The organism is Streptomyces sp. 8N616, assembly GCF_052246385.1.
Taxonomy (GTDB): Bacteria; Actinomycetota; Actinomycetes; order Streptomycetales; family Streptomycetaceae; genus Streptomyces.
Window position 1 is genome coordinate 1 of sequence record NZ_JBQQBY010000043.1, and the last position, 54,704, is coordinate 54,704.

Consider the following 54,704-nt stretch of genomic DNA (forward strand, 5'->3'; position numbering starts at 1 on the left):
AGGTGTTCTGCGGTCGGGCGCAGGCCGCCGCGGCCGCCGATTCCGACGATGCCGTCGATGACGAGCGCGGCGCGGCGGATGGCCCGTTCGCCGTCGCCTCCCTCGCCTGCGGCGGGCACCGCCCGCCCGCCCGCGGCACGGAGGGCGGCGAGGCCGCCCCGGTGCGTACGGTCGGGGGCGAGCAGGACCGCCGTGACGCCGGCGCCGCGGCGCGCGAGGCGGGCGCCGGCGTAGAGTGCGTCGCCGCCGTTGTCCCCGCTGCCGACGAGCAGTGCGACGCGGGCGCCGTAGACCCGGCCGAGCAGATCGGCGCACGATGCTGCCAGGCCGGCCGCGGCGCGCTGCATGAGCGCCCCCTCCGGCAACCGCGCCATCAACTCCCGCTCGGCGCCCCGCACGGTCTCCACGCTGTACGCAGTCCTCATGCCCCCAGTCTGCCGGGTTGTGGGCAGCCGTTCTTCAGGGCGGAACGGACACACTCCGGCCACCCGGTTGTGGGCATTCGTTCCGCGGGGCGGAACGAATGCCCACAACGCGGCGTCACAACGGCGGGTCACCCCTCCGCGATGACCACAGCGGACGCGACCCCCGCATCGTGGCTGAGCGAGACATGCCATTCCCGAACGCCCAGTTCCGCCGCCCGGGCCGCCACCGTGCCCCTGACCCGCAGGCGAGGGCGGCCGCTGTCCTCCGTGAAGACCTCCGCGTCCGTCCAGTGGAGTCCGGACGGGGCGCCCAGCGCCTTGGCCAAGGCCTCCTTCGCGGCGAACCGGACCGCCAAGGATGCGACCCCGCGCCGCTCCCCGCTCGGGAGCCACAGTTCGCTCTCGACGAAGACTCTCCGCACCAGCCCCGGCGTACGCTCCAGCGCCTCCGCGAAGCGGTCGATCTCGGCCACGTCGATGCCCACCCCGATGATCACGCGCGCCCCTGCCCGGCCGATCCGGTCACTCGACCGTGACGGACTTGGCGAGGTTGCGCGGCTGGTCGACTTCGTTGCCGCGGGCCGTGGCCAGTTCGCAGGCGAAGACCTGCAGCGGCACGGTGGCGACCAGCGGCTGGAGCAGGGTCGGGGTGGCCGGGATGCGGATGAGGTGGTCGGCGTAGGGCACGACCGCGTCGTCGCCCTGCTCCGCGATCACGATCGTCCTCGCGCCCCGGGCCCGGATCTCCTGGATGTTGGAGACGATCTTGTCGTGGAGCACGGACCGCCCACGCGGCGACGGCACGACCACGACCACCGGCAGGTCATCCTCGATCAGCGCGATCGGCCCGTGCTTCAACTCGCCCGCCGCGAAGCCCTCGGCGTGCATGTACGCCAGCTCCTTGAGCTTGAGCGCGCCCTCCAGGGCCACCGGATACCCCACGTGCCGCCCGAGGAAGAGCACCGTGTTGTTGTCCGCGAGCGTCCGCGCCAGCTCCCGTACGGGCTCCATCGTGGCGAGCACCTGCTCCACCTGCGTGCTGATCGCGGACAGTTCGCGGATCATGGAGCGGACCTCGTCGCCCCACTTCGTGCCGCGCACCTGTCCCAGGTACAGGGCGACCAGGTAGCAGGCCACCAGCTGGGTGAGGAAGGCCTTGGTCGACGCGACCGCGACCTCGGGCCCGGCGTGGGTGTAGAGGACCGCGTCCGACTCCCTCGGAATCGTCGAGCCGTTGGTGTTGCAGATGGCGAGCACCTTCGCGCCCTGCTCGCGCGCGTGCCGGAGCGCCATCAGCGTGTCCATGGTCTCGCCGGACTGCGAGATGGCGATGACGAGCGTCCGCGGGTCGAGGATCGGGTCCCGGTAGCGGAACTCGCTCGCCAGCTCGGTCTCGCAGGGGATCCGAGTCCAGTGCTCGATCGCGTACTTGGCGATCATCCCGGCGTGGAAGGCGGTCCCGCACGCCACGATGACGATCTTGGTGACCTCGCGGAGTACGGAGTCGGGGATGCGGACCTCGTCCAGCGACAGCGAGCCCGCGACGTCGATCCGGCCCAGCAGCGTGTCGGCCACGGCCTTCGGCTGCTCGGCGATCTCCTTGAGCATGAAGTAGTCGTAGCCGCCCTTCTCGGCGGCGGAGGCGTCCCAGTCGACGTGGTAGTCGCGCACCTCCGCGGGCGCCCCGTCGAAGTCGGTGACCGTCACCCCGTCGCGGCGCAGCTCGACGACCTGGTCCTGGCCGAGCTCGATGGCCTCGCGGGTGTGCGCGATGAACGCGGCGACGTCGGAAGCCAGGAAGGCCTCACCGTCGCCGACGCCGACGACCAGCGGCGAGTTACGGCGCGCCCCGACCACGACGTCCGGATCGTCCGCGCTCACGGCGACGAGCGTGAACGCGCCCTCCAGCTGCCGGCACACCTGCCGCATCGCCTCGGCCAGATCGCCGCTGGAGGAGAAGGCCTCGGCGAGCAGGTGGGCGACGACCTCGGTGTCGGTGTCGGACGCCAGCTGGTGACCGCGGTCGGCCAGCTCGGCGCGCAGCGCGGCGAAGTTCTCGATGATGCCGTTGTGGACGACGGCGACGCGTCCCGCGTTGTCCAGGTGCGGATGGGCGTTGGCGTCGGTGGGCGCGCCGTGGGTGGCCCACCGGGTGTGCCCGATGCCAGTGGTGCCGCTCGGCAGCGGCCGGTCGGCCAGCTCCTTCTCGAGGTTGGCGAGCTTGCCCGCCTTCTTGGCGGCGGCGAGCCCGCCGTCGGCGAGCACGGCGACCCCGGCCGAGTCATAGCCCCGGTACTCCAGCCTCTTGAGGCCGGCGATCACGACGTCGAGGGCCGACTGCCCTCCCACATAGCCAACGATTCCGCACATGGCCGCAGCCTACGTCGCCTGCGTCCGTGTATCGCTCACCGGCCGCCCTCCATCCGGTCGATCGCCTCCCGGACCATCGAGAGGTACTCCGCCTCCTCGCAGCGCGGCTTGCTCCCCGGCTCGTAGAGGTCGAGGCAGTCGGCGAGGTCCTCCCGCACGTCCTCGTCCGGCAGTTCGGCGGCCAGATCGCTCTGGATCCGGGCGGCCAGATCGCGTTGTGCCAGGCGCTCCGCGGTCACTCGCTCCGCTCGGCGTCTGACGAGGTCACGCAGGCGTACGGGCATGCGCGAGGGCATGTGTGCGGGCATGGCGTCCATGGTGTCCCCCCATGGGTGGTGTTTTCGGCTCTGTCCCCCGCGGTGAAAGTAGCGGTCAACGCGCCCCAGGTACAGACATTTCGTGAACGTACTCCCTGAATGCCGCAATCAGGCCCGGGCGCGGTACGCCCGCATCGCGAGCGGGAAGAACACCGCGGCTATCCCGGCCGCCCACACCAGCGACCACAGCACCGGCGCCGCGACCGCTCCGCCGACGAGCAACCCGCGGAAGGCGTCCGACAGATGGGTCACAGGATTGACGTCCACCCACGCCTGGAGCCAGCCCGGCATCGTCTCCACCCGTACGAACGCGCTGCTGGTGAAGGTGATCGGGAAGATCAGCGTGAAGGCGAACGCCTGCACCTTCTCCGCATCGCCCGCCAGCATGCCGATGAGCACAGCGCACCACGACACGGCCGCGGCGAAGGCGATCAACAGCAAGGCGCCCGCCAGGAACCCGCCGAGCCCGGCGTGAATACGGAAGCCGAGCAGCGTACCCAGGGCGATCATCAGCAGCATCGCCCACAGATGCTTGGACAGATCGGCCGTGATCCGGCCGAACAGGGGCGCCGACCGGGCTATCGGCAGGCTCCGCAGCCGGTCGAAGACCCCTTTGGTCAGATCGGTGTTCAGCGCCATCGCTGTGTACATGGTCATGAACAGCGTGTTCTGCACGATGATCCCGGGCAGCGCGTACTGCAGATACTCCCTGGGCGACCCGGCCATCTGCCCGCCGAGGACATACGTGAAGAGGAACACGAACATGATCGGCGTGATGCTGTAGTCCACCAGCTCCAGCGGGTTGTGCCTGACCGCCACCAGGCTGCGCCAGGCCATGGTGGACGTCTGCCGGAGCGCGGCGCCCGGCCGCACCCGGCCGCTCTTGTTCAGCGGGGCGGTGATCGTCGCGGCGGTCATGACGCACTCCCCACTCTCTCGAACTCGCCCTCGTCCGGGGCGGCCTCCTCGGCCTTCTCCGGCTCGGCCCGGTGCCCGGTCAGCGCCAGGAACACCTCGTCGAGGGAGGAGCGGCGCAGCGTCAGCTCGCGCAGCGCTATCCCCGCCTGGTCCAGCCGCCGTACGACCGCGGGCATCAGCGCGGGGTCGTTCACCGGAGCGGTGATCACCTCGCCCTCGATCCGGGTCTGCGAGCCCGCCGCCTCGGCCACCAGCGCATGGGCCGTGACCAGATCCGCAGCCGTCACCGGCCGCAGTTGCAGGACCTGGCCCCCGACCTGGGACTTCAGATCGTCCGGCGTACCGTTCGCGATCACTCGGCCCTTGTCGATCACCACGATCTCGTCCGCGAGCTGGTCGGCCTCGTTCAGATACTGGGTCGTCAGCAGCGCCGTCATACCCTCGGCGACCAGGCCGCGCAGCATGTCCCACAGCTCGCCGCGGCTGTACGGGTCGAGACCGGTGGTCGGCTCGTCGAGGAAGAGGATCTGCGGCCTGCCCACCAGGCTCGCCGCCAGGTCGAGACGCCGCCGCATGCCCCCGGAGTACGTCTTCGTCGCCCGCCCGGCCGCATCGCTCAGCTGAAAGCGGTCCAGCAGCTCGGCGGACCGCGCCCGCGCCTCGCGCCGCGGCATGCCCAGCAGCCGGCCGATCATCAGCAGGTTCTCGGTGCCGGTCAGATTCTCGTCCACCGCCGCGTACTGCCCGGTCAGCCCGACGACGGAGCGCACCAGGCCGGCCTCCCGCACCACATCATGACCGGCGACCATGGCTCTCCCGCCGTCGGGCCGGAGCAACGTGGCGAAGATCCGGACCGCGGTCGTCTTCCCCGCTCCGTTGGGGCCCAGCATCCCGAGCACGGTGCCGGTGCGCGCGGCCAGATCCACTCCGGCCAGCGCCTGGGTCTCCTTGAAGCGTTTGGCCAGGCCCTCCGCCTGAATCGCGTACGTCATGGAACTCCCCTTGCGTCTGCAGGCCTCCGTCGCGGCGTCCACTTCTAGCCACAACTGTGACGTGTGCCACCGACATTCCGCGGAGCCTGTGGACAACCCCGGAACGCGACCCCCACCCAGCCCCGGCCGACCCCCTCCGCGGCCCCACGCACCCCCCTGCGCCTCCCCGCGAGCGTGAGCGAGACCACGCCCCGCCCCCCGCGGCCAGCCCCGACAATGAGGTACGTGACGATCACCTCACCCGCGGCAGCGCCGCCGCGCGGCGCCGACCGGCGCCGGCCCGAGACCAGCCCGTACGTAGATCTCACCCGCGCCGAGTGGAGCGCCCTGCGGGAGAAGACGCCGCTGCCGCTGACCGCCGAGGAGGTCGAGCGGCTGCGCGGCCTCGGCGACGTGATCGACCTCGACGAGGTGCGCGACGTCTACCTCCCGCTGTCCCGGCTGCTCAACCTCTACGTGGGCGCCACCAGCAGCCTCCGCGGTGCGCTCAACACCTTCCTCGGCGACGCGGGCAACGGCCACGGCTCGCAGCCCGGCACCCCCTTCGTCATCGGCGTCGCGGGCAGTGTCGCCGTCGGCAAGTCGACCGCCGCCCGCCTCCTCCAGGCGCTGCTGGCCCGATGGCCCGAGCACCCGCGCGTGGAGCTGGTCACCACCGACGGCTTCCTGCTGCCCAACGCCGAACTGCACCGCCGCGGCCTGATGTCCCGCAAGGGCTTCCCCGAGTCCTACGACCGCCGCGCCCTGACCCGCTTCGTCGCCGACGTGAAGTCCGGCAAGGACGAGGTGACGGCCCCCGTCTACTCGCACCTGATCTACGACATCGTGCCCGGCGAGCGGCTGACCGTACGCCGCCCGGACATCCTCATCGTCGAGGGCCTCAACGTCCTGCAGCCCGCCCTGCCCGGCAAGGACGGCAGGACCCGCCTGGGCCTCGCGGACTTCTTCGACTTCAGCGTCTACGTCGACGCGCGCCCCGAGGACATCGAGCGCTGGTACCTCGGCCGCTTCCGCAAGCTGCGCGAGACCGCCTTCCAGAACCCCTTCTCGTACTTCCGCAAGTACACCCAGGTCTCCGAGGACGAGGCCCTGGACTACGCCCGCATGATCTGGCGTACCGTCAACCGGCCGAATCTCGAACAGAACGTGGCCCCCACCCGGGGCCGTGCCACGCTGGTGCTCCGCAAGGGGCCCGACCACAAGGTGCAGCGCCTGTCGCTGCGCAAACTCTGAGGAGCACGACCGTGCTGCATCTCCGCCTGATCGTGCCCGCCGACCGCACCGACGAGGCCGTCGCGCGCATCGAGAAGCACATCGGGACCACGCACGTCGCGCTGTTGCCGGGCGCCGCCCGCGATCCGGTCGGCGACGTGGTCATGTGCGACGTCGCCCGGGAGTCGGCGGACGAACTGCTGGCCGAGCTGCGCGAGCTGGGCCTCGAGGAGGACGGCTCGATCGCCGTCGAGAACATCGACCTGTCCCTGTCGAAGCGGGCGGACAAGGCGGAGGCGGACGCCCCGGGCGAGGGCGCGGACGCCGTGCTGTGGGAGCACCTGGCCGAGTCCACGCACGAGGAGTCGACGCTCTCCGTCACCTACCTGGCATTCCTCGCCGTCGCGACGATGATCGCCGCCTGCGGCGTGGTGCTCGACAACGCCATCCTGATCGTCGGCGCGATGGCCGTCGGTCCGGAGTTCGGGCCGCTCGCGGGCATCTGCACCGCCCTGGTCCAGCGGGCGCCCGGGCTCGCCTGGCGCTCCCTGGTCGCGCTGCTCGTCGGCTTCGCCGCCGCCATGGCCCTGACCGCGGGCTTCAGCCTGATGATGGACGGCTTCGGCCTGTTCCACGACGACGACATCACGGCCGACCGTCCGAACACCGACTTCATCTGGAAGCCGGACTTGTTCTCGTTCGTCGTGGCCGTCCTCGCGGGCATCGCCGGGACGCTGTCCCTCACCTCGGCGAAGTCCGGTGCCCTGGTGGGCGTGGCGATCTCGGTCACCACCGTCCCGGCCGCCGCCAACGCCGCCGTCGCGCTCAGCTACGGCGAGTACGGCCAGGCCCGTGGCTCGACGGAGCAGCTCCTGCTGAACCTCGCGGGCATCGTCATCGCGGGCACGCTCACGCTGATCGCCCAGAAGATCTTCTGGGCGAAACAGCGCGATCGTACGGTGAGGGCCGCCCGGAAAGCGGCCTGAACCGGCGCTCCGGACCTGACCCAGGCCTGACTCGGACCTGACCCAGGCCTGACCCGGATCTGGCCCGGACCTGACCAGGCGGGACCGCACCGCCCCGAGGCCCCCGGCCTACCCCAGCGCGGACTTCACCACATCCGCCAGCCGCCCGGCCACCGACCGCGCGTGCTCGATGTCCGCGGCCTCGACCATGACCCGTACCAGCGGCTCCGTACCGGAAGGACGCAGCAGCACCCGGCCCGTGGCGCCCAGCTCGCGCTCCGCGTCCGCAACGGCTGCCGACAGCTCCTCGCACGCCCCGACCCGCGCCTTGTCCACGTCCCGGACGTTGATCAGTACCTGCGGCAGCCGGTCCATGACGCTCGCGAGATCCGCGAGGCTGCGGCCCGTGGCCGCCATCCGCGCCGCCAGCATCAGCCCGGTCAGCGTGCCGTCGCCGGTCGTCGCGTGGTCCAGGATGATCACGTGCCCGGACTGCTCGCCGCCCAGCGCATAGCCCTCGCTCTTCATCGACTCCAGCACGTACCGGTCGCCGACCGCCGTCTGCACCAGCCCGACGCCCTCGCGCTCCATGGCCAGCTTGAAGCCCAGGTTCGACATCACCGTGGCGACCACGGTGTTCTTCCGCAGCCCCCCGTCCTCGCGCAGCGCGAGCGCGAGGACGGCCAGGATCTGGTCGCCGTCGACCTCGTTGCCCGCCGCGTCCACCGCCAGGCAGCGGTCCGCGTCCCCGTCGTGCGCGATGCCCAGGTCGGCGCCGTGCTCGACCACCGCGGCCTTCAGCAGGTCCAGGTGGGTGGAGCCGCAGCCGTCGTTGATGTTGAGGCCGTCGGGGTCCGCACCGATGGTGATCACCTCGGCTCCGGCCCGCGCGAACGCCTCGGGTGAGACCCGCGAGGCCGCGCCGTGCGCCTCGTCGAGGACGACCCTCAGCCCGTCGAGCCGGTGCGGAAGCACCCCGATCAGATGGGCGACGTAGTTGTCGAACCCCTCGTCGTACGTCCGGACGCGGCCCACGCCCTCGCCCGTCGGCCGGTCCCACGGCTCGCCCGACGTGTGCTCCTCATAGACCGCCTCGATCCGGTCCTCCAGCTCGTCCGCGAGCTTGTGCCCGCCGCGCGCGAAGAACTTGATCCCGTTGTCCGGCATCGGGTTGTGGCTGGCGGAGAGCATCACGCCGAGGTCGGCGCCCAGCGCGCCGGTGAGATACGCCACCGCGGGGGTGGGCAGCACACCGACGCGCAGGACGTCCACGCCCGCGCTCGCGAGGCCCGCCACGACGGCGGCCTCCAGGAACTCTCCGGACGCGCGCGGATCACGCCCCACCACCGCCGTAGGCCGATGGCCCTCGAACGTACCCGCCTCGGCGAGCACGTGCGCCGCCGCGACCGACAGGCCGAGCGCCAGCTCCGCCGTCAGGTCCGCGTTGGCGACGCCGCGCACACCGTCCGTGCCGAAGAGTCGTCCCACTGGTGTCCTCCGAGTTGCATCGAAATTGCCGGCTCGTGAGCGCTGAGCGCCTGCTGCCTGTATACGCCCGGCTGCCCGCAGACCCATAGACGAACGCCCCGGCAGCACAAAGAAGTGCCGCCGGGGCGGTCGTACGGGTACGAGCGGTCAGCGCTTGCTGTACTGCGGCGCCTTACGGGCCTTCTTGAGACCCGCCTTCTTGCGCTCGGTCGCGCGGTCGTCGCGCGTCAGGAAGCCGGCCTTCTTCAGCGGGCCGCGGTTGTTGTCCACGTCCGCCTCGTTCAGCGCGCGGGCGATGCCCAGGCGCAGCGCACCGGCCTGGCCCGACACGCCGCCACCCGCGATACGGGCGACCACGTCGTAACGGTTGTCGAGCTCGAGCACCTTGAAGGGCTCGTTGACTTCCTGCTGGTGCACCTTGTTGGGGAAGTACTCCTCCAGGGTGCGACCGTTGATCTTCCACTGGCCGCTGCCCGGCACGATGCGGACGCGCGCCACGGCGTTCTTGCGGCGGCCGGTGCCGGCGGCCGGCTGGGGCTCGCCGAAGCGGGACGCCAGCGACTCGGAGGTGAACTCGGTCGCCTCGGGCGTCTCGGTGGTGTACTCCTCGACCTCGTCGAGGGGGGTCTCAGCGGTGGTCTCGGCCACGATTCTCCTCAGATTCTCTTCGTCTTAGGGGTGGCCGGACTACTGCGCGACCTGGGTGATCTCGAACGGGACCGGCTGCTGAGCGGCGTGCGGGTGCTCGGCGCCTGCGTAGACCTTCAGCTTCGAGAGCATCTGACGGCCCAGGGAGTTCTTGGGGAGCATGCCCTTGATGGCCTTCTCGATGGCCTTCTCGGGGTTCTTGTCCAGCAGCTCGTCGTAGCGGACGGACCGCAGACCACCCGGGTAGCCGGAGTGGCGGTAGGCCAGCTTCTGGGTCCGCTTGTTGCCGGAGAGGTGCACCTTGTCAGCGTTGATGATGATGACGAAGTCACCAGCGTCAACGTGCGGCGCGTACACCGGCTTGTGCTTGCCCCGGAGAAGGGTGGCGGCCTGGGAGGCCAGACGGCCCAGAACAACGTCGGTGGCATCGATGACGTGCCACTGACGCGTCACGTCGCCGGGCTTGGGGCTGTACGTACGCACGGTCGTAGCCTTCGCTTCTTCAGTGAGTGTGGTCCTGACAAGGCCACCCGGACGATCACGACAGCCCTGGCCGCACATCGGTGACGCAAACCGAGTGCCTGCCGCTGGTCATCGGCCCGGTGGACCGGCGTAACGGCCTCTCACGTGAGAACGAGCAAGCCAATACGCATAACGAACTGGCAGAATACCGGCCCGCCCCCGGACGGGTCAAAACAGGTCCTGCGGGACCGGCGCGCCCGGCCGTGGCCCGCACCCACTGGCCCCTCCTCTCACATGGGCCCCAGCGGCCTCCCGGATCGCCCGCGCACCAACCGCAATTTCTTCCGTAGGATGCGCGCCATGAGTTTTGGGCAAGGGGGGCCATCCGGCCCGGGGGGTCCGCAGCAGTCTCCGTCGCAGTCGGGGACTCCGGACTGGGGAGCGCTCGCGGACCGCACGGCGGCCCGCATGCGGCGGCGCCGCATGGTGCTGATGGTGGGCGGCGCGATAGCGACGGCGGCCGTGGCCGCGGTCGTCGCGACGGCGGTGGTCAACGCCAACAGCTCGGACGACAAACCGCAGTCCCTCCCCACGCCCGAGACCCTGCCCGCCGAGCCGGAGCAGCCGGAACCCACCTTCTCCGACGTCTCCGTACCGCCGCCGCCCGACCCGCTCGACTTCATCTCCGACGAGCGCAAGGACACCGCGCCGCTCAGCGCGAGCACCCTCTTCCCGGGCAAGTCCCTGACGATGAGCAGCCGTTCCTACGACAAGGGCGCCACGGCCACGACCAAGAGCTGTGGCTCCGCGGCCTCCGCCCGCCTCGCCCCGGCGCTCACGGGGAACGGCTGCGACCAGGTGATCCGCGCGAGCTTCGAGCGGGGCGGCGTGGCCGTCACCGTCGGCGTCGCCGTGTTCGACACCCAGGCGCAGGCGTCGAAGGCCAAGCAGCGGGCGTCCGGCAACATCCAGTCGCTCTCGGGCGGCGGCATCCCGTCCTTCTGCCGCGCGACGGCCTGCCGCCTGACCACCAACTCCATCGGCCGCTATGCCTACTTCACCGTCTCCGGCTACACGTCGGGCAAGGCGGTCACGGCCTCCGACATCAAGGCCCGGCAGGCGGGCAAGGACATCGCCGACTTCACGTTCGCGCGCATCGTCGACCGCGGCGAGGCGCAGGCCTCCGCAGCGGCCACGGCACAGACGACGAACTGAGCCGGCGTCCGAACGGCGACGGTCGACCGATATCGCATCGTCATCGAAAGCCCCTGGTCGGCACCGAGTTGTGGGCTCTTGAATGAGCAACCGTGCCCTCCTTCCGCTCTCTGATCACCTTCCCGCGCATGCTGCGCCACGGCTCGAGCGTCGGCACCGACCTGCCGCCCGACGAGGCCGTCGTCCTCGACGCCCCGGACGCGCCGCTGCGCGCCGCCCTGTCCGCCGCCGGTGCGGGCGACTTCGCGCCCGCGCGTGAGCTGCTCGCCGCGACGCGGCTCGGCGCCGAGTGGGAGCGCCGCGACGGATACGTCTCCGCACTCGCCGAGTTCGCCCTGCACAACCCGGGCTGGCTGGACGGCTGGCTCGCCGAGTCACCGGAGGACCCGGACGCACTGCTGGTCAAGGCCGACCTCTGCATCGACCAGGCGTGGCAGATCCGCAGTGCGGCCAGGGCCAAGGACGTCCCGCGAGACCAGTTCCGGGCGTTCTTCGCGCTGCTCGAGGACGCCGTCCCGGTGATCCGCGCGGCCGCCGAGCTGAACCCGACCGACCCGGTGCCGTGGCGGATCGCGCTCACCCACGCCCGCGGCATCCAGGCGCCCCGCGAGGTCTTCGACGCGTACTGGGAGCAGGCCATCGAGCGGGCGCCGCACCACTACGGCTGCCACACCACCGCCCTGCAGTACCTGTGCGAGAAGTGGTACGGCTCGCACGAGGAGATGTTCGCCTTCGCGGAACACGCCGCAGAACAGGCCCTCCCCGGCTCCAAACTGCACGCACTCCCGCTGCTCGCCGCGATCGAGTACGAGGTCGTGGCCGACGACACCGAGGACGGGCCGATCGCGGAGGGCCGTATCGAGGCGGCTGTCGAGCGCGCGCTCGAACTCTCCTCGTGGTACGAGCCGGGCGACCCGGAGATCGCCGGTGTCCGCAACCACCTCGCCCTGATGCTGCTGCGCGCCGGGCGGTGGACGGAGGCGCTGGAGGCCTTCCGGGCCATCGGCGTCCACGCCCGCAGCTTCCCCTGGGGCTACTTCGGCGAAGCGCGCCGGGAGTTCCTCGACTTCCGGACGGGCGTACGCATGCAAGTGGCCATGCAGATACCGTTCTTCGGCAGGCCGCCGCAGCCCCGGGCGACCCCGGCCGCCCACCCGGACTGGGCCCCGCACACGCTCGCCATCTGCGCGGCCGCCCCGCACAAGGTCGCACAAGCGGCCCTGCTCTGCAGCGCCTCGCTCAGGGTCGCCCCCGCCGGAGCCTCCGCCACGTACGTGGAGCTCGCCGCGGAACCGGGCACGCCCCGGCGGGGCACGCTGCTCGGCGAGGAGCCGCTGACCGCCGCCGTCGACACCCTGATCACGGGTGAGAAGTGGCCCGCGATCGTCCTCCACCGCAGCGGAGACCGCTACGGCTTCGCCCTCTTCCACAAGGGCAGGCGCATGGCAGGACACCAGTGGGACCCCGCCGCGCCGATCCCTTCCCTGGAGAATGCCTCCGTCACCGCCCGCGCCCTGGCCACGGCCTTCGCCCTCCCGGACGCACGGCCGCTGACGGCCCTGCTGCGCGGCTCGGACGAGGCCGCCCGCCGCCAGGCCGACCTGGTCAGGGGCCTCGGGCTGCCCGTCCCTCCGGGCGGCTTCGGCGACCGCAGAAACGTTCTTGAAGGCTTCCCCGGCGCCCAGCTCATCGTCCGCCGCGGTCTGCTGACCGGCCTCAGGGACTCGATGGCCACGGAGCCGGGCGCGATGCCGCAGGATACGGCCGCCCGGGCCTCCTCCGCCCGCCTCCCTGCCCGCTGGTGGATGCTGCGCACCCTGGCCCTGCTCGTCTTCCTCCCGGCCACGGCCTACGCCTGGTGGTCCCCCGACGTCGGCGCCCTGCGGGCCTCCCTCGCCACCTTCGCGACGCTCTACGTGGGCGGTCAGCTCCTCAGGGCCTGGCGCCGCCGACCGCAGGCGTGAGGCCCGGGCCTGCCGAGTGACACGGATCTCCCGGCGGCGGCCTCCTCGGGCGCGGCCCCCGGGTGATAGGCAGGTCGGACCTGCACCGATTCAGCACATGAGAGCTCATCCATGGCCCAGGACAGCGCCCCCGACCACCACATATTCGCGTTCGACCTCACCCGTGACGAGGCGCGCCGCCGCGCCGAGGTCGTGGCGGCACTGGGCCCCGACTGGGACCCGGCTGCCGTGATGGCGTCCGAGGACGAGGCGTACGACCTGCTCTACTCGGGCCTCGACGAGCAGCAGCAGAAGATCCACGACGAGCTCGTGACCGCCGGAGTCCTCCCCGCCCGGCCAGGGAGCGGCCATGCTCCCGCTTGACCCCGACGCCGACAAGGCACGCAGGGCCTGGCTCCCCTGTCCCCGGTGCCAGGACCACCGCGACTGTGCCACCTGCCTGGCGGGCCGCACTTGCCTGACCCACTGGCGCTATCTGCTGGCCAGCGCAGGACACCTGGTGCATCTGCAGTGCCCGGCCTGCACCCACATCTGGTCGGAGGACACGGCACCTCCCCGGCGCCAGTCGTGAAGAAAACGGCCGACCGAGTGTGGAGCATGAGCTTCCGCTTTAGCATCGCCGGATGAGTATCCGCCTCACGCTGCTCGCCGCCGCGCGCAGTTCCTCCCTGCTCGAGGTGCGATTCGGTGACGACCGCCCCCTCGACGTCTCGGGCTGGCACGAGGCCGAACGAGCCGCGCCCGCCCTCATCCACCTGGCCGCGGCGGACCTGCGCTACTGCTCGCCCTCACCCCGCTGCCGTGAGACCGGAAGGGTCCTCGGCTTCTCCCCGCTCGCCCAGCTCGCGCTGCGCGGCTGCGACATGGGCCGGTGGCACGGGCGCACCCTGGAGGAGGTGATGGCTCACGAGCCTCGTGCCGTCGACGCCTGGCTCGCCGACCCGCGGGCCGTGCCGCACGGCGGCGAGTCGCTGCTGACGTTCATATCCCGGGTGGGCGCCTGGCTCGACACCCGGCAGGCCGGCAACGACGGGCACATCCTCGCGGTGGCCGAACCCGACGTCGTACGCGCCGCTCTCGTCTATGCGCTCAAAGCACCGCCGCACTCCTACTGGAGCGTGGACATCAAGCCGCTCACCGCCATGACCCTCTCCCGGCGGGGCGGGCGCTGGAATCTGCTGCTGAAGAGCGTTCTCGAGGAGATCTGACGCCGGTGCCGAACCGGTCCGTCGCGGGGGACGGCCGGGGCCGGGTGGGCCGGTCTCAGCAGCAGCCCGCCCCCGGACCGGAAGCGGCCCCCGTACCCCCCGGCAGCGACCGCTTGTTCCGCGCCGCCAGGTTGCGTGCGGCCAGCTGGTCGTCCGGCGGGTAGCCGACCTCCTCCAGGGTCAGGCCGTGCGGGCGTACGACATTGACCGCGGAGTGCCGGACGCGGCCCGCCAGGACCGCGCGGGGGAAGTCCACCGGGCGGTGCCCGTCCCCGACCAGCAGCAGGGCCCCGACCAGGGCTCGCACCATGTTGTGGCAGAACGCGTCCGCCCGGACCGTCGCGACCGCCAGGCCGTGCTCCGTCCGCTCCCAGTGCAGGTCGAGCAGCTTGCGGATCGTCGTCGCGCCCTCGCGCTTCTTGCAGTACGCGGCGAAGTCGTGCTCGCCCAGCAGCCGCTTCGCGGCGTCGTTCATCAGGCCGATGTCCAGCGGCCAGTCGTGCCACAGCACGTAGCCGCGGCGCAGTGGGTCGACGCCGCCTCTGTGGTCACCGACCCGGTACGCGTAGCGGCGCCAGATCGCGGAGAAGCGCGCGTTGAAGCCGGGCGGCGCCTCCGCGACCTGCCAGACCCGGACGTCGTGCGGCAGCCGGCCCGCGAGCCGCCGCAGCAGCTTCTCCTGGTGCGCGGCCCAGACCTCCTCGGGCAGGTCCACGTGCGCGACCTGGGCGCGCGCGTGCACGCCCGCGTCCGTACGCCCCGCCACGGTCAGCTCGACCGGCTCGGGCAGCCGCATCACCGTCTGCAGGGCGCTCTCCAGCTCGCTCTGCACCGTACGGCGCTCCCGCTGCCGCGCCCAGCCGGAGAAGTCCTTCCCGTCGTACGCGAGGTCCAGCCGGACCCGTACGAGACCGGGCTCCACGTCGTCAGTCACCAAAGATCCTCTCAAGCGGCAAGCGGAACGGGCCCGCCCCCAGCAGTCTGGGGGCGGGCCCGTCCGTGACCACGCTCACACGAGCGTCAGGCGTCGGAGTCCTTCGACTCCCCGGCCGGGGCCTCAGCGGCCTCGTCCTTCGCCTCCGGGGCCTCGGCCTCGGCAGCCGCGTCCTTCTTCAGGTCCGCGACGGCCTGGTCACCGGCAGCGTCCTTGGCGGAGCGCTTGGTGGCGGCCTCGGCCTCACCCACCGCTTCCTGCTGCACGGTCAGGGCCTCGACCAGCTCGATGACCGCCATGGGCGCGTTGTCGCCCCGGCGGTTGCCGATCTTGGTGATCCGGGTGTAGCCACCCGGCCGGTTCTCGTAGCGCGGGCCGATCTCCGTGAACAGGGTGTGGACGACACCCTTGTCGCGGATCGTCTGCAGCACCAGACGGCGGTTGTGAAGGTCGCCCTTCTTCGCCTTGGTGATCAGACGCTCGGCCACCGGGCGCAGGCGACGGGCCTTGGCCTCGGTGGTCGTGATACGGCCGTGCTCGAACAGCGCGGTGGCGAGGTTCGCCAGCATGAGCCGCTCGTGCGCAGCGCTGCCGCCCATACGGGCGCCCTTGGCGGGCTTCGGCATGGTTCTTTCTCCTCGGTGTCTGCACCGGCCGTGTCAGGTACCGGTGTCAGTTACCGACGGGCTGTTGCCCGCCGGAAGTCTCTGCCCCAGCGCTGGGGCACCCGGCCGATCACCGGGCACCCCAGCCGGAGGCGTCTCAGTACTGCTCGGTCTCCACGAAGCCCGTGTCGCCCTCGTCCTCGGCGCCGAAGGCGTCCGCGGCGGCGGTCGGGTCGAATCCGGGCGGGCTGTCCTTGAGCGCCAGGCCCATGCCGGCCAGCTTCGCCTTGACCTCGTCGATCGACTTCGCACCGAAGTTGCGGATGTCGAGCAGGTCGGCCTCGGAGCGGGCCACGAGCTCGCCCACCGTGTGGATGCCCTCACGCTTGAGGCAGTTGTACGAGCGGACCGTGAGCTCGAGCTCCTCGATCGGCAGCGCGAGGTCGGCGGCCAGGGCGGCGTCCGTCGGGGACGGGCCCATGTCGATGCCCTCGGCGTCGATGTTGAGCTCACGGGCCAGGCCGAACAGCTCGACCAGGGTCTTGCCGGCCGAGGCCATGGCGTCACGCGGCCGCATGGCCTGCTTGGTCTCGACGTCGACGATCAGCTTGTCGAAGTCGGTGCGCTGCTCGACACGGGTCGCCTCGACCTTGTAGGTGACCTTGAGCACCGGGCTGTAGATGGAGTCGACCGGGATCCGGCCGATCTCCTGGCCCAGCTGCTTGTTCTGCACGGCGGAGACGTAGCCGCGGCCGCGCTCGACGGTCAGCTCCATCTCCAGCTTGCCCTTGCCGTTCAGCGTGGCGAGGACGAGGTCCGGGTTGTGCACCTCGACACCGGCCGGCGGGGCGATGTCGGCGGCGGTGACCAGACCCGGGCCCTGCTTGCGCAGGTACATCACGACCGGCTCGTCGTGCTCCGAGGAGACGACCAGCTGCTTGATGTTGAGGATCAGGTCGGTGACGTCCTCCTTGACGCCCGGCACGGTGGTGAACTCGTGCAGGACCCCGTCGATCCGGATGCTCGTGACGGCGGCACCGGGGATCGAGGAGAGGAGCGTACGACGCAGGGAGTTGCCGAGGGTGTAGCCGAAGCCCGGCTCCAGCGGCTCGATCACGAACCGGGAGCGGAATTCGTCGACGACCTCTTCGGTCAGTGAGGGACGCTGAGCGATCAGCATGGGGAATTGCCTCCAGTCTTCGGCGCCCGCTATTTGACGCCGAGATTCAAGGATACGGGCGGTACGACCCGTACAGAGGCCGTACCGCCCGTTCGATCGCAGCTACTACTTGGAGTAGAGCTCGACGATCAGCTGCTCCTGCACCTGCGTGTCAATCGCCTGGCGCTCGGGCATCGAGTGCACGAGGATCCGCAGCTGCGACGGGATCGCCTCCAGCCACGCCGGGACGGTCTTCTCGCCGGCCTCCGCCTGAGCCACCTGGAAGGGGGTCAGGTTACGGGAGGACTCACGGACCTCGATGATGTCGTTCACGGTGACGCGGGCCGACGGGATGTCGGTCTTGCGGCCGTTCACGAGGATGTGGCCGTGGCGGACCAGCTGACGGGCGTGGTCGCGGGACTTGGCGAAGCCCGCCCGGTAGACCACGTTGTCGAGCCGGGTCTCCAGGATGCGCAGCAGGTTCTCGCCGGTCTTGCCGGACTTCCTGTTCGCTTCCTGGAAATAACCACGGAACTGCTTCTCAAGGACACCGTAGATACGAGCGGCCTTCTGCTTCTCACGCTTCTGCAGCAGGTACTCGCTGTCCTTGGTGCGCCCGCGTCCGTGCTCACCCGGGGGGTAAGGACGGATCTCGATCGGGCACTTCGCGCTCTCGCACTTGCTCCCCTTGAGGAAGAGCTTCTGCTTCTCCCGACGGCAACGCTTGCAGTCGGCCCCGGTGTAACGCGCCATTGTTGTCTTGTCTCCTACCTCAGATGATCAGACGCGGCGGCGCTTGGGCGGGCGGCATCCGTTGTGCGGGGTGGGGGTGACGTCCTGGATCGAACCCACCTCGAGGCCGGTGGCCTGGAGGGAGCGGATCGCGGTCTCACGGCCGGAGCCGGGACCCTTGACGAAGACGTCGACCTTGCGCATGCCGTGCTCCTGCGCGCGGCGGGCGGCCGACTCGGCGGCCATCTGCGCGGCGAAGGGGGTCGACTTGCGCGAGCCCTTGAAGCCGACATGGCCGGCCGAGGCCCAAGAGATCACGTTCCCGGTCGGGTCGGTGATCGAGACGATCGTGTTGTTGAACGTGCTCTTGATGTGAGCGTGCCCGTGGGCGACGTTCTTCTTCTCCTTGCGGCGCACCTTCTTGGCGCCGGCCGTACGGCTCTTCGGAGGCATTCTGTGAATCTTCTCCCGTGGAGGTGGTCGGTCCTACAGCTCGGACCGCTCGGCAGCGTCCGCTGAGGACTACTTCTTGCCCGGCTTCTTCTTGCCGGCGATGGCGCGACGCGGGCCCTTGCGGGTGCGGGCGTTGGTGTGAGTGCGCTGACCGTGGACCGGCAGGCCACGGCGGTGGCGCAGGCCCTGGTAGCAGCCGATCTCGACCTTGCGGCGGATGTCGGCCTGGATCTCGCGACGGAGGTCACCCTCGGTCTTGAGGTTGGCGTCCACGTACTCGCGGATCTTGACCAGGTCCTCTTCGGGCAGGTCGCGGACGCGGGTGTCCGGGTTCACGCCGGCGGCGGCGAGGGTCTCCTTCGCCCGCGTGCGGCCGATGCCGAAGACGTAGGTGAGGGCAACCTCCACGCGCTTGTCGCGCGGGATGTCAACACCTGAAACGCGTGCCATTCAATGGCTCCTGTTGATGTTCGGGGGTCTTCCGCAGAGCCGCTCCCGGCCGCCGGCCCCTCGAAAGAGAAGCGGTACGTCCGGGTCCCCGGCCCCCGCCGGAGGTGTCGCCAGCCGTGGCTGGACGGGCGCTGCGTATGTACGTGTTGTTGCGTGCGTCGCGCGAAGAACTGCGAGGTGCAGGTCGGCCGTGCGTGCGTCAGCCCTGGCGCTGCTTGTGGCGCAGGTTGTCGCAGATGACCATGACCCGGCCGTGGCGGCGGATCACCTTGCACTTGTCGCAGATCTTCTTGACGCTCGGCTTGACCTTCATGGGATGTGAGGTTCTCCGGGTCAGTGCCATCACCCCACGGGAGGGGTGCGGGCAAGATCTACTTGTAGCGGTAGACGATCCGTCCGCGCGTCAGGTCGTACGGAGACAGCTCCACCACGACCCGGTCATCGGGGAGGATACGGATGTAGTGCATCCGCATCTTGCCGCTGATGTGCGCCAGGACCTTGTGACCGTTCTGGAGCTCCACCTTGAACATGGCGTTCGGGAGGGACTCGATCACGGTGCCCTCAATCTCGATGGCACCTTGCTTCTTGGCCACGCTTCGCCCTTCGAATCGGCTACCTTGATCAGCTCGCGGGCGCGCATGCAGACATACGGATGCACGAGAGCCGACGCATCAGTCTACGTCAGCGCATCCTGAAAGACGAATCGGTGCATGACTCTGCCCATCCGCCGAGATCCTTAACCCCGTGGGCCGGAATCCCTAGGCCAGCGGGTCGGGTGCGGCCGTGACGCCCAGCTCGGCGAGCTTCGCCTTGCCGCCGTCGACGGCCGTCAGCACCAGCGGGCCCTGCTCGGTCAGCGCGACCGAGTGCTCCCAGTGCGAGGACCACGTCCCGTCGTCCGTCTTGACGGTCCAGTCGTCCTCGAGGACATGGGTGCGCGGCGTGCCGAGGCTGACCATCGGCTCGATCGCGATGCAGAAGCCGGGCACCAGACGGGGGCCGCGGCCGCGCTTGCGGTCCACGTAGTTCAGCAGGTGCGGGTCCATGTGCATCTGGGAACCGATGCCGTGGCCGCCGTAGTCCTCGATGATCCCGTACTTGCCCGTGGCCGGGCGGGGCTGGCGGCGGATGTAGCCCTCGATGGCCTTGGAGATGTCGACCAGCCGGTTGCCCTGCCTGACGGCGGCGATACCGGCCCACATCGACTCCTCGGTGACCCGGCTGAGTTCACGCAGTTCCGGAGCGTGACCAGTGCCCACGAATGCGGTGAAGGCCGCGTCGCCGTGCCAGCCGTCGACGATGGCGCCGGCGTCGATGGAGATGATGTCGCCGTCCTTGAGGACGGTCGCGGTGTCCGGGATGCCGTGGACGACGACATCGTTCACCGAGGTGCAGATGGTGGCGGGGAAGCCGCCATAGCCGAGGAAGTTCGACTTGGCGCCGTGCTCGGCGAGGACCTTCCTGGCGGCGTCGTCCAGGTCCTTGGTGGTGGCATCCGGGACGGCGACCTCGCGGCAGGCCGCGTGGATCGCGGCCACGATCAGCCCCGCCTCGCGCATCTTCGCGATCTGCTCCGGGGTCTTGATCTCCACCATGAGTGACTTCCGCTTTCTGTGTGATGGGGGCCGGAGACAACAGTACGGCCACGGAAGCCCGTCGGGGTCCGCGGCCGTACCGTACGCGTACGCTCCTGCGCTATGCGGCTTTCTGCCGCAGCGCCTCCATGGCCCGCTGGGTGACCTCGGACACCTTGCCGAGCGCCGAGATCGTCACGACCAGGCCCTGGGCCTTGTAGTAGTCGATGATCGGCTCGGTCTCGCTGTGGTAGACCTCGAGGCGCTTGCGGACCGTTTCTTCGCTGTCGTCCTCGCGCTGGTACAGCTCACCGCCGCACTCGTCGCACACGCCCTCGGTCTTGGGCTTCTTGTACTCGACGTGGAAGGTGTGCGCGCTGTCGCTGCGGCAGGTCCTGCGGCCCGCGATGCGCTTGACGACCTCGTCCTCGGGGACCTCGAGGTCGAGCACCGCGTCGAGCGCGATGCCCTCCTCGACGAGGATCTCGTCCAGCGCTTTCGCCTGGTTGAGGTTGCGCGGGAAGCCGTCGAGCAGAAAGCCGTCCGCGGCGTCGGGCTGCTCGAGCCGGTCCTTCGCCATTCCGATGGTGACCTCGTCCGGTACCAGTTCGCCGGCGTTCATGTACTGCTTCGCCTGACGGCCCAGGGGCGTGCCCTGGCTGATGTTGGCGCGGAACAGGTCGCCCGTGGAGATGTGCGGGATCGACAGGTTCTCGGCGAGGTACGCGGCCTGCGTACCCTTGCCGGCCCCGGGAGGCCCGACGAGGACGATTCGCATCAGCGGAGGAACCCTTCGTAGTTACGCTGCTGAAGCTGGCTCTCGATCTGCTTAACGGTCTCCAGACCCACACCCACGATGATCAGGATGCTCGTCCCGCCGAACGGGAAGTTCTGGTTCGCTCCGAAACCTGCCAACGCCGTTGTCGGCACAAGTGCGATCAAGCCCAGGTACAGCGACCCCGGCCAGGTGATCCGATTGAGCACGTAGCTCAGGTACTCAGCAGTGGGTCGACCAGCCCGGATGCCCGGGATGAAGCCACCATACTTCTTCATGTTGTCCGCGACTTCCTCGGGGTTGAACGAGATAGCCACGTAGAAGAAGGCGAAGAAAACAATCAGCAGGAAGTACGTGACGATGTAATAGGGGTGGTCACCCTTCACAAGATGCTGGTTGATCCAGGTCGCCCAGCCCGCGTTGGAGCCGCTGAACTGAACGATCAAGGCTGGAATGTAGAGCAGCGAGGACGCGAAGATGACAGGAATCACACCTGCCTGGTTGACCTTCAGCGGGATGTACGTGGACGTACCGCCGTAGGACCTGCGGCCGATCATGCGCTTCGCGTACTGCACGGGGATACGGCGCTGGGCCTGCTCGACGAAGACCACCAGGCCCACCATCGCGAGGCCGACGAGGATCACCACGCCGAACTCCAGCCAGCCCTGCATGATCTCGCCCTGCAGCTTGATCTGCCACAGAGCCTGGGGGAAGCCCGCGGCGATCGAGATGAACATCAGGATCGACATGCCGTTGCCGATGCCGCGGTCGGTGATGAGCTCGCCGAGCCACATGATCAGCGCGGTCCCCGCGGTCATGGTGATGACCATGGTGATGGTCACGAAGATCGACTGGTCCGGGATGATCTGCCCGGCGCGGTCGCACTGCGGGAAGAGGGTGCCGCTGCGGGCGGTGGCCACCAGGCCCGTGCCCTGCAGAACGGCGAGGGCGACCGTCAGATAGCGGGTGTACTGCGTGATCTTCGCCTGCCCGGACTGGCCCTCCTTCTTCAGGGCCTCGAGCCGTGGAATGACCACGGTCAGCAGCTGCAGGATGATGCTCGCCGTGATGTACGGCATGATGCCGAGCGCGAAGATCGTGATCTGCAGCAGCGCACCACCGCTGAACATGTTGACCAGACCGAACAGCCCCTGGCTGCCCTCGGCCGAGTCCATGCAGTACTTCACGTTGGGATAGCTCACCCCGGGGATCGGGATATGCGCCCCGAGCCGGAACAGCACGATGATGCCCAGCGTGAACAGCAGCTTCTTGCGCAGGTCGGGCGTCCTGAACGCCCGGGCGAACGCGGTGAGCACGGTGCCTCCTGCGACCCCCGCGTATCGGCGCGAGAGGTGACGGTCGTGAGAATCGGCAAATACTGATCAGTCAAAAGCCGCGCGGCATGGTCCGCGCGGCCCGGGGCGGAACCCCAGGTGTTCACAGCAACAGTGCACGCCACCTTACCGGCGTACCCGCCCCCCTTGGAACGACCAACCGGGGATGCCCCACGAGAGGGCATCCCCGGCCGAATGCATCATCGTGCTCAGACGAGCTCGGTGACGGTGCCGCCGGCAGCGGTGATCTTCTCCTTGGCGGAGCCGGAGACGGCGTCGACCGTCACCTGCAGTGCCACGGAGATGTCGCCGGTGCCGAGCACCTTGACGAGCTGGTTCTTGCGCACCGCGCCCTTGGCGACCAGGTCGGCCACCGTGACCTCGCCACCCTGCGGGTAGAGCTTGGCCAGCTTGTCCAGGTTCACGACCTGGTACTCGGTGCGGAACGGGTTCTTGAAGCCCTTCAGCTTCGGGAGGCGCATGTGGAGGGGCATCTGCCCGCCCTCGAAGCGCTCCGGAACCTGGTAGCGGGCCTTGGTGCCCTTGGTGCCACGACCAGCGGTCTTACCCTTGGACGCCTCACCACGACCGACACGGGTCTTGGCGGTCTTGGCGCCAGGGGCGGGCCGGAGGTTGTGGACCTTCAGCGGGTTCTGCTCCGCCATGTCAGTCGACCTCCTCGACCGTCACGAGGTGCCGCACGGTGTTCGCCATGCCGCGGATCTCGGGTCGGTCCTCCTTGACAACCACGTCGTTGACCTTCTTCAGGCCGAGCGAGCGCAGGGTGTCGCGGTGGTTCTGCTTGCTGCCGATGTAGGACTTCGTCTGCGTGATCTTGAGGCGGGCCATTACGCACCCACTCCGGCACGCGCCCGCAGCAGAGCGGCGGGGGCGACGTCCTCCAGGGGCAGGCCACGGCGGGCGGCGATCTCCTCGGGGCGCTGCAGCCCCTTCAGAGCCTCCACCGTGGCGTGCACGATGTTGATCGGGTTCGACGAGCCGAGCGACTTGCTCAGCACGTCGTGAATGCCCGCGCACTCCAGGACGGCGCGCACCGGGCCACCGGCGATCACACCGGTACCGGGGGAAGCAGGCTTGAGCAGGACGATGCCCGCGGCCTTCTCGCCCTGGATGGGGTGCGGGATGGTGCCCTGGATCCGGGGGACCTTGAAGAAGTGCTTCTTGGCCTCCTCCACACCCTTGGCGATGGCGGCCGGCACCTCCTTGGCCTTGCCGTATCCGACACCCACGGTGCCGTCACCGTCGCCCACCACGACCAGCGCGGTGAAGCTGAAGCGACGACCACCCTTCACAACCTTGGCGACGCGGTTGATCGCGACGACACGCTCGACGTAGGCGGTCTTCTCAGCAGCAGCGCCGCCGTCCCGCCGGTCCTTCCGGTCCCGCCGCTCGCCGCCACCGGCGCCGCCACCGCGGCGCTGGGGTCCAGCCATTGGATTACCTCTCTCGTTTACGTCCGCTAGCTACGCAGCGACATTCGGTCGCTGGCGCGACGGGCGGCTCAGAATTTGAGCCCGGCCTCGCGGGCGGCGTCGGCCAGAGCGGCGATGCGCCCGGCGTACTTGTTGCCACCGCGGTCGAACACGACGGCCTCGATACCGGCGGCCTTGGCGCGCTCGGCGACCAGGGCGCCCACCTGCTTGGCCTGGGCGCTCTTGTCGCCCTCGCCACCACGGACGGCCGCGTCCAGAGACGAAGCCGAGGCCAGGGTGTGGCCCGCGACGTCGTCGATGACCTGCGCGACCATGTGGCGGTTGGACCGCGTCACGACCAGGCGCGGACGCTCCGGCGTACCGGAGACCCGCTTGCGGACGCGGATGTGGCGACGCTTGAGAGCAGCACCCTTGTAGGCCTTGCCCTTGGCGATCTTCACACCGTATGCCATGGCTTACTTACCAGCCTTTCCGACCTTGCGGCGGATGACTTCGCCCTCGTACTTGACGCCCTTGGCCTTGTACGGGTCGGGCTTGCGCAGCTTGCGGATGTTGGCGGCGACCTCGCCGACCTTCTGCTTGTCGATGCCCTCGACGCTGAACTTCGTCGGGGACTCGACCTTGAAGGAGATGCCCTCGGGGGCCTCGACCAGGATCGGGTGGCTGTAGCCCAGCGAGAACTCCAGGTTGGAGCCCTTCGCCGCGACACGGTAGCCGACGCCGCTGATCTCGAGGTTCTTGACGTATCCCGTGGTCACGCCAGTGATCATGTTCGCCACCAGCGTGCGGGACAGGCCGTGCAGGGCCTTGTTCTGACGCTCGTCGTTCGGTCGGGTGACGGCGATGGTGCCGTCCTCGCCCTTGGCGACCTCGATGGGCGCCGCGACGGTGTGGGCGAGGGCGCCCTTGGGGCCCTTCACCTGGACCGTACGGCCATCGATGGTGACGTCCACGCCGGCGGGAACCGGGATGGGGAGCTTGCCGATACGCGACATTGCTTTACCTCCGTTCCCGATTACCAGACGTAGGCGAGGACTTCCCCGCCCACGCCCTTCTTCTGCGCCTGCTTGTCGGTGAGGAGCCCGTGCGAGGTGGAGATGATCGCCACGCCCAGGCCGCCGAGCACCTTCGGCAGGTTGGTGGACTTTGCGTAGACCCGCAGACCCGGCTTCGAAATCCGCTTGATGCCGGCGATCGAGCGCTCGCGGTTGGGGCCGTACTTCAGCTCGAGGACGAGGTTCTTGCCGACCTCGGCTTCCTCGGTCTTCCAGCCGGTGATGAAGCCCTCCTGCTGGAGGATCTCCGCGATGTGCGACTTGATCTTGCTGTGCGGCATCGACACGGAGTCGTGGTATGCCGAGTTCGCGTTTCGCAGACGCGTCAGCATGTCTGCGATCGGATCGGTCATGGTCATGTGATGGCCTTCGGCCTCTCTCGCCGGGGTTTCCTGTCTGCACCGTCCTTCTCCCCGATCGCGTACGTCGGGACAGGTGTGGTGCGGGGACCTACGGCGTAGTAAGCGTTTCTGGCGGGCTACGCCGCGGGCGTAGCCCGGGCGGCGGGCGCCCAACCCTTCCACTCTACGTGAGCGGAAAGAGCGGTATTTACGGGTGCCCGCCGTCCATGTGCTTACCGAGAGCCTCCGGTAATCCCGATTCGGGGATTACCAGGAGCTCTTGGTCACGCCCGGCAGCTCGCCACGGTGAGCCATCTCACGAAGGCACACGCGGCAAAGGCCGAACTTGCGGTAGACGGAGTGCGGCCGGCCGCAGCGCTGGCAGCGGGTGTACCCGCGAACCCCGAACTTCGGCTTGCGGGCGGCCTTAGCGATCAGAGCCTTCTTCGCCACGGTCAGTTCTCCTTGAACGGGAAGCCGAGGTGGCGCAGCAGGGCGCGGCCCTCAGCGTCGTTGGACGCCGTGGTGACCACGGTGATGTCCATGCCTCGGACCCGGTCGATCTTGTCCTGGTCGATCTCGTGGAACATGACCTGCTCCGTGAGACCGAAGGTGTAGTTGCCGCGGCCGTCGAACTGCTTCGGCGACAGACCCCGGAAGTCGCGGATGCGCGGCAGCGCGAGCGACAGCAGGCGGTCCAGGAACTCCCACATGCGGTCACCGCGGAGGGTGACGTGGGCACCGATCGGCTGGCCCTCGCGCAGCTTGAACTGCGCGATGGACTTACGGGCCTTGGTGACGGCCGGCTTCTGGCCGGTGATCGTGGCGAGGTCGCGGATGGCGCCCTCGATCAGCTTGGAGTCGCGGGCGGCATCGCCCACACCCATGTTGACCACGATCTTGGTCAGACCCGGGATCTGCATGACGTTCTCGTACGAGAACTCGTCCTTCAGCTTGCCCTGGATCTCTTCGCGGTACCGCTGCTTCAGGCGCGGCGCGTTGGTGGTGGCAGTCATCAGATGTCCTCACCGGTCCGCTTGGCAACGCGGATCTTGTTGCCCTCGTCGTCGAAGCGGTACCCGACGCGGGTGACGACCTTCTTGCCGTCCTTCTCCACCACGAGCTGAACGTTGCTCACGTGGATCGGGGCCTCGGTCGTCACGATGCCGCCGGTCTTCGAACCACGAGCCGTCTGGCCGGCCTTGGTGTGCTTCTTGACCCGGTTGACACCCTCGACCAGGACGCGGTCCTCGCGCGGGAAGGCCTGGATGACCTTGCCCTGCTTGCCCTTGTCCTTACCGGTGATGACCTGGACCAGGTCGCCCTTCTTGATCTTCATCGGTTACAGCACCTCCGGCGCGAGCGAGATGATCTTCATGAACTTCTTCTCGCGCAGCTCACGGCCCACGGGGCCGAAGATACGGGTGCCACGGGGGTCGCCATCGCCCTTGAGGATGACGGCCGCGTTCTCGTCGAAGCGGATGTACGAGCCGTCCGGGCGGCGGCGCTCCTTGACGGTGCGCACGATGACCGCCTTGACGACGTCACCCTTCTTCACGTTGCCACCGGGGATCGCGTCCTTGACGGTGGCGACGATGACGTCACCGATGCCCGCGTAGCGGCGACCGGAACCACCGAGAACACGGATGCAAAGGATCTCCTTCGCCCCCGTGTTGTCGGCGACGCGCAGTCGCGACTCCTGCTGGATCACGTCTATCTCCTGATCGTCTGCCGGTTCCCGGCGGGGGATTTCCGGGGAAGTCCCCCGCCGAGCCTGGCGGAACTAGTCCTGGGAGGAACCCCAGGAATTACTTGGCCTTCTCGAGGATCTCGACGACGCGCCAGCGCTTGGTCGCGGACAGCGGCCGGGTCTCCATGAGGAGGACACGGTCGCCGATACCCGCGGCGTTCTGCTCGTCGTGCGCCTTGAGCTTGTTCGTACGGCGGATGACCTTGCCGTACAGCGCGTGCTTGACGCGGTCCTCGACGGCGACGACGACGGTCTTGTCCATCTTGTCGCTGACGACCAGACCCTCACGGGTCTTGCGGAATCCGCGCTCCTGCTTCGTTTCAGTCACATTCTTCTCGCTCATCAGGCGCTCTCCACCGTCTCGATGCCGAGCTCGCGCTCCCGCATCAGGGTGTAGATCCGGGCGATGTCCTTGCGGACGGCCTTCAGCCGGCCGTGGTTCTCGAGCTGTCCGGTCGCCGCCTGGAAGCGGAGGTTGAACAGCTCCTCCTTGGCCTCACGCAGCTTGGCAACGAGGTCCTCGTTGTTCAGCTCGCGCAGCTCGGACGCCTTGGTTCCGGCCGCCATCACGACTCACCTGCCTCGCGCCGAACGATCCGGCACTTCATCGGAAGCTTGTGCGCGGCGCGGGTGAGCGCCTCGCGAGCAATCTTCTCGTTCGGGTAGGACAGCTCGAACATCACCCGGCCGGGCTTGACGTTCGCGACCCACCACTCCGGAGAACCCTTACCGGAACCCATGCGGGTCTCGGCCGGCTTCTTCGTGAGCGGGCGGTCCGGGTAGATGTTGATCCAGACCTTGCCACCACGCTTGATGTGGCGGGTCATGGCGATACGAGCCGACTCGATCTGACGGTTCGTCACGTACGCCGGGGTCACCGCCTGGATGCCGTACTCGCCGAACGCAAGCTCGGTGCCGCCCTTGGCCATACCGCTGCGCTTCGGGTGGTGCTGCTTGCGGTGCTTGACCCTGCGGGGGATCAGCATGACGGTCAGGCCTCCGTTCCGCCGGTAGAAGGGGACGCAGCCTCAGCAGCCGGGGCCGCCGGAGCCTCGGCCTTGGGGGCCTCGGCAGCGGGGGCCTGCTGCTGCTGCGGCTTGCGGCCGCGGCCGCGCTCGCCACCCCGGCCACCACGGGCCGGGCGCTCACCGGCGCCACGCGACGGGCGCTGGCCGGCGCGGGCGGCGGCGTTCTCGGCGCGGACCTCGGCGATGTTCTTGACGTCGCCCTTGTAGATCCAGACCTTCACACCGATACGGCCGAAGGTCGTCTTGGCCTCGAAGAAGCCGTAGTCGACGTTCGCACGGAGCGTGTGCAGGGGCACGCGGCCCTCGCGGTAGAACTCCGAGCGGGACATCTCGGCGCCGCCGAGACGGCCACCGCACTGAATCTTGATGCCCTTGGCGCCGGCCTTCATCGTCGACTGCATGCTCTTGCGCATGGCGCGACGGAAGGAGACGCGGGAGGAGAGCTGCTCGGCGACGGCCTGGGCGACCAGCTGAGCGTCGGTCTCGGGGTTCTTGACCTCGAGGATGTTCAGCTGGACCTGCTTGCCGGTGAGCTTCTCCAGCTCGCCGCGGATACGGTCGGCCTCCGCGCCGCGGCGGCCGATGACGATGCCCGGCCGGGCGGTGTGGATGTCGACGCGGACGCGGTCACGGGTGCGCTCGATCTCCACCTTGGAGATACCGGCGCGCTCCATGCCCTTCGTCATCATCCGGCGGATGGCGACGTCTTCCTTGACGTAGTCCTTGTACAGCTTGTCGGCGTACCAGCGGGACTTGAAGTCCGTGGTCACACCAAGCCGGAACCCGTGCGGGTTAACCTTCTGGCCCATTACCGGGTTCCTTCCTTGCTGCTGACGACCACGGTGATGTGGCTGGTCCGCTTGCGGATCCGGTAGGCACGGCCCTGGGCACGCGGACGGAACCGCTTCAGGGTCGGGCCCTCGTCGACGTACGCCTCGGAGATGAAGAGGCTGTCGGCGTCGGTGTGGTCGTAGTTGTGCGCGGCGTTGGCGATGGCGCTGTCGAGCACCTTGCCGACCGGCACGCTCGCGGCCTGCGGAGCGAATCGCAGGACCGCCTGAGCCTCCGTGGCATCCATGCCACGGATGAGGTCCACCACGCGGCGGGCCTTCATGGGCGTGACGCGGATGTACCGCGCCTGGGCCCTGGCTTCCATGGTTGTCCCTTCGGTGTCTGTCATCGGTCTTCGCTTGTTCCGCAGATCAGCGACGACGCGACTTGCGGTCGTCCTTCTCATGGCCGCGGAAGGTGCGGGTCGGCGCGAACTCGCCGAGCTTGTGGCCGACCATCGACTCGGTGACGAACACCGGGACGTGCTTGCGGCCGTCGTGCACCGCGATCGTGTGGCCGAGCATGGCCGGGACGATCATCGAGCGGCGGGACCAGGTCTTGATGACGTTTTTGGTGCCTGCGTCGTTCTGTGTGTCCACCTTCTTGCTCAGGTGGTCGTCGACGAAAGGCCCCTTCTTCAGACTGCGCGGCATCGAACCCTGCTCCTAGCGCTTCTTGGTGGTCTTGCGGCGGCGGACGATGAGCTTGCTGCTGGCCTTCTTCGGCGAGCGCGTACGTCCTTCCTTCTGACCCCACGGGGAGACCGGGTGACGGCCACCGGAGGTCTTGCCCTCACCACCACCGTGCGGGTGGTCAACGGGGTTCATGGCGACACCGCGGACGGTCGGGCGGACGCCCTTCCACCGCATACGGCCGGCCTTGCCCCAGTTGATGTTCGACTGCTCGGCGTTGCCGACCTCGCCAACGGTGGCGCGGCAGCGGACGTCGACCAGCCGGACCTCGCCCGACGGCATGCGCAGGTGGGCGTAGGCGCCCTCCTTCGCCATCAGCTGCACGGAGGAACCGGCGGAGCGGGCGATCTTCGCACCGCCGCCGGGCCGCAGCTCGATGGCGTGCAGAGTCGTACCCACCGGGATGTTGCGCAGCGGGAGGTTGTTGCCGGGCTTGATATCGGCCCCGGGGCCGTTCTCGACCCGGTCGCCCTGGCTCAGCCGAGCCGGGGCGAGGATGTAGCGCTTCTCGCCGTCCGCGTAGTGCAGGAGCGCGATGCGCGCGGTGCGGTTCGGGTCGTACTCGATGTGCGCGACCTTGGCCGGCACGCCGTCCTTGTCGTGACGACGGAAGTCGATCACGCGGTAGGCGCGCTTGTGGCCACCGCCCTGGTGGCGAACGGTCACACGACCGGCGTTGTTACGGCCGCCCTTGCTGTGCAGCGGGCGGACCAGCGACTTCTCCGGCGTGGACCGCGTGACCTCGACAAAGTCGGCGACGCTGGAGCCACGACGGCCCGGGGTCGTCGGCTTGTACTTGCGGATACCCATTTCTCAGTCCTCGTCCGATTCCGGACGACTCGGACTCCGTTAGGAGACCGGGCCGCCGAAGATGTCGATACGGTCGCCCTCGGCGAGGGTCACGATGGCGCGCTTGGTGTCCTTGCGCTTGCCGTAGCCGGTGCGGGTGCGCTTGCGCTTGCCCTGCCGGTTGATCGTGTTGACCCCGGTGACCTTGACCGAGAAGACCGCCTCGACGGCCTGCTTGATCTGGGTCTTGTTCGCACGCGGGTCGACGATGAACGTGTACTTGTTCTCGTCCAGCAGCGCGTAGCTCTTCTCCGACACGACCGGCTTGACGAGCACGTCGCGCGGGTCGGTGTAGGTCTTGCTGGTGACAGCGGTCGCCTCAGTCATCAGGCGTCGCTCCCTTCGAGCTGAGCGGCCTTGGGACCAGCCACGAAGGACTCGAAGGCGGCCTTGGTGAAGACCACGTCGTCGGAGACGAGCACGTCGTACGTGTTCAGCTGGCCCGGCTCCAGGACGTGGACCTGGGGCAGGTTGCGGGCGGACAGCCACGCGGCCTCGTCGGTCCGCTCGGCGACCAGGAGCAGGTTCCTGCGCTCGCTGATCCTGCCGAACAGGGTCTTGGCGGCCTTGGTGGAGATCTCGCCCTCGACCACGCCGGAGACGACGTGGATGCGGTTGTGGCGCGCCCGGTCGGAGAGGGCACCGCGCAGGGCGGCGGCCTTCATCTTCTTCGGGGTGCGCTGCGAGTAGTCACGCGGCACGGGGCCGTGCACGACGCCACCGCCGGCGAACTGCGGAGCGCGGGTCGAACCCTGGCGCGCCCGGCCGGTGCCCTTCTGGCGGTACGGCTTCTTGCCACCGCCGCGGACCTCGCCGCGGGTCTTCGTCTTGTGCGTGCCCTGGCGGGCAGCGGCCAGCTGGGCGACGACGACCTGGTGGATCAGCGGAACGCTGACCTGCGCGTCGAAGATCTCCGCGGGGAGCTCGACGGACCCGGCCTTGTCGCCTGCCGGCGAAAGGATGTCAATGGTGCTCATCGGTTACCTCAGGCCCCCTTGGCCGCGGTACGGACCAGGACGAGGCCGCCGTTCGGACCGGGGACGGCGCCCTTGATGAGCAGCAGTCCCTTCTCCGCGTCAACGGCGTGGACGGTCAGGTTCTGGGTGGTGACCCGCTCGTTGCCCATGCGGCCGGCCATGCGCAGGCCCTTGAACACGCGGCCCGGGGTGGCGCAGCCACCGATGGAGCCGGGCGAGCGGTGCTTGCGCTGCGTGCCGTGGCCGGCGCCGAGGCCGCCGAAGCCGTGGCGCTTCATGACACCGGCGGTGCCCTTGCCCTTGCTGGTGCCGGTCACGTCGACCTTGACACCGGACTCGAACACCTCGGCGGTGACCTCCTGGCCGAGCGTGTACTCGCCGGCGTCGGCGGTACGCAACTCCACCAGGTGGCGGCGCGGGGTGACGTCTGCCTTGGCGAAGTGGCCCTTGAGGGGCTTGTTCACCTTGCGCGGGTCGATCTCGCCGAAGGCGATCTGGACGGCGTCGTAGCCGTCGCTGTCAGCGGTACGGACCTGGGTGACGACGCAGGGACCGGCCTTGACGACGGTGACCGGGACGACGCGGTTGTTCTCGTCCCACACCTGCGTCATGCCGAGCTTCTCGCCCAGGACGCCCTTGATCTGCTTAGCCATCTCGCGCGTCACCTCAGAGCTTGATCTCGATGTCGACGCCGGCCGGCAGGTCGAGACGCATCAGCGAGTCGACGGTCTTCGGCGTGGGGTCGAGGATGTCGATGAGGCGCTTGTGCGTACGCATCTCGAAGTGCTCGCGCGAGTCCTTGTACTTGTGCGGCGACTTGATGACGCAGTACACGTTCTTCTCAGTGGGCAGCGGCACCGGGCCCGCGACCGACGCACCAGTACGGGTCACCGTCTCGACGATCTTCTTCGCCGAGGAATCGATGACCTCGTGGTCGTAGGCCTTGAGCCGGATGCGGATCTTCTGTCCCGCCATGGCTACTTCGTAGTCCTGTCTCTCGTAACGCTCTGGGACCCGGCAGGGCCTCTTCTCCGACCCCCGCGGTCGGGCGTGTCGCACTCCCGCCAAACAGATATCCCGTGAGAGATTCCCTGCGAGGGGGTGCGGCACGAGCCGCGGGGCCGGGGGTGAGACCCACCGGGTGCCTGGCCGGTGCCCCGCTGACGCTTCCCGGAAGATTCCCGTACTTCCACCCCTGAGAAGGGGTGACGAGTACTGCGGGACTCGCTTCCAGTCCTCCCGGCGGGAGGCGCGCAGCATCGGCACTCAACCGAGCAACCTGGACAGTGTGCCACACGCCGACTCGCCAACGCCAATCGGCGCATATACCACGCGAAGAGGCCCCGTACACACTGGGCGTACGGGGCCTCTCGTCGGTTGCTCCTAGGAGCGCCGGGTCACTTGGTGATCTTGGTGACCTGGCCGGCGCCGACGGTCCGGCCACCCTCACGGATGGCGAACTTCAGCCCCTCCTCCATGGCGACCGGCTGGATCAGCTGGACGGACATGGAGGTGTTGTCGCCCGGCATGACCATCTCGGTGCCCTCGGGGAGGGTCACCACGCCGGTCACGTCAGTCGTACGGAAGTAGAACTGCGGGCGGTAGTTGTTGAAGAACGGGGTGTGGCGGCCGCCCTCGTCCTTCGACAGGATGTACGCCTGGGCCTCGAACTCGGTGTGCGGGGTGACCGTGCCCGGCTTGATGATGACCTGGCCGCGCTCGACGTCCTCACGCTTGATGCCGCGGAGCAGCAGACCGACGTTCTCACCGGCCTGGCCCTCGTCGAGCAGCTTGCGGAACATCTCGATACCGGTGACCGTCGTGGAGGTCTTCTCCGGCTTGATACCGATGATGTCGACGTTCTCGTTGACCTTGAGGACACCACGCTCGATACGGCCGGTGACGACCGTGCCGCGGCCGGTGATGGTGAAGACGTCCTCGATCGGCATCAGGAACGGCTTCTCGACGTCGCGCTCCGGAGTCGGGATCGACTCGTCGACAGCCTTCATCAGGTTGAGGACGGACTCACCCCACTCCTTGTCGCCCTCGAGCGCCTTGAGCGCCGAGACCTTGACGACCGGAACCTCGTCACCCGGGAACTCGTACTCGGAGAGCAGCTCGCGGACCTCGAGCTCGACGAGCTCCAGGATCTCCTCGTCGTCCACCATGTCGGCCTTGTTCAGGGCGACGACGATGTACGGCACGCCGACCTGGCGGGCCAGGAGCACGTGCTCCTTGGTCTGCGGCATCGGGCCGTCGGTGGCGGCGACCACGAGGATGGCGCCGTCCATCTGCGCCGCACCGGTGATCATGTTCTTGATGTAGTCCGCGTGACCCGGGCAGTCAACGTGGGCGTAGTGACGCGTCTCCGTCTGGTACTCGACGTGCGCGATGGAGATCGTGATACCGCGCTGGCGCTCCTCAGGAGCCTTGTCGATCTGATCGAAGGCCGAGGCCTCGTTCAGCTGCGGGTACGCGTCGTGCAGCACCTTGGTGATCGCCGCGGTAAGAGTGGTCTTACCGTGGTCGATGTGACCGATGGTGCCGATGTTGACGTGCGGCTTAGTCCGCTCGAACTTCGCCTTCGCCACTGGGGTCCTCCTGTGGACTGGTGCTGTACTCCACCCGCGCTTTGCGAGTGGGTTCAGGTGGTCTTACCGAACCCGACCAGGACCCCGAGGGGATGCCCTTGGCCGTATTCGCTTGGGGGCCGGCGGCGGGGCCCGCCGTAAAGTGCGAACACTTTACGGCGGAATGCCCCGATGCCTTTGCTCCAGCCTAAAGCGTAAGAAACGTGGGCGAAGCCCCGTTACTCACCCTTGGCCTTCGCGATGATCTCCTCCGCCACGTTCTTGGGAACCTCGGCGTAGGAGTCGAACTGCATGGAGTAGCTCGCACGACCAGAGGTCTTGCTGCGCAGGTCTCCGACGTAGCCGAACATCTCCGACAGCGGAACGAGACCGGTGACCAGCTTGGCGCCGGCCCGGTCCTCCATGGACTGGATCTGCCCGCGGCGGGAGTTGATGTCGCCGATCACGTCGCCCATGTAGTCCTCGGGCGTCGTGACCTCGACCTTCATCATCGGCTCGAGCAGGGCCGGGCTGGCCTTGCGCGCGGCCTCCTTGAAGGCCATCGAACCGGCGATCTTGAACGCGAGCTCGGAGGAGTCGACGTCGTGGTAGGCGCCGTCGAGCAGCGTCACCTTCACGCCGGTCAGCGGGTAGCCGGCCAGCACGCCGAACTCCATGGCCTCCTGGCAGCCCGCATCCACGGACGGGATGTACTCCCGCGGGATACGGCCACCGGTGACCTTGTTCTCGAACTGGTAGCCCTCACCGTCGAGAGGCTCGATCGCGATCTGCACCTTCGCGAACTGGCCGGAACCACCAGTCTGCTTCTTGTGCGTGTAGTCGACCCTGTCGACGGCCTTGCGCAGCGTCTCGCGGTACGCGACCTGCGGCTTGCCGACGTTGGCCTCGACCCGGAACTCGCGCTTCATACGGTCGACCAGCACGTCGAGGTGCAGCTCGCCCATACCCGCGATGATCGTCTGGCCGGTCTCCTCGTCGGTGTTGACCTGGAAGGACGGGTCCTCCTCGGCCAGCCGCTGGATCGCGACGCCCAGCTTCTCCTGGTCGCCCTTCGACTTGGGCTCGATGGCGACCTGGATCACGGGGGCCGGGAAGTCCATCGACTCCAGGATCACCGGGTTCGACGCGTCGCAGAGGGTCTCACCGGTGGTGGTCTGCTTGAGACCCATGACGGCGACGATGTCACCGGCACCCACCGACTCGATCTCCTCACGCTTGTTCGCGTGCATCCGGTAGATCTTGCCGATGCGCTCCTTCTTGCCCTTCACGGAGTTCTGCACCTGGGTGCCGGTCACCATGCGGCCCGAGTAGACCCGGACGAAGGTGAGCTTGCCGAGGTGCGGGTCGCTCATGATCTTGAAGGCGAGACCGGAGAACGGCTCGTCCTCGGACGGCTTGCGGCTGACGACCTGCTCCGGGTCGTTGACCGCGTGGCCCTCGATCGCCTCGATGTCGATCGGCGACGGCAGGTACCGCACGACCGCGTCGAGCAGGGGCTGAACGCCCTTGTTCTTGAACGCGGTACCGCAGAACACCGGCGTGACCGTGGTGTCGCCGCCCTTGCCGGAGTTGATGGTGATGCGGCGGATCGCCGCGATCAGCTGCTCCTCGGTGGGCTCCTCGCCCTCGAGGTACAGCTCCATCATCTCCTCGTCGTTCTCGGCGACGGCCTCGAGCAGCTTGCCGCGCCACTCGTCGGCCGCCTCGACGTGGGTGTCCGGGATGTCGACGGTGTCGTACATCTCGCCCTTGGTGGCCTCCGCGGACCACACCAGAGCCTTCATACGAACCAGGTCGACGACACCCCTGAAGTCCGCCTCGGTGCCGATCGGCAGCTGCATGACCAGCGGCGTCGCGCCCAGCCGGTCGACGATCATGTCGACGCAGCGGTGGAACTCGGCGCCGGTGCGGTCGAGCTTGTTGACGAAGCAGATACGCGGAACGCCATAGCGGTCCGCCTGACGCCACACCGTCTCGGACTGGGGCTCGACACCGGCAACGCCGTCGAACACCGTCACAGCACCGTCGAGCACGCGCAGCGAGCGCTCCACCTCGACCGTGAAGTCGACGTGGCCAGGGGTGTCGATGATGTTGATCGTGTGGTCGACATTGTCCAGCGGCCAGTGACAGGTCGTCGCGGCCGAGGTGATCGTGATGCCGCGCTCCTGCTCCTGCTCCATCCAGTCCATCGTGGCAGCGCCGTCGTGGACTTCACCGATCTTGTAGGAGACACCGGTGTAGAACAGGATCCGCTCGGTGGTCGTCGTCTTGCCCGCGTCGATGTGGGCCATGATCCCGATATTGCGGACCTTGGCCAGGTCAAGCGAAGTGGTAGCCATAAGGCTCAGTCTTCTCTCGGATCTCGATGTGGGTTAGCGACTACCAGCGGTAGTGCGCGAAGGCCTTGTTGGACTCGGCCATCTTGTGGGTGTCCTCGCGACGCTTGACGGAGGCGCCGAGACCGTTGCTGGCGTCCAGCAGCTCGTTCATCAGGCGCTCGGTCATGGTCTTCTCGCGGCGGGCGCGGGAGTAGCCCACGAGCCAGCGCAGAGCGAGGGTGGAGGAGCGGCCGGGGCGGACCTCGACCGGCACCTGGTAGGTGGCGCCACCGACGCGGCGGGAGCGGACCTCGAGGGTCGGCTTCACGTTCTCCAGGGCACGCTTGAGCGTGATGACCGGGTCGTTGCCGGTCTTCTCGCGCAGGCCCTCCATGGCGCCGTAGACGATGCGCTCGGCGGTGGAGCGCTTGCCGTTCAGCAGCACCTTGTTGATGAGCGAGGTGACCAGAGGAGAGCCGTAGACCGGGTCGATGATGACCGGGCGCTTCGGGGCGGGGCCCTTACGAGGCATGCTTACTTCTCCTTCTTGGCGCCGTAACGGCTGCGGGCCTGCTTGCGGTTCTTGACACCCTGGGTGTCGAGCGAACCGCGGATGATCTTGTAGCGAACACCCGGCAGGTCCTTCACACGGCCACCACGCACGAGCACGATGGAGTGCTCCTGCAGGTTGTGTCCCTCACCCGGGATATAAGCGGTGACCTCGATCCCGCTGGTCAGACGCACACGCGCGACCTTACGCAGGGCCGAGTTCGGCTTCTTCGGGGTGGTCGTGAACACGCGCGTGCAGACGCCGCGGCGCTGAGGCGAACCCTCGAGTGCGGGCGTCTTGTTCTTTTCGACCTTGTCCTGCCGGCCCTTGCGGACCAGCTGCTGGATCGTAGGCACCGTTTCTCCGGTTTCTGTGTGCCGTATCAGTGAAGCTAACCTGGGGCTTCTCCGACCCACGCGGTCGGGTGTGTCGCGTACCTCATACGACTCCCGCAGGGCGGAAAGTGCGTATGTGGACGGCGCTTCGGCCTCGGCATCCCGTGCGGTCGATTGCACGCACAAGAACCCGGGCACACCCCAGGCACAAGGTCAGAGCGTACCTATAGCACCGGCTCCGGTCAAAACAAAAGCACCCTGTGCAGGACACACCGGCCTGCAACATACGGCACAGGGCGGCCACCCCGCCATGGGGTGGCCGCCCTGTGGACGTCCTTGCGGACGGATCGCCTTACTGGTTGTACGGACCGTAGTCGTAGTCCTCCAGCGGAACCGCCTGGCCGGAGCCCGTGCCGAAGGGCGAGTAGTCGATGTCGTCGTAGCCGACAGCCGAGTACATCGCGGCCTTCGCCTCCTCGGTCGGCTCGACCCGGATGTTGCGGTAGCGGGACAGGCCCGTACCGGCCGGGATGAGCTTACCGATGATCACGTTCTCCTTGAGGCCGATCAGGGAGTCCGACTTGGCGTTGATCGCCGCGTCGGTCAGGACCCTGGTCGTCTCCTGGAAGGACGCCGCCGACAGCCAGGACTCGGTCGCCAGCGAGGCCTTGGTGATACCCATCAGCTGCGGACGGCCGGAGGCCGGGTGGCCGCCTTCCTGGACGACACGGCGGTTCTCCCCCTCGAAGCGCGTGCGCTCCACGAGCTCGCCCGGCAGAAGCTCCGCGTCGCCGGACTCGATGATCGTCACGCGGCGCAGCATCTGCCGGATGATGATCTCGATGTGCTTGTCGTGGATCGACACACCCTGCGAGTTGTAGACCTTCTGGACCTCGCCGACCAGGTGGACCTGGACGGCCCGCTGGCCGAGGATCCGCAGCACGTCGTGCGGGTTGACCGCACCGACGGTCAGCGGCTGGCCGACCTCGACGTGGTCGCCCTCGCCCACCAGGAGACGGGCTCGCTTCGAGACGCCGTACGAGGTCTCGTCGGAGCCGTCGTCCGGGGTGACGACGAGCTTCTTGGTCTTCTCGGTCTCCTCGATCCGGACGCGGCCGGCGGCCTCCGAGATCGGCGCGACGCCCTTGGGCGTACGGGCCTCGAAGAGCTCGACGACACGCGGCAGACCCTGGGTGATGTCGTCACCGGCCACACCACCGGTGTGGAAGGTACGCATCGTCAGCTGGGTGCCGGGCTCACCGATGGACTGGGCCGCGATGATGCCGACGGCCTCGCCGATGTCCACCAGCTTGCCGGTGGCCAGGGAGCGGCCGTAGCACATGGCGCAGGTGCCGACCGCGGACTCGCAGGTCAGGACCGAGCGGGTCTTGACCGTCCCGACGCCGTGCCGGACCAGCTCGTCGATGAGCACGTCGCCCAGGTCGGTGTTGGCCGGGGCCAGCACCTTGCCGTCCGCGACGATGTCCTCGGCCAGGGCACGCGCGTACACGCTGGTCTCGACGTTCTCGGCCTTGCGCAGCACGCCGTCGGCGCCCTTGGAGGCGATCACCAGCTTGAGGCCGCGGTCGGTGCCGCAGTCCTCCTCGCGGATGATCACGTCCTGCGAGACGTCGACCAGACGACGGGTCAGGTAACCCGAGTCGGCGGTACGCAGGGCGGTGTCCGCGAGACCCTTACGGGCACCGTGCGTGGAGATGAAGTACTCCAGCACGGAGAGACCCTCACGGAACGACGCCTTAATGGGCCGCGGGATGGTCTCGTTCTTCGCGTTGGACACCAGACCACGCATACCCGCGATCTGACGCATCTGCATCATGTTTCCGCGAGCACCCGAGTTGACCATCATGAAGATGGGGTTGGTCTTCGGGAAGTTCGCGGTCATCGCCTCGGCAACCTCGTTGGTCGCCTTGGTCCAGATCGCGATGAGCTCCTGGGTGCGCTCGTCCTTGGTGATCAGACCGCGCTCGTACTGCTTCTGGACCTTCTCGTCCTGCGCCTCGTAGCCTGTGATGATGGCCTTCTTGGCCTCGGGGACGACGATGTCGGTGACCGCGACGGTGACACCGGAGCGGGTGGCCCAGTGGAAGCCCGCCGCCTTCAGGTTGTCGAGCGTCGCCGCCACGATGACCTTCGGGTAGCGCTCGGCGAGGTCGTTGACGATCTCGGAGAGCTGCTTCTTGCCCACCGAGTAGTCGACGAACGGGTAGTCCTCGGGCAGCAGCTCGTTGAAGAGCGCGCGGCCCAGGGTCGTGCGCAGCGTGAAGCTGTCGCCCGGCTGCCACTCCGGCTCACCCTCCTCCGGAACCGGCGGGGTCCAACCGCGGGGCGGGACGGTGCCGATCGGGAAGCGGATGTCGACCTTCGCCTGGAGCGAGAGCTCGCGGGCGTCGAACGCCATGATCGCCTCGGCGACCGAGGAGAACGAGCGGCCCTCGCCCTTGACGTCCCGCTCCGCCTCGTCGGTGGTGAGGAAGAACAGGCCGAGCACCATGTCCTGGGTCGGCATGGTGACCGGGCGGCCGTCGGCGGGCTTGAGGATGTTGTTCGAGGACAGCATCAGGATGCGGGCCTCGGCCTGGGCCTCCGCGGACAGCGGCAGGTGCACGGCCATCTGGTCACCGTCGAAGTCCGCGTTGAACGCGGTGCAGACGAGCGGGTGGATCTGAATGGCCTTGCCCTCGACCAGCTGCGGCTCGAAGGCCTGGATGCCGAGGCGGTGCAGGGTCGGCGCACGGTTGAGCAGCACCGGGTGCTCGGCGATGACCTCTTCCAGCACGTCGTACACGACCGTACGGCCGCGCTCGACCATGCGCTTGGCCGACTTGATGTTCTGCGCGTGGTTGAGGTCAACCAGGCGCTTCATCACGAACGGCTTGAAGAGCTCCAGCGCCATGGCCTTGGGCAGACCGCACTGGTGCAGCTTGAGCTGCGGGCCGACGACGATGACCGAACGGGCCGAGTAGTCGACGCGCTTGCCGAGCAGGTTCTGACGGAACCGGCCCTGCTTGCCCTTGAGCATGTCGGACAGCGACTTCAGCGGGCGGTTGCCCGGGCCGGTCACCGGCCGGCCGCGGCGGCCGTTGTCGAACAGCGCGTCGACGGCCTCCTGCAGCATCCGCTTCTCGTTGTTCACGATGATCTCGGGCGCGCCGAGGTCGAGAAGCCGCTTGAGGCGGTTGTTCCGGTTGATGACGCGGCGGTACAGGTCGTTCAGGTCGGAGGTCGCGAAGCGGCCACCGTCCAGCTGCACCATCGGGCGCAGGTCCGGCGGGATCACCGGGACGCAGTCCAGCACCATGCCCTTGGGGCTGTTGCTGGTCTGCAGGAAGGCGGAGACGACCTTGAGGCGCTTGAGCGCACGGGTCTTCTTCTGGCCCTTCCCGGTCCGGATGATCTCGCGGAGGCGCTCCGCCTCCTCGTCGAGGTTGAAGGTCTCCAGGCGCTTCTGCAGAGCAGCGGCACCCATGGAGCCGTCGAAGTACGTGCCGAAGCGGTCCCGCAGCTCGCGGTAGAGCAGCTCGTCGCCCTCGAGGTCCTGGACCTTGAGGTTCTTGAAGCGGGTCCACACCTCGTCGAGACGGTCGATCTCGCGCTGGGCGCGGTCGCGCAGCTGCTTCATCTCGCGCTCGGCACCCTCGCGCACCTTGCGGCGCACGTCGGCCTTGGCACCCTCGGCCTCGAGCTCGGCCAGGTCGGCCTCGAGCTTCTTGGCGCGGGCCTCGAGGTCGGCGTCGCGGCGCTGCTCGACCTGCTGGCGCTCGACGGAGACATGGGCCTCCAGCGAGGGCAGGTCGCGCGTACGGCGCTCCTCGTCCACCCACGTGATCATGTAGGCGGCGAAGTAGATGACCTTCTCGAGGTCCTTCGGGGCGAGGTCGAGCAGGTAGCCCAGGCGCGACGGGACGCCCTTGAAGTACCAGATGTGCGTGACGGGGGCGGCCAGCTCGATGTGGCCCATCCGCTCGCGTCGCACCTTGGCGCGAGTGACCTCGACGCCGCAGCGCTCGCAGATGATGCCCTTGAAGCGGACGCGCTTGTACTTACCGCAGTAGCACTCCCAGTCCCGGGTCGGACCGAAGATCTTCTCGCAGAAGAGTCCGTCCTTTTCGGGCTTGAGGGTGCGGTAGTTGATGGTCTCCGGCTTCTTGACCTCACCGTGCGACCACTGACGGATGTCGTCAGCGGTGGCCAGGCCGATCCGCAGCTCGTCGAAGAAGTTGACGTCGAGCACTTGTCGTCAATCCCTCTTTCGGGGTCGTGTCTTCAGGGGTCTGACTGAGGGTCCGGATGGGGGTCCCCCCAGGCCGTTCAGGCTCTGGGGGAGGACGGGGCTCACGTTGGGAGCCCCGTCCAGACCCGTCAGACCTCTTCGACGCTGCTCGGCTCGCGCCGGGACAGGTCGATACCGAGCTCCTCCGCAGCGCGGAAGACGTCCTCGTCGGTGTCGCGCATCTCGATGGACATGCCGTCCGAGGACAGCACCTCCACGTTGAGGCACAGGGACTGCATCTCCTTGATGAGCACCTTGAAGGACTCGGGGATGCCGGGCTCAGGGATGTTCTCGCCCTTGACGATGGCCTCGTAGACCTTCACGCGGCCGGTGACGTCGTCGGACTTGATGGTCAGCAGCTCCTGGAGGGCGTAGGCGGCGCCGTAGGCCTCGAGGGCCCACACCTCCATCTCGCCGAAGCGCTGGCCACCGAACTGGGCCTTACCACCCAGCGGCTGCTGGGTGATCATCGAGTACGGGCCGGTCGACCGGGCGTGCAGCTTGTCGTCGACCAGGTGGTGCAGCTTGAGGATGTACATGTACCCGACCGAGATCGGGTCCGGGAACGGCTCGCCGGAGCGGCCGTCGAACAGCCGGGCCTTGCCGGAGGGCAGGACGAGCCGGTCGCCGTCCCGGTTCGGGACCGTCGCCTCGAAGAGGCCGGCGATCTCGTCCTCGCGCGCCCCGTCGAACACCGGGGTGGCGACGTTGGTACCGGGCTGCACCTCGTCGGCGCCGATGACCTGGAGGCGCTTCATCCAGTCCTCGTTGCCCTCGACCTTCCAGCCCTGGCTGGCGAGCCAGCCAAGGTGGATCTCCAGGACCTGTCCCGGGTTCATCCGGGACGGGACGCCCAGCGGGTTGAGGATGATGTCGACCGGGGTGCCGTCCTCCAGGAACGGCATGTCCTCGACCGGAAGGATCTTGGAGATGACGCCCTTGTTGCCGTGGCGGCCGGCGAGCTTGTCACCGTCGGTGATCTTGCGCTTCTGTGCGACGTAGACGCGGACCAGCTGGTTCACGCCCGGCGGCAGCTCGTCGCCCTCCTCGCGGTCGAAGACGCGCACGCCGATGACCTTGCCGGTCTCGCCGTGCGGCACCTTCAGCGAGGTGTCACGGACCTCACGGGCCTTCTCACCGAAGATCGCGCGGAGCAGGCGCTCCTCCGGGGTCAGCTCGGTCTCGCCCTTCGGGGTGACCTTGCCGACCAGGATGTCGCCCGCGACGACCTCGGCACCGATGCGGATGATGCCGCGCTCGTCGAGGTCGGCGAGGACCTCCTCGGAGACGTTCGGGATGTCCCGGGTGATCTCCTCGGGGCCCAGCTTGGTGTCGCGGGCGTCGACCTCGTGCTCCTCGATGTGGATCGAGGAGAGGACGTCGTCCTGCACCAGGCGCTGGCTGAGGATGATCGCGTCCTCGTAGTTGTGGCCCTCCCACGGCATGAACGCCACGAGCAGGTTCTTGCCGAGCGCCATCTCGCCCTCGTCCGTGGACGGACCATCGGCGAGGACCTGGCCCTCGATCACCCGCGCGCCCTCGTCCACGACGACCTTCTGGTTGAAGGAGGTGCCCTGGTTGGAGCGGTTGAACTTGGCCACCCGGTAGGTGGTGTACGTGCCGTCGTCGTTGGCGACGGTGACGTAGTCCGCGGAGACCTCCTGGACCACACCCGCCTTCTCGGCCTTGATGACGTCGCCCGCGTCGACCGCGCAGCGGTACTCCATGCCGGTGCCGACCAGCGGGGCCTCGGCCCGGATGAGCGGCACGGCCTGGCGCATCATGTTCGATCCCATGAGCGCGCGGTTGGCGTCGTCGTGCTCGAGGAACGGGATCATGGCCGTCGCGACCGACACCATCTGGCGCGGCGAGACGTCCATGTAGTCCACGTCGGTGCCCGGCACGTAGTCGACCTCGCCGCCACGGCGGCGGACCAGCACGCGGGCCTCGGCGAAGTGGTTGTCGTCCGTCAGCGGCGCGTTGGCCTGCGCGATGACGAAGCGGTCCTCCTCGTCCGCGGTGAGGAAGTTCACCTCATCGGTGACGACACCCTTCTCGTCGACCTTGCGGTACGGCGTCTCGACGAAGCCGAACGCGTTGACCCGGCCGTACGACGCGAGCGAGCCGATCAGACCGATGTTCGGGCCCTCGGGCGTCTCGATCGGGCACATGCGGCCGTAGTGCGACGGGTGCACGTCACGGACCTCGAAGCCCGCCCGCTCACGGGACAGACCGCCCGGACCCAGCGCCGACAGGCGGCGCTTGTGGGTCAGACCCGACAGCGGGTTGGTCTGGTCCATGAACTGGGAGAGCTGGCTGGTGCCGAAGAACTCCTTGATGGAGGCGACGACCGGCCGGATGTTGATCAGGGTCTGCGGCGTGATCGCCTCGACGTCCTGGGTCGTCATGCGCTCGCGCACGACGCGCTCCATCCGCGCCAGACCCGTACGGACCTGGTTCTGGATGAGCTCGCCGACGTTGCGCAGACGGCGGTTGCCGAAGTGGTCGATGTCGTCGGTCTCGACGACGATCTGGCTGCCGTTCTCGCCGACCGTCTCGGTCTCGCCCGCGTGCAGCTTGACCAGGTACTTGATCGTCGCGATGACGTCGTCCGTGGTCAGCACGCCGGCGTCGAGCGGCTGGTCCCCGCCGAGCTTCTTGTTCACCTTGTAGCGGCCGACCTTCGCGAGGTCGTAGCGCTTCGGGTTGAAGTAGAGGTTCTCGAGCAGGGTCTGCGCGGCCTCGCGGGTCGGCGGCTCGCCCGGCCGCAGCTTGCGGTAGATGTCGAGCAGCGCGTCGTCCTGGCCCTGGGTGTGGTCCTTCTCCAGGGTGGCGCGCATGGACTCGTACTCGCCGAACTCCTCGAGGATCTGCTCGGTGGTCCAGCCGAGCGCCTTGAGGAGAACGGTCACGGACTGCTTGCGCTTGCGGTCGATGCGGACACCGACCATGTCGCGCTTGTCGATCTCCATCTCGAGCCAGGCACCCCGGGACGGAATGATCTTGGCGGAGAAGATGTCCTTGTCGGACGTCTTGTCGATGGAGCTGTCGAAGTAGACACCGGGAGAGCGGACCAGCTGCGATACGACGACACGCTCGGTGCCGTTGATCACGAAGGTGCCCTTGTTGGTCATGAGGGGGAAGTCACCCATGAAGACCGTCTGGGACTTGATCTCACCGGTCTCGTTGTTGGTGAATTCCGCAGTGACGAACAGCGGAGCCGCGTAGGTGAAGTCGCGCTCCTTGCACTCGTCGATCGAGTTCTTCGGCGGCTCGAAGCGGTGGTCGCGGAAGGTCAGCGACATCGACCCGGAGAAGTCCTCGATCGGGGAGATCTCTTCGAAGATCTCCTCCAGACCGGACTTGGTGGGGACGTCCTGTCCACTCTCCAGGGCCGACTCGACGCGAGCCTTCCAGGCGGCATTGCCGAGCAGCCAGTCGAAGCTCTCGGTTTGCAGCGCAAGGAGGTTCGGAACCTCGAGGGGCTCCTTGATCTTCGCAAAAGAGATGCGCAGCGGGGCGGTGCTGGCGCCGTTGTTCGTATTGGCAGTCGAGGCGTTGCGCGAGGCGGCCAAGAGGGGGTCCTTCCGAGGGCTCGGACTCACTACGCGCGTACCGGTCCAGTTCGATACACACCGGCAGAAATCCCAGGTCAGGGAGTCTCATTCAATAATGATCGAACGTGGGCTTGCCCCTGGTGACGGGCAGGGAGCAGCTAACAGGCAGCGCAAAGGGTCAGTGTAGCCACTTGGCCCACTGATGTCCAGACCGGTTCCCCGGGCCCCGGGGTGCGTCCCTCGTTGTTCTTCATCGCCTGCTGCAAGCCACGCGCTGGAAGCGCATATCGATCCTGCCCTCTTCGTCTGCGATCCATGCCTCGGATCCTGGATCGGTGTGACGACGCGTCCTGAGAATTGCGCGCTGCGTGCCGTTCGTCAAGGCCCCCCGCCTCCCAGAGATCGTCCGGAAGGCCCGCAGACCAGGCAACGAAGATCACCATACCCGCCATGCGGCAGGGGGCAAGGGACCCTGTGCGGCAACGTCCGAGGGCGACCACCCGTTCGGGTGATCGCCCTCGGCGAACGAGTCGTGAGCCTTCAGAAGGTCACTTGACCTCGACGGACGCGCCGGCGCCCTTGAGGGACTCGGCGGCCTTGTCGGCCTGCTCCTTGTTGACCTTCTCGAGAACCGGCTTCGGGGTGCCGTCGACGAGGTCCTTGGCCTCCTTCAGACCCAGCGAGGTCAGCTCACGCACGACCTTGATGACCTGGATCTTCTTGTCGCCCGCACCGGTGAGGACGACGTCGAACTCGTCCTTCTCCGGCTCGGCCTCGGCGACCGGGGCGCCCGGCGCACCGGCGGCGGCGACGGCGACCGGCGCGGCGGCCTCGACGTCGAACTTCTCCTCGAAGGCCTTCACGAACTCGGAGAGCTCGATGAGGGTCATCTCGCTGAACTGCTCGAGCAGCTCGTCCTGGCTGAGCTTCGCCATGGTGGCGGTCCTTCCACTAATTCGGCTGGTGCCGGGTGTACTGCACTTCTTGGGCGGGCGTATGCCTATGGCATCACTTGGTTACGGGCCCGCTGCGACAGACGGGAGTCGGTTACTCCGCGTCGGCCTCGGCGGGAGCCGGCGTACCGGCACCGCCCTGCTCGACCTTGCTGCGAAGGGCGTCCGCGGTGCGGACGAACTTCGAGAGCGGGGCCTGGAAGGTCGCCGCGGCCTTGGCCATGGACGCCTTCATGCCACCGGCCAGCTTGGCGAGCAGCACCTCACGGGACTCGAGGTCCGCGAGCTTCTTGATCTCGTCAGCGGTCAGCGCCTTGCCGTCAAGGACACCGCCCTTGATGACGAGAGCGGGGTTCTCCTTGGCGAAGTCACGGAGACCCTTCGCCGCCTCGACCGGGTCACCGGTCACGAAGGCGACGGCCGACGAACCCGCGAACAGGTCGTCGAGCGTGTTGATCCCGGCCTCGTTGGCCGCGATCTTGGTCAGCGTGTTCTTCACCACACGGTACTGAGCGTTCTCACCGAGCGAACGGCGCAGCTCCTTGAGCTGTGCCACGGTAAGACCGGTGTACGCAGTCACAACAGCGGCGTTGGAGTTGCGGAACTTGTCCCGCATCTCCTCGACGGCTGCGACCTTGTCGGGCCTCGCCATGAGCCTCGGCCTCCTTCCGGGTGATGAGGACCGCTCGGAAGGGGCTGAACAGAACAAACGCCCCGGCGCAGGCGCACGGGGCTCGGCTCGACCGGACAGACGCCCGGGAGCTTCATCCTCATTCACCTACGCGGGTCGTCCGCAGCTAGCGGATCCTTCGGCCGCCGTCCCCCTCTTGCAGAGGCACGGCAACGACCAGCGGTCTTTGGCTTCTCGCACAGATTACGCGGCCACGCGCCCGTACACAAATCGGCCCCCGCACGCAAGAGTGCGGGGGCCGATCGGGTTCGCTCGCGCGCCGCTGTCGACGGATCAGACGGCGGCCACGTCCTCCTCGGCGAGGAGGTTACGGGTGCGGTTGGCGTCGACCGGAATGCCGGGGCCCATCGTGGTGGTGATGGTGGCCTTCTTGATGTACCGGCCCTTCGCGGCGGACGGCTTCAGACGGAGGATCTCCTCCAGCGCCGCGCCGTAGTTCTCCACCAGCTTGGCCTCGTCGAACGAGACCTTGCCGATGATGAAGTGCAGGTTCGCGTGCTTGTCGACACGGAACTCGATCTTGCCGCCCTTGATCTCGGTCACGGCCTTGGCCACGTCCGGAGTGACGGTGCCGGTCTTCGGGTTCGGCATCAGACCACGGGGGCCGAGGACGCGGCCCAGGCGGCCGACCTTGCCCATGAGGTCCGGGGTGGCGACGACGGCGTCGAAGTCCAGGCGGCCCTTCGACACCTCGTCGATGAGCTCGTCGGCGCCGACGATGTCGGCGCCCGCGGCACGCGCGGCCTCGGCACGGTCACCGGTCGCGAAGACCAGGACCCGGGCGGTCTTACCGGTGCCGTGCGGAAGGTTCACGGTGCCGCGGACCATCTGGTCGGCCTTGCGCGGGTCGACGCCCAGGCGGAAGGCGACCTCGACGGTGCCGTCGAACTTGGTCGAGGAGGTCTCCTTGGCGAGACGGACGGCCTCGAGCGGGGCGTACACACGCTCCCGGTCGATCTTCGCGTCCGCAGCGCGGAAAGTCTTGCTGCGCTTCACTGCTGCTCCTATGTCAGTCATACGGAGGTGTGGTACGGGCCAGCGCGTGGCCCCTCCACGGGGGTGCTGAGTGGGGTGATCAGCCCTCGACCGTGATGCCCATGGAACGGGCGGTGCCGGCGATGATCTTCTCGGCGGCGTCGAGGTCGTTGGCGTTCAGGTCGGGCATCTTGGTGGTGGCGATGTCGCGGACCTGGTCGCGGGTGATCTTGGCGACCTTGGTCTTGTGCGGCTCGCCGGAGCCCTTGTCCACACCCGCGGCCTTGAGGATCAGCTTCGCGGCCGGCGGAGTCTTGGTGATGAAGGTGAAGGAACGGTCCTCGTAGACCGTGATCTCCACCGGCACGACCATGCCACGCTGCGACTCGGTCGCTGCGTTGTAGGCCTTGCAGAACTCCATGATGTTGACGCCGTGCTGACCCAGCGCGGGGCCGACCGGCGGAGCCGGGTTGGCGGCACCGGCCTGGATCTGGAGCTTGATCAGCCCCGTGACCTTCTTCTTCTTGGGAGGCATGCTCTCTCCGGGTCCAGTTAAGAGGTGATTCGCCTCCAGTCCGGATCATCCGGTTGGAGGCATACCGCACAACGATAACGGGTAGGGCTGCGCGGCCAAAAACCGGCCAGGTCGGACCAGCCCACGGAGAGCGGTCTTGACCTGGCCGGAAGCAGTCGGAAGCGGCGGAAGGCGCCGTCCGGAGCCTTCAGTTCTTCTGGATCTGGTCGAAGCTCAGCTCGACCGGGGTCTCCCGGCCGAAGATCTCGACCAGGCCCTTGACCTTCTTCGAGTCGGGGTTGATCTCGTTGATCGTCGCCTGCAGCGTCGCGAACGGACCGTCGGTGACCGTGACCGAGTCGCCGACCTCGAAGTCCAGCACCTGGACCTCGACCTTGCGGCTCGGCGCCGGGACGCCCGCCTCCGCGGCGGCGGCCTTGGCCGCGGCCTCCTCCGCCTCCGGGGCGAGCATCTTGACGATCTCGTCCAGGGTGAGCGGGTACGGGTCGTAGGCGTTGCCGACGAAGCCGGTGACGCCCGGGGTGTTCCGGACCACGCCCCACGACTCGTTCGTCAGGTCCATCCGCACCAGCACGTAACCGGGCAGCTTGTTCTGGCGTACGTTCTTCCGCTCGCCGTTCTTGATCTGGACGATCTCTTCCTCGGGCACCTCGGCCTGGTAGATGAAGTCCTCGACGTTCAGCGAGACGGCGCGCTGCTCCAGGTTGGCCTTCACGCGCTTCTCGTAGCCCGCGTAGGTGTGGATCACGTACCACTCGCCCGGGAGGGTGCGCAGCTCCTCGCGCAGGGCCTCGACCGGGTCGGCAGCCGGGGCCTCCTCCTCCGGAGCCACGTCCTCGGCGACCTCGGCCACGGCGGTGGCCTCGTCCTCGACGTGCATCGCGGCTTCCTCGGCCGGCTCGCCCGCCGCTGCGTCCGCAGCCTCGGCCTGGTCGACCTCGTCGGCCGCCTCGACGATGTCGACCGCTGCCTCGTCGCCCTCGGCGGGCTCGGTGGCGTCGTTCAGGTTCGGGTCGTCAGACACGGTGGCTGCTTCTTCCTGGCTTCAAGGGGTGGAACAGGCGGAGGTTCGTCCCGCGGACTCCCTCCGCGGGATCAGCCGAAGACGTACTTGACGGCCTCGGAGAATCCCCAGTCAATCACGGTCACAAGACCGATCATGATGACAACGAAGACAATCACCACAGTGGTGTAGGTCGACAGCTGGCTGCGGGTCGGCCAGACGACCTTGCGAAGCTCCGCGACGATCTGTCGGTAGAAGAGCGCAAGTCGGCCCAGGGGACCCTTCTTGCCGCGCTTGCCGCCGCGACGGCCCTTCTTGGTCGCGATCTCGTCCTCGGGACGACCGCTTTCAGGCGTCGCGGTGGAGCCAGGGGCTGCCGTCACTCGTCCTCACCTGAATCCCGGGTCGTGGCCGTGCCGCGCCCGGTGGAGCCGCACGGCGGTGCAATCAGTACGTACCTGCACGCACATTCCTGACGAAGAATGTGCGGAGCAGGGCCGGAGGGACTTGAACCCCCAACCGCTGGTTTTGGAGACCAGTGCTCTACCAATTGAGCTACGACCCTTTGTTGTTTCCCCCAACGTACCGCATCCGCCCGGGTGCACGGAGTGCGCAGGGCGGAGCGGCCGGTGAAGGCCAACGACGCATGAGTGTACGTGGTCCGCGGCCGGGCGTCGAACACGTACCTGCGAGGTCCCGGGATACCTGTGGATACCTGAGTGCCCCTCGGCGGCAGGGTCTGCGACGATGCAGTCATGACCGCTGCTACTCCACCCGCAACGTCCGCTACCGACCGACGGGTATCGGCCCGTATCGGCGCGATCTCCGAGTCCGCGACCCTGGCCGTGGACGCCAAGGCCAAGGCCCTCAAGGCCGCCGGGCGTCCCGTGATCGGCTTCGGCGCGGGCGAGCCCGACTTCCCGACGCCCGGCTACATCGTCGAGGCCGCCGTGGAGGCCTGCCGCAACCCGAAGTACCACCGCTACACGCCTGCCGGCGGTCTCCCCGAGCTCAAGGCCGCCATCGCCGCCAAGACACTGCGCGACTCCGGCTACGAGGTCGAGGCGCCGCAGATCCTGGTGACCAACGGCGGCAAGCAGGCGATCTACGAAGCCTTCGCCGCAATCCTGGACCCGGGCGACGAGGTCATCGTCCCGGCCCCGTACTGGACCACGTACCCCGAGTCGATCCGGCTGGCCGGCGGCGTGCCCGTGGAGGTCGTCGCCGACGAGACGACCGGCTACCGCGTGAGCGTGGAGCAGCTGGAGGCCGCGCGCACGGAGCGCACGAAGGTCGTGCTGTTCGTGTCGCCGTCCAACCCGACCGGTGCCGTGTACGCGCGCGAGCAGGTCGAGGAGATCGGCCGCTGGGCCGCCGAGCACGGCCTGTGGGTGCTCACCGACGAGATCTACGAGCACCTGGTCTACGGCGACGCCGAGTTCTCCTCGCTGCCCGCGCTCGTTCCGGAGCTGCGCGACAAGTGCATCGTCGTCAACGGCGTGGCCAAGACGTACGCGATGACCGGCTGGCGCGTGGGCTGGTTCATCGGCCCGAAGGACGTGGTCAAGGCCGCGACCAACCTGCAGTCCCACGCCACCTCGAATGTGTCGAACGTCGCCCAGGTCGCCGCCATCGCCGCGGTCTCCGGTGACCTCGACGCCGTCGAGGAGATGAAGACGGCCTTCGACCGCCGCCGCCGCACCATCGTGCGGATGCTGAACGAGATCGACGGCGTGGTGTGCCCGGAGCCGGAGGGCGCCTTTTACGCGTACCCCTCGGTGAAGGGGCTGCTCGGCAAGGAGATCCGCGGTAAGCGGCCGCAGTCGAGCGTGGAGCTCGCCGAGGTGATCCTCGAGGAGGCCGAGGTCGCGGTCGTGCCGGGCGAGGCCTTCGGCACGCCGGGCTACCTGCGGCTGTCGTACGCGCTGGGCGACGAGGACCTGGTCGAGGGCGTCTCGCGGCTGCAGAAGCTGCTGGGCGAAGCGAAGTAGGTCTTCTCGAATTCGTGAAGTAGCGGGCCTCCGGCTTCGGCCGGGGGGCCCGCATTCGTTTTCGGGCACGGGCTCGTTCAGGGAATCCCCTACCGATACGCCGGATCCATGCGGCAGGATCTTCCAATGGAAAGCGCTCGATCCGTCCGTCTCCTGCCCAAGGCCCATCTGCATCTGCACTTCACCGGGTCGATGCGGTCCGGCACGCTGCTGGAGCTCGCCGAGAAGTACGGCGTCCATCTGCCCGACGCGCTGAGCGGCGGCGAGCCTCCCAGGCTGCGGGCGACCGACGAGCGCGGCTGGTTCCGCTTCCAGCGGCTCTACGACATCGCGCGGTCCTGTCTACGGTCCGCGGAGGACATCCAGCGGCTGGTCCTCGAGGCGGCCGAGGAGGACGTACGGGACGGGTCGGGCTGGCTGGAGATCCAGGTCGACCCCACCTCGTACGCACCCCGGCTCGGCGGGCTGATCCCGGCCATGGAGATCATCCTCGACGCGGTGGAGACGGCGTCCCGGGAGACGGGCCTGGGGATGCGGGTGCTCGTGGCGGCGAACCGTACGAAGCACCCGCTGGACGCGCGGACCCTGGCGCGGCTCGCGGTCCGGTACGCGGACCGGGGCGTCGTCGGCTTCGGCCTCTCCAACGACGAACGCCGCGGTTTCGCGCGCGACTTCGACCGGGCCTTCGCGATCGCCAGGGACGGCGGGCTGCTCGCGGCCCCGCACGGCGGTGAGCTGTCCGGGCCCGGCAGCGTCCGGGACTGCCTCGACGACCTGGACGCGGGGCGGATCGGGCACGGCGTGCGGGCCGCGGAGGACCCGCGGCTGCTGCGCAAGCTGGCCGAGCGCGGGGTGACCTGCGAGGTCTGTCCGTCCTCGAACGTGGCGCTCGGCGTCTACGAGAAGCCGGAGGACGTACCGCTGCGGACGCTCTTCGACGCGGGGGTCCCGATGGCGCTGGGCGCGGACGACCCGCTGCTCTTCGGCTCCCGCCTCGCGGACCAGTACGAGCTGGCCCGCGCGCACCACGGCTTCACGGACGCTGAACTCGCGGAGCTGGCGCGCCAGTCGGTGCGGGGCTCGGCGGCGCCGGAGGACGTGGAGGGGAAGCTGCTGGCCGGGATCGACGACTGGCTGGCCGGCTGAGGGCGGGAGGGACTGAGCGCGGTCCGGACTGAGGGTGGGTCGGACTGAGGGCGGGTCGGCTCGGCCTAGGCGATTCCGTTCAGGACCGTGCGGGCCACGGAGGGGGCGAACGCGTCGAGCGGCGGGACGGCGGCGTCGTCCCCCGTGAACCCCTTCAAGAAGCCGCGCTGGTAGCAGGCGCCGAGCAGCAGGGCGGCGGCCGCGTCGGTGTCGGCGTCCTGGCGGATGCGGCCTGCGTCGCGTTCGGCGCGCAGATAGGCGGCGAGGGCGTCGAGGGGGCGGTGCGGGCCCGCGTCCCCGCCGAGCCTGCGCAGCCCCTCGCGGTGGCGGCGCAGCAGGGCGGGCTCGGCGAAGAGGGAGGCGGCGATGGGCACGCTCGACTCGTAGAAGAGGGTAGCCCTGCGGACGATTTCGGTGAGGTTCTCCTCGACGCTGTCCGTCGCAGGGGTGTGCTGGAGCTCGGCGAGCAGCGAGCCGAGCCTGGGGAGCCGCTCTTCGAGGACGTGGACGAAGAGGTCCTCCTTGCTCGCGAAGTGCTTGTAGAGGGCGGCTTCGGAGCATCCGGCCGCCTTCGCGATCTCCTTGGTGGTGGCGCGGGCGAGGCCGATGGTGAGCATGAGGTCATGGGCGGCGTCGAGGATGCGGACCCGGGTGGGGGGCGGCGCTGGCATCGGTTGCTCCATCAGGCCTTGACGAAGGGGTGAGTGTCCACTCACCCTAGCGGTGAGTGAATACTTACCCACCGAGGGAGCGGACACGCAATGGATCTCACGGTGTTCGGAGCGACCGGGGGCATCGGGCAGGAGATCGTCCGGCAGGCCCTGGACGCGGGCCACCGCGTCACGGCCGTGGTGCGCGACCCGGCCCGGCTCACGGTGACCGGCGCTGAACTGCAGGTCGTGACGGCCGGGCTCGGGGACGCGGAGGCGCTGCGGCCGGCGCTCGCGGGGCGGGACGCGGTGTTCTCGGGCCTCGGCCCGCGCAGCCCCAGGAAGGTCGGCATCGCCGAGTCCGGCACCCGCAGCATCCTGCGGGCCATGGAAGCCGAGGGGGTGCGCCGCTTCCTCGCGGTGAGCGCGGCGCCGCTCGGTCCCGTGCCGGACGGCGACTCCTTCCTGCAGCGCCGGGTGCTCTTCCCGCTGATCTCGCGGCTGCTGCGCAGCGTGTACGACGACCTGCGGGCGATGGAGGACGAGATGCGGCGCAGCGCCACGGACTGGACTTCCGTACGGCCGCCCAAGCTGACTAACAGAGCGCTCACCGGGGCGTACCGGACCGCGCTGAACGCGAATCCGCCGCGCGGCGGGAGCATCGGGCGCGCGGATGTGGCACACGCGATGCTGGCGATGGCCGAGGATCCCGCGACCGTGAAGCAGGCGGTGGGGGTCGCGTACTAGTCACGTACGGGGTCGCTCTCCGGCCGCATGCGGAGACGGGTACTGGTCGCGTACGGGGGTCGCGGCAAGGACGCTTACGAACGGCCCGGAGGATCCGGTCCCTAGAGACTGACGCCGACCGTCACCGGCTCGTTGACAAGGGTGACGCCGAAAGCCGCGTGGACGCCGTCGCGGACCTCGCGGGCGAGGGCGAGGAGATCCTCGGTCGTCGCGCTGCCGCGGTTGGTGAGGGCCAGGGTGTGCTTGGTGGAGATGCGGGCCGGGCCCGTGCCGTAGCCCTTGGTGAAGCCGGCCTTGTCGATCAGCCAGGCGGCGGAGGTCTTGGTCAGGCCGTCGCCCGCGGGGTAGGCCGGGGGCGCCGCGCCCGGGCCGAGGCGCTCGGCCACGCGGGCCAGGAACGCCTCGTGCTCGGCGGCGCTGAGGATGGGGTTGGTGAAGAAGGAGCCCGCGGACCAGGTGTCGTGGTCCTCGGGGTCCAGCACCATGCCCTTGCCCGCGCGGAGCTTGAGGACCGCCTCACGCGCGGCCGCGGCGGGCACGCGGTCGCCGGGCGCGGCGCCCAGAGTGCGGGCGAGCTCGGCGTACTTCACCGGGGCGGACTGGCCGCCGGCGTCCTCGAGTTGGAAGCGGACGCGCAGGACGACGTACCGGCCGGGGTCGGCCTTGAAGCGGCTGTGGCGGTACGAGAAGGCGCACTCCGCGTTCGGGATCGTGACCGTCTCGCCGCTGCGGCGGTCGTAGGCGACGACCTCGGTGATGACCGAGGAGACCTCCTGGCCGTACGCGCCGACGTTCTGGATCGGCGTCGCGCCCGCGGAGCCGGGGATTCCGGCGAGGCACTCGATCCCGGCGAGGCCCGCCTCGACGGTGCGCGCGACGGCCTCGGACCAGTTCTCGCCCGCCGCGAGCTCGAGGCGGGTGCCTGAGAGGGCGAAGCCGGTGGTGGCGATGCGCAGGGCCGTGCCGTCGAAGCCCTTGTCGCCGATGACGAGGTTGCTGCCGCCGGCGATGATCAGGAGCGGGGTGCCGGCCGCATCGGCCTCGCGGACGGCCGAGACGACCTCGTCGTCCGTGGTGGCGGTGACCAGGCGGGTGGCGGGGCCGCCCAGCCGGAAGGTGGTCAGCGGGCCGAGAGGGGCATCGTGGAGTTCCTGCACGCGCACAAGCGTAAGGGGCGGGCGCCCATGCTCCCCG

Annotated in this window: 65 protein-coding genes and 1 tRNA gene; 10 read left to right on the forward strand and 56 right to left on the reverse strand. The window is 68.6% G+C overall.

The features are described 5' to 3' along the window. From ACTWQC_RS30270 to ACTWQC_RS30295, 6 genes are all read right to left on the reverse strand, one after another. On the reverse strand, window positions 1-425 hold a 425-nt coding region (locus ACTWQC_RS30270), incomplete at its 3' end, for an NAD(P)H-hydrate epimerase (RefSeq protein ID WP_443319036.1). 128 nt (window positions 426-553) lie between these two features. Beyond that, a complete protein-coding gene (locus ACTWQC_RS30275) occupies window positions 554-922 on the reverse strand; it encodes a holo-ACP synthase (RefSeq protein WP_443319037.1) in 369 nt (122 codons plus the stop codon). Window positions 923-947: 25 nt separating this feature from the next. Next, entirely contained in the window at window positions 948-2,795 is a 1,848-nt protein-coding gene (glmS, locus tag ACTWQC_RS30280; RefSeq protein WP_443319038.1) for a glutamine--fructose-6-phosphate transaminase (isomerizing), read from the reverse strand. Window positions 2,796-2,830: 35 nt separating this feature from the next. Beyond that, a complete protein-coding gene (locus ACTWQC_RS30285) occupies window positions 2,831-3,103 on the reverse strand; it encodes a hypothetical protein (RefSeq protein WP_443319039.1) in 273 nt (90 codons plus the stop codon). A 117-nt stretch (window positions 3,104-3,220) separates the two neighbouring features. Beyond that, complete coding sequence (locus ACTWQC_RS30290; RefSeq protein WP_443319040.1) at window positions 3,221-4,030, reverse strand: ABC transporter permease; 810 nt, start codon at window positions 4,028-4,030, stop codon at window positions 3,221-3,223. Next, window positions 4,027-5,022, reverse strand: a complete 996-nt coding sequence (locus ACTWQC_RS30295) for an ATP-binding cassette domain-containing protein (protein ID WP_443319041.1) — start codon at window positions 5,020-5,022, stop codon at window positions 4,027-4,029. The genes ACTWQC_RS30290 and ACTWQC_RS30295 overlap by 4 nt, the downstream gene beginning before the upstream one ends. Before the next feature lie 216 nt (window positions 5,023-5,238). On the opposite strand from ACTWQC_RS30295, the gene coaA reads away from it, so the two are divergent. Both coaA and ACTWQC_RS30305 read left to right on the forward strand, forming a co-directional pair. Then, window positions 5,239-6,255 (forward strand): type I pantothenate kinase, encoded by a 1,017-nt coding sequence (gene coaA / locus ACTWQC_RS30300; protein WP_443319042.1) that lies wholly within the window; start codon window positions 5,239-5,241, stop codon window positions 6,253-6,255. An 11-nt stretch (window positions 6,256-6,266) separates the two neighbouring features. Then, the gene (locus ACTWQC_RS30305) at window positions 6,267-7,220 is read left to right on the forward strand and encodes a DUF389 domain-containing protein (RefSeq protein WP_443319043.1); all 954 of its coding nucleotides are present in this window, start codon (window positions 6,267-6,269) and stop codon (window positions 7,218-7,220) included. Window positions 7,221-7,328: 108 nt separating this feature from the next. Here the strand turns inward: ACTWQC_RS30305 and glmM are convergent, their stop codons facing one another. The 3 genes from glmM to rplM form a co-directional block, all read right to left on the reverse strand. Next, window positions 7,329-8,687, reverse strand: coding sequence for a phosphoglucosamine mutase (gene glmM / locus ACTWQC_RS30310; RefSeq protein ID WP_443319044.1), 1,359 nt, complete (start codon window positions 8,685-8,687; stop codon window positions 7,329-7,331). Window positions 8,688-8,834: 147 nt separating this feature from the next. Beyond that, window positions 8,835-9,335: a 30S ribosomal protein S9 gene (rpsI, locus tag ACTWQC_RS30315; protein WP_443319045.1), complete on the reverse strand. Its 501-nt coding sequence runs from the start codon at window positions 9,333-9,335 to the stop codon at window positions 8,835-8,837. Between the two features lie 39 nt (window positions 9,336-9,374). After that, the gene (rplM, locus tag ACTWQC_RS30320; protein WP_443319046.1) at window positions 9,375-9,818 is read right to left on the reverse strand and encodes a 50S ribosomal protein L13; all 444 of its coding nucleotides are present in this window, start codon (window positions 9,816-9,818) and stop codon (window positions 9,375-9,377) included. Between the two features lie 339 nt (window positions 9,819-10,157). Between rplM and ACTWQC_RS30325 the strand changes: the two genes are divergently transcribed. The 5 genes from ACTWQC_RS30325 (at window position 10,158) to ACTWQC_RS30345 (ending at window position 14,184) form a co-directional block, all read left to right on the forward strand. Then, window positions 10,158-11,012 (forward strand): hypothetical protein, encoded by an 855-nt coding sequence (locus ACTWQC_RS30325; RefSeq protein ID WP_443319047.1) that lies wholly within the window; start codon window positions 10,158-10,160, stop codon window positions 11,010-11,012. Between the two features lie 92 nt (window positions 11,013-11,104). After that, complete coding sequence (locus tag ACTWQC_RS30330) at window positions 11,105-12,976, forward strand: hypothetical protein (RefSeq protein WP_443319048.1); 1,872 nt, start codon at window positions 11,105-11,107, stop codon at window positions 12,974-12,976. Between the two features lie 111 nt (window positions 12,977-13,087). Continuing rightward, a complete protein-coding gene (locus tag ACTWQC_RS30335; protein WP_443319049.1) occupies window positions 13,088-13,339 on the forward strand; it encodes a DUF6400 family protein in 252 nt (83 codons plus the stop codon). Then, entirely contained in the window at window positions 13,326-13,547 is a 222-nt protein-coding gene (locus tag ACTWQC_RS30340) for a hypothetical protein (RefSeq protein ID WP_443319050.1), read from the forward strand. The genes ACTWQC_RS30335 and ACTWQC_RS30340 overlap by 14 nt, the downstream gene beginning before the upstream one ends. Window positions 13,548-13,599: 52 nt before the next feature. Next, complete coding sequence (locus ACTWQC_RS30345) at window positions 13,600-14,184, forward strand: histidine phosphatase family protein (RefSeq protein WP_443319051.1); 585 nt, start codon at window positions 13,600-13,602, stop codon at window positions 14,182-14,184. Between the two features lie 55 nt (window positions 14,185-14,239). Here ACTWQC_RS30345 and truA read toward each other — a convergent pair whose 3' ends face one another. The 45 genes from truA to ACTWQC_RS30570 form a co-directional block, all read right to left on the reverse strand. Next, window positions 14,240-15,118 carry a tRNA pseudouridine(38-40) synthase TruA gene (truA, locus tag ACTWQC_RS30350; RefSeq protein WP_443319052.1) on the reverse strand — a complete coding sequence of 293 codons (879 nt, stop codon included), beginning with the start codon at window positions 15,116-15,118 and terminating at the stop codon, window positions 14,240-14,242. Window positions 15,119-15,204: 86 nt separating this feature from the next. Beyond that, window positions 15,205-15,744: a 50S ribosomal protein L17 gene (rplQ, locus tag ACTWQC_RS30355; protein WP_443319053.1), complete on the reverse strand. Its 540-nt coding sequence runs from the start codon at window positions 15,742-15,744 to the stop codon at window positions 15,205-15,207. A 136-nt stretch (window positions 15,745-15,880) separates the two neighbouring features. Next, window positions 15,881-16,903 (reverse strand): DNA-directed RNA polymerase subunit alpha, encoded by a 1,023-nt coding sequence (locus tag ACTWQC_RS30360; protein WP_360853578.1) that lies wholly within the window; start codon window positions 16,901-16,903, stop codon window positions 15,881-15,883. A 105-nt stretch (window positions 16,904-17,008) separates the two neighbouring features. Next, window positions 17,009-17,635, reverse strand: a complete 627-nt coding sequence (gene rpsD / locus ACTWQC_RS30365) for a 30S ribosomal protein S4 (protein ID WP_443319054.1) — start codon at window positions 17,633-17,635, stop codon at window positions 17,009-17,011. Between the two features lie 27 nt (window positions 17,636-17,662). Beyond that, on the reverse strand, window positions 17,663-18,067 hold the full coding sequence (gene rpsK / locus ACTWQC_RS30370) for a 30S ribosomal protein S11 (RefSeq protein WP_009715860.1): 405 nt from the start codon (window positions 18,065-18,067) through the stop codon (window positions 17,663-17,665). A gap of 69 nt (window positions 18,068-18,136) precedes the next feature. Beyond that, window positions 18,137-18,517: a 30S ribosomal protein S13 gene (gene rpsM, locus ACTWQC_RS30375; protein WP_443319055.1), complete on the reverse strand. Its 381-nt coding sequence runs from the start codon at window positions 18,515-18,517 to the stop codon at window positions 18,137-18,139. Window positions 18,518-18,716: 199 nt separating this feature from the next. Beyond that, on the reverse strand, window positions 18,717-18,830 hold the full coding sequence (gene rpmJ, locus ACTWQC_RS30380; protein WP_003956441.1) for a 50S ribosomal protein L36: 114 nt from the start codon (window positions 18,828-18,830) through the stop codon (window positions 18,717-18,719). 58 nt (window positions 18,831-18,888) lie between these two features. Beyond that, on the reverse strand, window positions 18,889-19,110 hold the full coding sequence (gene infA / locus ACTWQC_RS30385) for a translation initiation factor IF-1 (RefSeq protein WP_003956442.1): 222 nt from the start codon (window positions 19,108-19,110) through the stop codon (window positions 18,889-18,891). 165 nt (window positions 19,111-19,275) lie between these two features. Continuing rightward, the gene (map, locus tag ACTWQC_RS30390) at window positions 19,276-20,112 is read right to left on the reverse strand and encodes a type I methionyl aminopeptidase (protein ID WP_443319056.1); all 837 of its coding nucleotides are present in this window, start codon (window positions 20,110-20,112) and stop codon (window positions 19,276-19,278) included. A 100-nt stretch (window positions 20,113-20,212) separates the two neighbouring features. Further along, the gene (locus tag ACTWQC_RS30395) at window positions 20,213-20,869 is read right to left on the reverse strand and encodes an adenylate kinase (protein WP_443319057.1); all 657 of its coding nucleotides are present in this window, start codon (window positions 20,867-20,869) and stop codon (window positions 20,213-20,215) included. Next, window positions 20,869-22,182 carry a preprotein translocase subunit SecY gene (gene secY / locus ACTWQC_RS30400; RefSeq protein ID WP_443319058.1) on the reverse strand — a complete coding sequence of 438 codons (1,314 nt, stop codon included), beginning with the start codon at window positions 22,180-22,182 and terminating at the stop codon, window positions 20,869-20,871. Before secY ends, ACTWQC_RS30395 begins: the two co-directional genes overlap by 1 nt. 227 nt (window positions 22,183-22,409) lie before the next feature. After that, the gene (gene rplO / locus ACTWQC_RS30405; RefSeq protein ID WP_443319059.1) at window positions 22,410-22,865 is read right to left on the reverse strand and encodes a 50S ribosomal protein L15; all 456 of its coding nucleotides are present in this window, start codon (window positions 22,863-22,865) and stop codon (window positions 22,410-22,412) included. 1 nt (window position 22,866) lies between these two features. Then, a complete protein-coding gene (rpmD, locus tag ACTWQC_RS30410) occupies window positions 22,867-23,049 on the reverse strand; it encodes a 50S ribosomal protein L30 (RefSeq protein WP_443319060.1) in 183 nt (60 codons plus the stop codon). After that, complete coding sequence (gene rpsE, locus ACTWQC_RS30415) at window positions 23,049-23,654, reverse strand: 30S ribosomal protein S5 (protein ID WP_443319061.1); 606 nt, start codon at window positions 23,652-23,654, stop codon at window positions 23,049-23,051. The genes rpmD and rpsE overlap by 1 nt, the downstream gene beginning before the upstream one ends. A 68-nt stretch (window positions 23,655-23,722) precedes the next feature. Further along, window positions 23,723-24,106 carry a 50S ribosomal protein L18 gene (gene rplR / locus ACTWQC_RS30420; protein WP_443319062.1) on the reverse strand — a complete coding sequence of 128 codons (384 nt, stop codon included), beginning with the start codon at window positions 24,104-24,106 and terminating at the stop codon, window positions 23,723-23,725. 3 nt (window positions 24,107-24,109) lie between these two features. After that, complete coding sequence (rplF, locus tag ACTWQC_RS30425; protein WP_443319063.1) at window positions 24,110-24,649, reverse strand: 50S ribosomal protein L6; 540 nt, start codon at window positions 24,647-24,649, stop codon at window positions 24,110-24,112. A 20-nt stretch (window positions 24,650-24,669) separates the two neighbouring features. Continuing rightward, window positions 24,670-25,068, reverse strand: a complete 399-nt coding sequence (gene rpsH / locus ACTWQC_RS30430; RefSeq protein ID WP_443319064.1) for a 30S ribosomal protein S8 — start codon at window positions 25,066-25,068, stop codon at window positions 24,670-24,672. Between the two features lie 249 nt (window positions 25,069-25,317). After that, window positions 25,318-25,503: a type Z 30S ribosomal protein S14 gene (locus tag ACTWQC_RS30435; protein WP_003948630.1), complete on the reverse strand. Its 186-nt coding sequence runs from the start codon at window positions 25,501-25,503 to the stop codon at window positions 25,318-25,320. Window positions 25,504-25,505: 2 nt separating this feature from the next. Then, window positions 25,506-26,066, reverse strand: a complete 561-nt coding sequence (gene rplE, locus ACTWQC_RS30440; protein ID WP_443319065.1) for a 50S ribosomal protein L5 — start codon at window positions 26,064-26,066, stop codon at window positions 25,506-25,508. Next, window positions 26,066-26,389 (reverse strand): 50S ribosomal protein L24, encoded by a 324-nt coding sequence (gene rplX / locus ACTWQC_RS30445; RefSeq protein WP_065963007.1) that lies wholly within the window; start codon window positions 26,387-26,389, stop codon window positions 26,066-26,068. The genes rplE and rplX overlap by 1 nt, the downstream gene beginning before the upstream one ends. A gap of 3 nt (window positions 26,390-26,392) precedes the next feature. Beyond that, on the reverse strand, window positions 26,393-26,761 hold the full coding sequence (gene rplN, locus ACTWQC_RS30450; RefSeq protein ID WP_030174545.1) for a 50S ribosomal protein L14: 369 nt from the start codon (window positions 26,759-26,761) through the stop codon (window positions 26,393-26,395). 97 nt (window positions 26,762-26,858) lie between these two features. Beyond that, window positions 26,859-27,143, reverse strand: a complete 285-nt coding sequence (gene rpsQ, locus ACTWQC_RS30455; RefSeq protein ID WP_443269981.1) for a 30S ribosomal protein S17 — start codon at window positions 27,141-27,143, stop codon at window positions 26,859-26,861. Beyond that, on the reverse strand, window positions 27,143-27,367 hold the full coding sequence (gene rpmC, locus ACTWQC_RS30460) for a 50S ribosomal protein L29 (RefSeq protein ID WP_065963002.1): 225 nt from the start codon (window positions 27,365-27,367) through the stop codon (window positions 27,143-27,145). Before rpmC ends, rpsQ begins: the two co-directional genes overlap by 1 nt. Further along, entirely contained in the window at window positions 27,367-27,786 is a 420-nt protein-coding gene (rplP, locus tag ACTWQC_RS30465) for a 50S ribosomal protein L16 (RefSeq protein ID WP_055470929.1), read from the reverse strand. Before rplP ends, rpmC begins: the two co-directional genes overlap by 1 nt. A 5-nt stretch (window positions 27,787-27,791) precedes the next feature. Beyond that, window positions 27,792-28,637: a 30S ribosomal protein S3 gene (gene rpsC, locus ACTWQC_RS30470; protein WP_443319066.1), complete on the reverse strand. Its 846-nt coding sequence runs from the start codon at window positions 28,635-28,637 to the stop codon at window positions 27,792-27,794. Beyond that, on the reverse strand, window positions 28,637-28,984 hold the full coding sequence (gene rplV / locus ACTWQC_RS30475; protein WP_003974262.1) for a 50S ribosomal protein L22: 348 nt from the start codon (window positions 28,982-28,984) through the stop codon (window positions 28,637-28,639). Before rplV ends, rpsC begins: the two co-directional genes overlap by 1 nt. Before the next feature lie 46 nt (window positions 28,985-29,030). Further along, window positions 29,031-29,312, reverse strand: coding sequence for a 30S ribosomal protein S19 (gene rpsS / locus ACTWQC_RS30480; RefSeq protein ID WP_393656566.1), 282 nt, complete (start codon window positions 29,310-29,312; stop codon window positions 29,031-29,033). Between the two features lie 12 nt (window positions 29,313-29,324). Continuing rightward, a complete protein-coding gene (rplB, locus tag ACTWQC_RS30485) occupies window positions 29,325-30,161 on the reverse strand; it encodes a 50S ribosomal protein L2 (protein ID WP_443319067.1) in 837 nt (278 codons plus the stop codon). A gap of 39 nt (window positions 30,162-30,200) precedes the next feature. After that, on the reverse strand, window positions 30,201-30,527 hold the full coding sequence (gene rplW, locus ACTWQC_RS30490; protein WP_443319068.1) for a 50S ribosomal protein L23: 327 nt from the start codon (window positions 30,525-30,527) through the stop codon (window positions 30,201-30,203). Then, the gene (gene rplD, locus ACTWQC_RS30495) at window positions 30,527-31,177 is read right to left on the reverse strand and encodes a 50S ribosomal protein L4 (RefSeq protein WP_443319069.1); all 651 of its coding nucleotides are present in this window, start codon (window positions 31,175-31,177) and stop codon (window positions 30,527-30,529) included. Before rplD ends, rplW begins: the two co-directional genes overlap by 1 nt. A gap of 8 nt (window positions 31,178-31,185) precedes the next feature. Beyond that, entirely contained in the window at window positions 31,186-31,830 is a 645-nt protein-coding gene (rplC, locus tag ACTWQC_RS30500; protein ID WP_443319070.1) for a 50S ribosomal protein L3, read from the reverse strand. Window positions 31,831-31,843: 13 nt separating this feature from the next. Then, complete coding sequence (gene rpsJ / locus ACTWQC_RS30505; RefSeq protein ID WP_003948644.1) at window positions 31,844-32,152, reverse strand: 30S ribosomal protein S10; 309 nt, start codon at window positions 32,150-32,152, stop codon at window positions 31,844-31,846. Between the two features lie 422 nt (window positions 32,153-32,574). Further along, window positions 32,575-33,768: an elongation factor Tu gene (tuf, locus tag ACTWQC_RS30510; protein WP_443319071.1), complete on the reverse strand. Its 1,194-nt coding sequence runs from the start codon at window positions 33,766-33,768 to the stop codon at window positions 32,575-32,577. Window positions 33,769-33,986: 218 nt separating this feature from the next. Further along, a complete protein-coding gene (gene fusA / locus ACTWQC_RS30515; protein ID WP_443319072.1) occupies window positions 33,987-36,107 on the reverse strand; it encodes an elongation factor G in 2,121 nt (706 codons plus the stop codon). Between the two features lie 40 nt (window positions 36,108-36,147). Then, window positions 36,148-36,618 (reverse strand): 30S ribosomal protein S7, encoded by a 471-nt coding sequence (rpsG, locus tag ACTWQC_RS30520; RefSeq protein ID WP_443319073.1) that lies wholly within the window; start codon window positions 36,616-36,618, stop codon window positions 36,148-36,150. Window positions 36,619-36,620: 2 nt separating this feature from the next. Beyond that, window positions 36,621-36,992, reverse strand: a complete 372-nt coding sequence (rpsL, locus tag ACTWQC_RS30525) for a 30S ribosomal protein S12 (RefSeq protein WP_003948652.1) — start codon at window positions 36,990-36,992, stop codon at window positions 36,621-36,623. Window positions 36,993-37,323: 331 nt separating this feature from the next. After that, window positions 37,324-41,223 (reverse strand): DNA-directed RNA polymerase subunit beta', encoded by a 3,900-nt coding sequence (locus ACTWQC_RS30530; protein WP_443319074.1) that lies wholly within the window; start codon window positions 41,221-41,223, stop codon window positions 37,324-37,326. 128 nt (window positions 41,224-41,351) lie between these two features. Then, window positions 41,352-44,837, reverse strand: coding sequence for a DNA-directed RNA polymerase subunit beta (gene rpoB / locus ACTWQC_RS30535; protein ID WP_443319075.1), 3,486 nt, complete (start codon window positions 44,835-44,837; stop codon window positions 41,352-41,354). 530 nt (window positions 44,838-45,367) lie between these two features. Next, the gene (gene rplL / locus ACTWQC_RS30540) at window positions 45,368-45,754 is read right to left on the reverse strand and encodes a 50S ribosomal protein L7/L12 (RefSeq protein ID WP_443319076.1); all 387 of its coding nucleotides are present in this window, start codon (window positions 45,752-45,754) and stop codon (window positions 45,368-45,370) included. A gap of 112 nt (window positions 45,755-45,866) precedes the next feature. Next, a complete protein-coding gene (rplJ, locus tag ACTWQC_RS30545) occupies window positions 45,867-46,424 on the reverse strand; it encodes a 50S ribosomal protein L10 (RefSeq protein WP_443319077.1) in 558 nt (185 codons plus the stop codon). Window positions 46,425-46,736: 312 nt separating this feature from the next. Continuing rightward, the gene (rplA, locus tag ACTWQC_RS30550) at window positions 46,737-47,459 is read right to left on the reverse strand and encodes a 50S ribosomal protein L1 (RefSeq protein WP_443319078.1); all 723 of its coding nucleotides are present in this window, start codon (window positions 47,457-47,459) and stop codon (window positions 46,737-46,739) included. 79 nt (window positions 47,460-47,538) lie between these two features. Next, entirely contained in the window at window positions 47,539-47,973 is a 435-nt protein-coding gene (gene rplK, locus ACTWQC_RS30555; protein ID WP_055471151.1) for a 50S ribosomal protein L11, read from the reverse strand. Between the two features lie 187 nt (window positions 47,974-48,160). Next, complete coding sequence (gene nusG / locus ACTWQC_RS30560) at window positions 48,161-48,997, reverse strand: transcription termination/antitermination protein NusG (RefSeq protein ID WP_443319079.1); 837 nt, start codon at window positions 48,995-48,997, stop codon at window positions 48,161-48,163. A 71-nt stretch (window positions 48,998-49,068) separates the two neighbouring features. Next, entirely contained in the window at window positions 49,069-49,359 is a 291-nt protein-coding gene (gene secE, locus ACTWQC_RS30565) for a preprotein translocase subunit SecE (RefSeq protein ID WP_443319080.1), read from the reverse strand. 109 nt (window positions 49,360-49,468) lie between these two features. Next, a tRNA-Trp gene (locus ACTWQC_RS30570) sits at window positions 49,469-49,541 on the reverse strand. Between the two features lie 190 nt (window positions 49,542-49,731). Between ACTWQC_RS30570 and ACTWQC_RS30575 the strand changes: the two genes are divergently transcribed. Next, window positions 49,732-50,967, forward strand: coding sequence for a pyridoxal phosphate-dependent aminotransferase (locus ACTWQC_RS30575; protein ID WP_443319081.1), 1,236 nt, complete (start codon window positions 49,732-49,734; stop codon window positions 50,965-50,967). Between the two features lie 108 nt (window positions 50,968-51,075). After that, on the forward strand, window positions 51,076-52,113 hold the full coding sequence (locus ACTWQC_RS30580) for an adenosine deaminase (protein WP_443319082.1): 1,038 nt from the start codon (window positions 51,076-51,078) through the stop codon (window positions 52,111-52,113). A 65-nt stretch (window positions 52,114-52,178) separates the two neighbouring features. On the opposite strand, the gene ACTWQC_RS30585 is transcribed toward ACTWQC_RS30580, so the two are convergent. Then, window positions 52,179-52,784 (reverse strand): TetR/AcrR family transcriptional regulator, encoded by a 606-nt coding sequence (locus ACTWQC_RS30585; RefSeq protein ID WP_443319083.1) that lies wholly within the window; start codon window positions 52,782-52,784, stop codon window positions 52,179-52,181. Between the two features lie 90 nt (window positions 52,785-52,874). On the opposite strand from ACTWQC_RS30585, the gene ACTWQC_RS30590 reads away from it, so the two are divergent. Then, window positions 52,875-53,510 carry an NAD(P)-dependent oxidoreductase gene (locus ACTWQC_RS30590; protein ID WP_443319084.1) on the forward strand — a complete coding sequence of 212 codons (636 nt, stop codon included), beginning with the start codon at window positions 52,875-52,877 and terminating at the stop codon, window positions 53,508-53,510. A gap of 101 nt (window positions 53,511-53,611) precedes the next feature. Here the strand turns inward: ACTWQC_RS30590 and ACTWQC_RS30595 are convergent, their stop codons facing one another. Next, window positions 53,612-54,667 (reverse strand): UDP-N-acetylmuramate dehydrogenase, encoded by a 1,056-nt coding sequence (locus ACTWQC_RS30595; protein WP_443319085.1) that lies wholly within the window; start codon window positions 54,665-54,667, stop codon window positions 53,612-53,614. Between the last annotated feature and the right edge of the window lie 37 nt (window positions 54,668-54,704).

Coding starts and splice junctions, on each gene's coding strand:
- glmS (WP_443319038.1), bottom strand. CDS start 2,795: ATGTGCGGAATCGTTGGCTATGTGGGAGGGCAGTCGGCCCTCGACGTC.
- ACTWQC_RS30285 (WP_443319039.1), bottom strand. CDS start 3,103: ATGCCCGCACACATGCCCTCGCGCATGCCCGTACGCCTGCGTGACCTC.
- ACTWQC_RS30290 (WP_443319040.1), bottom strand. CDS start 4,030: ATGACCGCCGCGACGATCACCGCCCCGCTGAACAAGAGCGGCCGGGTG.
- ACTWQC_RS30295 (WP_443319041.1), bottom strand. CDS start 5,022: ATGACGTACGCGATTCAGGCGGAGGGCCTGGCCAAACGCTTCAAGGAG.
- coaA (WP_443319042.1), top strand. CDS start 5,239: ATGAGGTACGTGACGATCACCTCACCCGCGGCAGCGCCGCCGCGCGGC.
- ACTWQC_RS30325 (WP_443319047.1), top strand. CDS start 10,158: ATGAGTTTTGGGCAAGGGGGGCCATCCGGCCCGGGGGGTCCGCAGCAG.
- ACTWQC_RS30335 (WP_443319049.1), top strand. CDS start 13,088: ATGGCCCAGGACAGCGCCCCCGACCACCACATATTCGCGTTCGACCTC.
- ACTWQC_RS30340 (WP_443319050.1), top strand. CDS start 13,326: ATGCTCCCGCTTGACCCCGACGCCGACAAGGCACGCAGGGCCTGGCTC.
- ACTWQC_RS30345 (WP_443319051.1), top strand. CDS start 13,600: ATGAGTATCCGCCTCACGCTGCTCGCCGCCGCGCGCAGTTCCTCCCTG.
- rplQ (WP_443319053.1), bottom strand. CDS start 15,744: ATGCCGAAGCCCGCCAAGGGCGCCCGTATGGGCGGCAGCGCTGCGCAC.
- ACTWQC_RS30360 (WP_360853578.1), bottom strand. CDS start 16,903: ATGCTGATCGCTCAGCGTCCCTCACTGACCGAAGAGGTCGTCGACGAA.
- rpsD (WP_443319054.1), bottom strand. CDS start 17,635: ATGGCGCGTTACACCGGGGCCGACTGCAAGCGTTGCCGTCGGGAGAAG.
- rpsK (WP_009715860.1), bottom strand. CDS start 18,067: ATGCCTCCGAAGAGCCGTACGGCCGGCGCCAAGAAGGTGCGCCGCAAG.
- rpsM (WP_443319055.1), bottom strand. CDS start 18,517: ATGGCACGCGTTTCAGGTGTTGACATCCCGCGCGACAAGCGCGTGGAG.
- rpmJ (WP_003956441.1), bottom strand. CDS start 18,830: ATGAAGGTCAAGCCGAGCGTCAAGAAGATCTGCGACAAGTGCAAGGTG.
- map (WP_443319056.1), bottom strand. CDS start 20,112: ATGGTGGAGATCAAGACCCCGGAGCAGATCGCGAAGATGCGCGAGGCG.
- ACTWQC_RS30395 (WP_443319057.1), bottom strand. CDS start 20,869: ATGCGAATCGTCCTCGTCGGGCCTCCCGGGGCCGGCAAGGGTACGCAG.
- rplO (WP_443319059.1), bottom strand. CDS start 22,865: ATGGCGGAGCAGAACCCGCTGAAGGTCCACAACCTCCGGCCCGCCCCT.
- rpmD (WP_443319060.1), bottom strand. CDS start 23,049: ATGGCCCGCCTCAAGATCACGCAGACGAAGTCCTACATCGGCAGCAAG.
- rpsE (WP_443319061.1), bottom strand. CDS start 23,654: ATGGCTGGACCCCAGCGCCGCGGTGGCGGCGCCGGTGGCGGCGAGCGG.
- rplR (WP_443319062.1), bottom strand. CDS start 24,106: ATGGCATACGGTGTGAAGATCGCCAAGGGCAAGGCCTACAAGGGTGCT.
- rplF (WP_443319063.1), bottom strand. CDS start 24,649: ATGTCGCGTATCGGCAAGCTCCCCATCCCGGTTCCCGCCGGCGTGGAC.
- rpsH (WP_443319064.1), bottom strand. CDS start 25,068: ATGACCATGACCGATCCGATCGCAGACATGCTGACGCGTCTGCGAAAC.
- rplE (WP_443319065.1), bottom strand. CDS start 26,066: ATGACTGCCACCACCAACGCGCCGCGCCTGAAGCAGCGGTACCGCGAA.
- rplX (WP_065963007.1), bottom strand. CDS start 26,389: ATGAAGATCAAGAAGGGCGACCTGGTCCAGGTCATCACCGGTAAGGAC.
- rpsQ (WP_443269981.1), bottom strand. CDS start 27,143: ATGAGCGAGAAGAATGTGACTGAAACGAAGCAGGAGCGCGGATTCCGC.
- rpmC (WP_065963002.1), bottom strand. CDS start 27,367: ATGGCGGCCGGAACCAAGGCGTCCGAGCTGCGCGAGCTGAACAACGAG.
- rplP (WP_055470929.1), bottom strand. CDS start 27,786: ATGCTGATCCCCCGCAGGGTCAAGCACCGCAAGCAGCACCACCCGAAG.
- rpsC (WP_443319066.1), bottom strand. CDS start 28,637: ATGGGCCAGAAGGTTAACCCGCACGGGTTCCGGCTTGGTGTGACCACG.
- rplV (WP_003974262.1), bottom strand. CDS start 28,984: ATGGAAGCCAGGGCCCAGGCGCGGTACATCCGCGTCACGCCCATGAAG.
- rpsS (WP_393656566.1), bottom strand. CDS start 29,312: ATGCCGCGCAGTCTGAAGAAGGGGCCTTTCGTCGACGACCACCTGAGC.
- rplB (WP_443319067.1), bottom strand. CDS start 30,161: ATGGGTATCCGCAAGTACAAGCCGACGACCCCGGGCCGTCGTGGCTCC.
- rplW (WP_443319068.1), bottom strand. CDS start 30,527: ATGACTGAGGCGACCGCTGTCACCAGCAAGACCTACACCGACCCGCGC.
- rplD (WP_443319069.1), bottom strand. CDS start 31,177: ATGAGCACCATTGACATCCTTTCGCCGGCAGGCGACAAGGCCGGGTCC.
- rplC (WP_443319070.1), bottom strand. CDS start 31,830: ATGGCTAAGCAGATCAAGGGCGTCCTGGGCGAGAAGCTCGGCATGACG.
- rpsJ (WP_003948644.1), bottom strand. CDS start 32,152: ATGGCGGGACAGAAGATCCGCATCCGGCTCAAGGCCTACGACCACGAG.
- fusA (WP_443319072.1), bottom strand. CDS start 36,107: ATGGCTACCACTTCGCTTGACCTGGCCAAGGTCCGCAATATCGGGATC.
- rpsG (WP_443319073.1), bottom strand. CDS start 36,618: ATGCCTCGTAAGGGCCCCGCCCCGAAGCGCCCGGTCATCATCGACCCG.
- rplL (WP_443319076.1), bottom strand. CDS start 45,754: ATGGCGAAGCTCAGCCAGGACGAGCTGCTCGAGCAGTTCAGCGAGATG.
- rplJ (WP_443319077.1), bottom strand. CDS start 46,424: ATGGCGAGGCCCGACAAGGTCGCAGCCGTCGAGGAGATGCGGGACAAG.
- rplK (WP_055471151.1), bottom strand. CDS start 47,973: ATGCCTCCCAAGAAGAAGAAGGTCACGGGGCTGATCAAGCTCCAGATC.
- ACTWQC_RS30575 (WP_443319081.1), top strand. CDS start 49,732: ATGACCGCTGCTACTCCACCCGCAACGTCCGCTACCGACCGACGGGTA.
- ACTWQC_RS30580 (WP_443319082.1), top strand. CDS start 51,076: ATGCGGCAGGATCTTCCAATGGAAAGCGCTCGATCCGTCCGTCTCCTG.
- ACTWQC_RS30585 (WP_443319083.1), bottom strand. CDS start 52,784: ATGCCAGCGCCGCCCCCCACCCGGGTCCGCATCCTCGACGCCGCCCAT.
- ACTWQC_RS30590 (WP_443319084.1), top strand. CDS start 52,875: ATGGATCTCACGGTGTTCGGAGCGACCGGGGGCATCGGGCAGGAGATC.